This window comes from Kocuria rosea, assembly GCF_023715525.1.
Lineage (GTDB): Bacteria > Actinomycetota > Actinomycetes > Actinomycetales > Micrococcaceae > Kocuria > Kocuria rosea_A.
Genome location: NZ_JAMBOG010000004.1, coordinates 55,517 through 111,679 on the forward strand (window position 1 = coordinate 55,517; position 56,163 = coordinate 111,679).

Here is a 56,163-nt window from a genome sequence, read left to right on the forward strand (position 1 = left end):
ACGCCCTGCGCGGGTACTGGGAGAAGCTCTCCGACGGCGGGACGGTCACCATGCCGCTGGACCGGCCCCCGTGGGGCGGGCTGTTCGGGATGTGCACGGACCGGCTGGGCACGCACTGGTTGATCAGCATCTCCGAGGCCGGGACCTGAGCCTCCCCCGGAACGGGCGGGCGGTGGGCGCTACCGGGAGCTGACGGAGGCGAACCGGCGCAGGCACAGGGGCACGAGGACGGCCAGCAGGACCACGCTGCCGAGCAGGACGGTCAGCACGGGGTGCTGCATCGGCCAGACGTCCGGCACGGGCGCCGAGCCGGTGTTGCCGAACAGCTCCCGGGCGGCCTGCACGAGCGCGGAGACGGGGTTCCAGTCCGCGAACGCCTCGAGGGAGCCCGGGAGGGTCTGCGACTGCACGAACGCGTTCGAGATGAGGCTCAGGGGGAACAGGATCACGAACGAGGCGTTGCTGACGGTCTGCGCGCTGCGCACGCTCATGCCCACGAGCGCCATGACCCAGCTGAAGGCGTAGCCGGAGAACAGCAGCAGGCCCACCCCGGCCGCGAACGAGCCCACGGACGTGGTGAAGCGCCAGCCCACGGCCAGGCCGGTGCCGATCATGATGACCATGGAGGTCGCGGTGAGGACCAGGTCGGCGTTGGTCCGGCCCACGAGCACGGCCGAGCGGCTCATGGGCAGGGTCCGGAACCGGTCGACGATGCCCTCCTTCACGTCCCGGGCCATGCCCTCCGCGGAGAACGTGGAGTCGAAGAGCACGGTCTGCCCGAAGATCCCCGCCATGAGGTACTGGGTGCAGTCCGTGCCCTCCACCCGGATGGACCCGCCGGAGAGCTGGCTGAACAGCAGCACGAACATGACGGGCTGGAGCACGGCGAAGACCAGCATGTCCGGGGAGCGCCGGAGCCGGATGAGGTTGCGGTGGGTGATCGTCCAGCCGTCGGCGGCGCACGTGCTCAGGGTGGCGGCGGGGGCGGGCGGGCCGGTCGGCGGGCCCACTGCGCGGTCCGTGGGGCACGGCGGGGAGGGCCCCGGTGAGACTCCGGGACACGTCGTCGAGGGTCGGGCGGCGCATGCCGGCGTCGTGCAGCGCCACGCCCGCCGCTGTGAGCTCGGCCAGGACGCGCTGGCGGGCGAGCGGGCCCTCCCGGACCGCCACCTGGAGCTCGCGCCCGCGGTCGCCGACCGTCGGGTGCCCTCCCCGTGGCGGGCGAGGACCGCGGCCGCGCGCTCGGCGTCGGCGGGGTGCTGCAGGACGACGACGACGCGGTGCCCGCCCACCCGGGTCTGGAGCTCGTTCGGGTGCCGGCGGCGATGACCCGGCCGCCGTCGATGACGGAGATCTCGTCCGCGAGCTGGTCCGCCTCCTCGAGGTACTGGGTGGTCAGCAGGACCGTGGTGCCGTCGGCGACGAGGGAGCGGATGACGTCCCACAGGCCGATGCGGCTGCGCGGGTCCAGCCCGGTGGTGGGCTCGTCGAGGAAGAGGATCCGCGGACGGACCACCAGGGCCCCCGCCAGGTCCAGGCGCCGGCGCATGCCCCCGGGGTAGCCCTTGACCGGGCGGTCCGGTGTCCGCGAGGCCGAACAGCTCCAGCAGCTCCCCGGCCCGGCGCCGGGCCGCCGGCCCGCCCAGGTGGTGGAGCCGACAGACCATCCGGAGGTTCTCCGCCCCGGTGAGGGTCTCGTCCACCGCCGCGTACTGGCCCGAGGCGCCGATCATCCGGCGGATCCGGCCGGGCTCGGCGACGACGTCCACGCCGTCGATCCGCGCGGAGCCGGCGTCGGGCACGACGAGCGTGGTCAGCACCTTGACCACGGTGGTCTTGCCGGCGCCGTATCGGCCCGAGCAGGCCCTTGACGGTCCCCTCGGGCACGGACAGGTCCAGCCCGGCCAGGACGTGGACGGCGCCCGTGCGGGACCGGTACGCCCTGGCGAGGCTCTCGACCTCGACGAGGGGCGGATCATCCCGCCGCTCCGGTGCAGGTCATGCCGGCTCCTGTTCCGGCTCCTGTTCTGCGGCCCGGGACCTCAGCCCGGCCGGCGGATCTGCTGGGACAGGCTGCGGTAGTGCCCGGCCAGGGCGGGGTGGTAGTCGCGGGCGAAGTCGACCGCGTCCGGGTCGCCGCCGGTCTCGGCGGCGACCAGCCGGTCCAGGTAGTACTCCCAGCCCGGGCCGACCGCCTCGAGGTCGGCGGGGTCGGGGTCCCGGTGGGACAGCCGCAGCGTGACCGCCCCGTCCTCGTCGTGCAGGTCGAGGTCCACGCGCCAGGCGCCGGGGCCCGGCCCGAGCGTCACGGCGAGGTGGCGGGGCGGGTCGCAGCGCCGGATCAGGAGCACCTCGCGCGGCGCCCCGTCCTCGGCGGTGAGCTGGACCTCGACGTGTCCCGAGGAGGGGTCCCCGGTCCAGGGGCCGTACCAGCGGGCGAGCCGGCCGGGGTCGGTCACGGCCGCCCAGGCGCCGGAGAGCGGGGCGTGGAGCGTGCGGGTCAGAACGAGCCGGTCGCCGGACTCGATCCTCCCGGTGGGCGGGACGTTCATGGGGTCTCCCGGTGGGATCGGCGGGCGGGGACGCCGGTGCCGGCCTCCCCGGTGAGCACGGCGGCCTCGGCGCAGCCGTGGGCGGCCACGGCCGTGCGCACGGCGTCCGGGGCGAGGTCGGGCTGTTCGACGGCCCACCCGGCGCGGTCGGGGACGGTGAGGGTGCCCATGCCCCTGATGGTCCCACTGCCCACCGACACCGCAGGGGAGCCGGACGGTCCCGGCGGCCGGAGGGAGCACGACGGCGGGGCGCCCACCGTGCAGGGGGCACCCCGCCGTCGTGGGCGGAGCTGCGGGGCTACTTCCGGCCGGCCTGCGCGAGGAAGTCGTCGGCGCCGCCCACGAGCTCGACGTGGCCCGAGGGGACGTCGGCGGTGACCATCCGGGCGACCTCCTGGGCGAACTCCTGGACGGTGTAGAGCTTGCCGGCGGCCTCGCGGCGCTGCTCGAGCGCGCCGGGGCGGGCCCGGTTGAGCAGGGTCGCGGTCACGGTGCCCTCGATCATGTCGGCGGAGACGACGACGAGGCTCACGCCCCGCTCGGCCAGCTCGGGGATGCGGGCGGTGAGGGTGTCCTCGCCGGCGCGCTTGGACCGTGCGACCTGCTCGTACTCGGGCATGGTCTCGACGTCGTTGATGAAGTGCGCCTGGTGGCTGGTCACGAACACCACGCGCCCGCCCTCGGGCAGGTGCTCCAGCGCCGCCGTGAGCGTGTCGTCCTGGGCGTCGCGGTTGAGCTTGAGCGCGTAGTCCTCGCCGAGGTCCGTCTCCATGCCGCCGGAGGCGTTGAGCACGAGCACGTCCACCCCGCCGAAGGCCTCCACGGCCTGCGCGAAGAGGTTGCGCACGTCCTCGGGGCTCGTCATGTCGGCCTGCACGGCGATGGCGCGCCCGCCGGCGGCCTCGATCTCCTTGACGACCTTGTTGGCGCGCGGCGCCTTCTGCCGGTAGTTGACGACGACGTTGGCGCCCTCGGCGGCCAGCAGCTTCGCGGTGTCGGCGCCGACGCCGCGCGAGGACCCGGTGACGACCGCGGTCTTGCCTGCGAGTGAACTCATGGTGCTCCTTCGGTGGGACGGTTCGGGGAGGTGCGGGCCGGTCAGTGGCCCATGCCCAGGCCGCCGTCCACGGGGATGACGGCGCCGGAGATGTACTTGGCCTCGTCGGACGCGATCCAGCGCACGACGGAGGCGACCTCCTCGGGCTCGGCGAAGCGGCCGGCCGGGATGGAGGCGAGGTAGTCCTGCTGGGTGGCCTCGGGCAGCGCGGCGGTCATCTCGGTGTTGATGAAGCCGGGGGCCACGACGTTGGCGGTCACGTTGCGCCCGCCCAGCTCGCGGGTGATGGAGCGGGCGATGCCGACCAGCCCGGCCTTGGACGCGGCGTAGTTGACCTGGCCGGGCGAGCCGTAGAGACCGACCACGGAGGAGATGAGCACCACGCGCCCGCGCTTGAGCCGCATGAAGCCCTTGGCGGCCCGCTGCACCACGCGGAACGCGCCGGTGAGGTTGGTGTCGATCACGTCCTGGAAGTCCTGCTCCTTCATCCGCAGCAGCAGCGTGTCACGGGTGATGCCGGCGTTCGCGACGACGACCTCGACCGGCCCGAACTCGGCCTCCACGGCCTTGTACGCGGCGTCGATCGACGCGGCGTCGGTGACGTCGGCCCGCACCGCGAAGAACTCCTCGGGGGCCTCGCCGGAGCGGTAGGTGACCGCCACGTTGTCCCCGCCGTCCTTGAACGCCTGCGCGATGGCCCGCCCGATGCCGCGGTTGCCGCCGGTCACGAGGACGGTGCGGGGGGCCGGGCGGTGCTGCTGGTCTGCCATCACGTCTGCCATGGGGTTCGGGGCCTTTCGGTCGGGGGTGCGCGGTCGGAGGTGCGCGGTCGAGGGCGCGCCGGCACCGGCCGCGAGGGCCTGCCGGGCGCAGATCCACCCCATCGTATCGGCACGCGCGCCGAACCGGCCGGTAGCCGGCGGTCCCTACTCGATGTCGGTGCCGGGTGAGAGAATAGATCGTCTGTTGGGAGGGACATGAGCAACCGTTATCTGACGACCGGCGAGGCCGCCGGTCAGGACGAGATCCACTCCATCACGGCCACGGCCGCGCCGCACACCCAGGACATGGGCCACCGGATGAAGGTCTACAGCATCCAGATGGCCCTGCGCGTGGTGTGCCTGATCGTCTTCGTGGTGGTCGACAACATCTGGGTCCGCGGGGTCGCCATCGCGGGCGTCGCGATCCTGCCGTGGATGGCCGTGATGCTCGCCAACAGCGGCGCCGACCGCTCCGCGCGCACCAGCCACTACTACGAGCCACCGGCCGCCCCGGCCCTGGCGGCGGTCCCCGAGCCCGCCCGTCCGGCCGAGCCCCTGGCCATCGACTTCGTCCTGGAGGGCGAGTTCGTGGCCGGCCACGGGGACGACGACCCCGCGCGCCCGGCCCCCGGTCCCGCCCCGGCTCCCAGCGGAGGCCCGGCTTCCTCCGCTACTGTCGAGGACGACCCCTACCGGTCCCGAGGAGCCGCCTGAGCCCCGGGACCCCGACCGCACACCTTGAGGAGCACGACCGCCGTGGAGTTCGACCTGCTCGGAGCGCTGGCACCGCGAGGAGCCGGCACCACGCCGGCGGGGCCGGAGACCCCGCAGTGCTCCAGCAAGGGCTGCCGGGCGGACGCCGCCTGGCAGATCCGGTGGAACAACCCGCGGATCCACGCGCCCGAGCGGCGCAAGGTCTGGCTGGCGTGCCCCGGGCACCGGGAGCAGCTCGAGCAGTTCCTCGGCGCCCGCGGCTTCTGGAAGGACACCGTGCCCCTGACCGGGACCGCCCCGGACGGTGACGGGGCGGGTCGGGACGGCGCGGCGTGAGCGCGTACCGTTTCCTGCTCAGCGGACGGTGGATCGGCTGGTTCCTCCTGGCCTGCGCCGCCGCGGCGGTGGCGGTCTACCTGGGCGGGTGGCAGATGGACCGCAACGACCACCTGGTCGGCGAGAACGGCAAGATCACGCGGAACTACCGGGCCGAGCCGCTGAGCGGGCCCCCCGCCGCCGCCCAGTTCGCCGACCACGACCCCGCGCTCACGTGGCACCCCGTCCGGCTCACGGGACAGTACCTGCCCGAGGACCAGGTGCTCGTGCGCAACCGCCCCCAGGACGGGCGCGTGGGCTACGAGGTCCTCGTGCCCTTCCGCACGCAGGACGGGGACGTGGTCGTCCTGGACCGCGGCTGGATCCCCACCGGCGCGGCGGCCAACGGCATGCCCGACGAGGTCCCGGCCCCGCCCGCCGGCCAGGTGACCGTCACGGCGCGGCTGCAGCCCGGGGAGCCCGCGGTGGACCGCGGGGCGCCCGAGGGCCAGATCGCCACCATCCACCTCGAGGAGCTGCAGGAGCGCTGGGGCTACCCCGTCGGCACCGCGGCCTTCGGCGAGGTCTTCGCCGAGGACCCGGCCCCCGCGGTCTCCCCCGCCCCGGCCCCGGAGCCCGAGACCGGCTCCGGTCCCCACCTGTCCTACTCCCTGCAGTGGTACGCGTTCGCGGCCCTGTTCTTCGTGGCCTACGGCTACGCGGCCCGTCAGCAGGCCCGCAACGACGAGTGGGACCGGCAGTACGCCGAGGAGATGGAGCGGCACCTGTCCCAGTTCTACGACGCGGACGGCCACTACGTCGGGGAGGGCGACGAGGAGCTCGTCCTGCGCCAGATGGAGATGGCCGACGACATGCCCGCGCACCTGAAGTCCCTGATGCGCCCCCGGCCGCAGCGCCGGCGCGCGCGGGCCACCTGGGAGGACGAGGAGGACGCGCTGCTCGACGCCCTCGAGGAGCGGGACGGCTCCCTCACCGCCCGGGACTGAGCACGGTCCCGGGACCGTGCCCGCGCGCCGGCGACGGTGGCCGCGGGGTAGGCTTCGCCTTCCCGGCGCCCGCCGTCCCGCCCGCCCTGGAGGCCTCTCGTGAGATCGATCGGACGTCCCCGCACCCGCCCCTTCGCCTTCGCCGGCGCCACGGTCGTGCTGACCGGCGCCGCCGGCGGCATCGGGTCCGCGCTGGCCGGCGCCCTCGCCGACCGGGGCAGCCACCTCGTGCTCCTGGACCGGGACGGACCCGGGCTGCAGGCGCTGGCCGACCGGCTGCGCGCCGCCCACCCGACGCTGTCCGTGGCCGTGCACGTCGTCGACCTCGCCGACCCGGACGCCACCGTGGCCGTGGGCCGGCGCATCGCCGCGGAGCACCCGGACACGACGGCCCTGATCAACAACGCGGGCGTGGCCCTCCTGGGACGCTTCGACGAGGTCACGCTCGAGGAGTACGAGTGGCTGATCGACGTGAACTTCCGCGCGGTCGTGCGCCTGACCCACACGCTGCTGCCCGTGCTCGCCGCCCACCCGGGAGCGCACCTGGTCAACGTGTCGTCGGTCTTCGGGATCATCGCCCCGGCCGGACAGACGGCGTACGCGGCGGCCAAGTTCGCCGTGCGCGGCTTCACGGAGAGCCTGCGCCAGGAGCTGGCCCCGCTCGGGGTGGGGGTGACCACGGTGTTCCCGGGAGGGGTGCGCACGGGCATCACGCGCGCGGCGCGGATCGGCAGCCACGTGGTGCCCGAGGCCCTGGAGGAGACCCTGCGGCGCTGGGAGGTGCTGCTGAGCACGGACCCGGCCGTGGTGGCGGAGCGGATCCTGCGCGCCGTGGAGCGGCGGCGGGCCCGGGTGCTCGTCGGGGCGACCGCCACCGTCCCGGACGCGCTGGTCCGCCTGCTCCCGGTCGGGCACGCCCGCCTGCTGGACCCGGGCTTCGCGCTGTTCGTGGCGCTGGGCCGGCGTCGGACCCGCCGGGGCCCGGCGCCGGACGCGCCCGGGCGGCTCAGGCCAGGGAGATGAGGTCCTGGTACTCCTGGTTCCACAGGTCCTCGGTGCCGTCGGGCAGGATCACGACGCGCTCCGGGTCCAGGGCCTCGACGGCCCCCTCGTCGTGGGAGACCAGCACGACCGCGCCCTCGTAGGTGCGCAGGGCGTTGAGGATCTCGTGGCGCGAGGCCGGGTCCAGGTTGTTGGTGGGCTCGTCCAGCAGCAGCACGTTGGCCGAGGACGCCACGAGCGTCGCCAGCGCCAGGCGGGTCTTCTCCCCGCCGGAGAGGACGCCGGCGGGCTTCGACACGTCGTCGCCCTGGAACAGGAACGAGCCCAGGATGTTGCGCACCTCGGTGTCCGCGAGGTCCGGGGCGGCGGTGCGCATGTTCTCGAGCACCGTGCGGTCGTGGTCGAGGGTGTCGTGCTCCTGGGCGAAGTAGCCCACCTTGAGCCCGTGCCCGGGCCTGACCTCCCCGCTGTCCGGCTGGGCCACCCCGGCGAGCATGCGCAGCAGCGTGGTCTTGCCGGCGCCGTTGAAGCCGAGGATCACGACGCGGGAGCCCTTGTCGATGGCCAGGTCCACGTCGTTGAAGATCTCGAGGGAGCCGTAGGACTTGGACAGCCCGCGGGCCGTGAGCGGGGTCTTGCCGCAGTCGGCGGGCTTCGGGAAGCGGATGGCCGCGACCTTGTCCTGCTGGCGCTCGCCCTCGAGGCCCTGCATGAGCCGCTCGGCGCGCTTGATCATCTGCTGGGCGGCCACCGCCTTCGTCGCCTTGGCCCGCATCTTGTTGGCCTGGTCCATCAGCGCCGTGGCCTTCTTTTCGGCGTTGGCGAACTCGCGCTTGCGCCGGTGGGCGTCCTGCTCGCGCTGCTTGAGGTAGTTCTTCCAGCCCATGTTGTAGACGTCGATCACGCAGCGGTTGGCGTCCAGGTACAGGACCTTGTTGACGACCATCTCCATGAGCTCGACGTCGTGGGAGATCACGAGCAGCCCGCCCTGGAAGTTCTTGAGGAACTCCCGCAGCCAGGACACGGAGTCCACGTCGAGGTGGTTGGTCGGCTCGTCGAGGAGCATGATGTCCGCGTCCGAGAACAGGATCCGGGCCAGCTCCACGCGCCGGCGCTGACCGCCGGAGAGCGTGCGCAGCGGCTGGTTGAGGATCCGCTCGGGCAGGTCCAGGTTCGCCGTGATGGTGGCGGCCTCGGACTCCGCGGCGTAGCCGCCGCCGGCGAGGAACTCCGCCTCGAGCCGGTCGTAGCGACGCATCGCCTTGGTGCGCACCGCGTCGTCGTCGGAGGCCATGTCCTGCTCCGCCTGGCGCAGGCGGGCGATCACCCCGGCGAGGTTCCGGGCGGAGAGGATGCGGTCCCGGGCGAGCTGCTCCATGTCCTCGACCTTCGGGTCCTGCGGGAGGTAGCCGATGGTGCCCGTGCGGGCGACCGTGCCGTCCGCGGGCAGGGTCTCGCCCGCGAGCACCTTGGTCATGGTGGTCTTGCCCGCGCCGTTGCGGCCGACGAGGCCGATCTTGTCCCCCTTGTCCACCCGGAAGTTGACCTCGTCCATCAGCAGCCGGGCGCCGGCACGCAGTTCGAGGTTCTGGACAGTGATCACGGAGGGGACCTTTCGGACGGGAACGCGGAGGAGGTGGGCGCCCGAACGGGCAACCCGCCCATCCTACCCGGGCGGGCCCGCCGCGGCCCAGGACCGGGATCACATCCGGGGGATCACCGCGTCCGCGCCCCGGCGGGGCTCCCGTGGTGCGGGGGCATCTCGTCGGCGAGCGCCGAGGAGGCCCCCGGCAGGGTCTGCGCGTTGTAGTCGACGATCTGCCAGCCGCGTTCGGGGTGCTCCTCCAGCACCGTCCACGCGCAGTTGGCCATCCCGGCGAGCATGTTCCGCAGCCGGGGCGGGGCGTCGAAGAACGCGAGCACGCCGCTGCGCAGGGCCGCCCCGTGGCCGACGAGCACGCCGGTGCTCCCCGGCCCGAGTGCTGCCACCGCGTCCCGCAGCACGGCCGTCATCCGCTCGTCGACCTCCGAGGGCAGCTCGGCGCCGGGGACGCGGTAGTTGTCCTCGGTGAAGAACTTCTCGTAGACCTCGGGGTGGCTCTCGCGGAACTCCGCGAAGGTGGTGCCCTGGCGGATGCCGACGTCGTACTCGCGCAGGCGCCGGTCGAGGCGCACCTCGAGGCCCGTGAGCACCGCCAGCTCCCGCGCGGTGTGCCGGGCCCGCTCCAGGTCGCTGGACCAGATGAACGCGGGGGCGAACGCGGCGAGCGCCGCAGCGGCCTGCCGCGCCTGGCGGCGCCCGACGGGGTCCAGCGGCACGTCGGCCTGCCCCTGGGCCCGGTCCTGGACGTTCCACGCCGTCCGCCCGTGGCGCCACAGCACCAGCCTGCGGCGCTGCGGGCCCGCCGTCGTCGTCCTGCTCATCGTCGCCTCTCGTCGCGGGGGTCCGCCGTCCGGCACCGGACGGCACGTTTCGACACATTCGCGCGGGTCTTCCCAGGGCTCCCGACCCGTCGGTAGTGTCCGACCCAGTCCACCACGGCGCGCCCCCGGGCAGCCACCACCGGCGGAAGTGAGCACGATGCGCGAAGACGTCCAGGAGTGGTTCACGGCCCGCAGCTACCGCGGGGGCCAGTGGTCACCCGAGCAGCTGGTGCAGCGCAAAGGGACGGCCACGGTCAGCGTGGTCCTGCCGGCCCGCAACGAGGCGGACACCGTGGGGGGCATCGTGGCCGCGCTGCGGGCGGACCTGGTGGAGGCCGTGCCCCTGATCGACGAGCTCGTCGTGATCGACTCGGACTCCACCGACGGCACCGGGGCGGTCGCCGCCGCGGCCGGGGCGCGGGTGTTCCGCCAGGACGAGATCCTCCCCGCCCACGGCAACGTCGCGGGCAAGGGCGAGGCCCTGTGGAAGTCCCTGGCCGTCACGAGCGGGGACGTCCTGGCGTTCATCGACTCGGACCTGCGCCAGTTCGACTCGCGCTTCGCCGTGGGCCTGCTGGGCCCGCTGCTGAGCGAGCCGGGCGTGGCGTTCGTCAAGAGCTGCTACGACCGCCCGCTCAACGACGGGACCACCATCCTGCCCGCCGGCGGGGGCCGGGTGACCGAGCTGGTGGCCCGTCCGCTGCTGAACCTGTTCTGGCCCCAGCTGGCCGGGCTGGTGCAGCCGCTGGCCGGGGAGTACGCCGGGCGGCGGTGGCTGCTGGAGCGGATCCCGTTCGTCTCCGGCTACGGGGTGGAGATCGCGATGCTCATCGACGTGCTGGAGGCGGTGGGCCTGGACGCGATGGCCCAGGTGGACCTCGGGGTGCGCGCCCACCGCAACTCCTCCGACGCCGCGCTGGCCCGGATGGCCGCCCAGATCCAGCTCACCGTCCAAGCCCGGCTGCGCTGCGAGGGGCCGCTGGGCGAGCACGGCGGGGTCCTGACGCAGTTCCTGCGCGAGGGGGACCGCTTCCTCGCCGAGACCCACGAGATCAGCGTGCGCGAGCGCCCGCCCATGGCCCAGGTCCCCGAGTACGCCGGGCGGCTGGCGACCGGTCGCGTGGCATGACGGGCCTGCGGGTCCTCGTCAACGCCGGGCCGTGGCTGCCCGTGCCCCCCGACGGCTACGGGGGCATCGAGACGGTCGTGGCCACCCTCGTGCCGGAGCTGCGCCGGGCGGGCGCGCACGTCACCCTCGCCACGGTGGGCCCGTCGACGCTGGAGGCCGACGACCACCTGCGGGTCCTCGACGAGCCGGCGTTCCCCTCCATCGCCATGCCCTACAACCGGGTCTCGGGCATCGCCCACGCCCACATGCAGGGCGTCGTGGCCGCGCTGCGCGCGGAGGACCGGTGGGACGTCGTGCACGACCACCTCGAGGTGGTGGGCCCGGCCGTGCTGGGCGCCATGGGGGACGCCGCTCCCCCGACGCTGCAGACCCTGCACTGGGACCTGCGCAAGCACCCCGACTTCTACTCCCGCTTCGACGGGCGCGGGCGGGTCCGCTTCGCCGCGGTCTCGGCCTCCCAGCTGGAGCGCGCGCCGGAGAACCTGCGGGCCCAGACGATCGGCGTGGTGCCCCTGGCGGCCCCGCCGGCCCTCGACGTGGCGGTCGAGCCGGGCGGGCACGCCCTGGTGCTGGCCCGGATCACCGCCGACAAGGGCCAGGACCTCGCCGCCCGCGTCTGCCGCCGGGCCGGGATCCCGCTCGTGCTCGCCGGGCCGGTCGCCGGGATCGGCGACCCCGAGGAGCTGGAGCGCCGGCTCGCGGACGGCGACGAGGCCCTGCACGGGCACCCCGACGTGCGGTACTGGCTCGAGCGGGTGCGCCCGCTCGTGGACGGGACCTCGGTGACCTGGGTCGGCGGCGTCGCCGGCGAGCGCAAGGAGCGGCTGCTGCGCTCGGCCCGCGCGCTGCTCGCCCCCAACCGGTGGGCCGAGCCCGGGGCCACCGGCGTCGTCGAGGCCCTCGCCCGGGGCGTGCCCGTCGTGGGCACTCCGCTGGGGGTGCTCCCCTCCCTCGTGGCGCACGGCAGGACCGGCTTCCTCGCCGCCGGCGAGGACGAGCTCGTCCGCGACCTGCGCCGGATCGGCGAGCTGGACCCGGGTGCCTGCCGGGAGGCCGCGCAGCAGTGGTCCCCGGCCGCCATGGCCCGGCAGTACCTGGACCTGTACGCACAACTCCTGGAGGCGAACTCCTCATGACGCTCCGCATCGCCCTCGTGGGCGCCGGCTCCGTCGCCCGGCGCCACGTCGACGTCCTGCACCGCCTCGGCGGGGCCCGCGTCGTCAGCGTCACCGACGCGCACGAGCCCGCGGCGACCGCGTTGGCCACCGCGCTCGACGCGGGCGCCTTCACGGACCCCTACGACGCGCTCGACGCCGTGGACGTGGACGCCGTCTACGTCTGCGTCCCGCCCTTCGCCCACGGCCCCGGGGAGCGCGCCGCGCTGAGCCGGGGCAAACCCCTGTTCGTGGAGAAGCCCGTGGGCCTGGGCCTGGACGTCGCCGAGCAGATCGGGGCCATGGTGGAGTCCACCGGCGTCGTGACGGGCACGGGCTACCACTGGCGCTGCCTGGACACGGCCGTGCGCGCCAAGGAGCTGCTCGCGCAGGCGCCCCCGCTGCTGGCCAACGGCTACTGGCTCGACAAGCGCCCGCCCACGCCGTGGTGGGGGTGGGCGGACCGCTCCGGGGGGCAGGTGGTCGAGCAGCTGACCCACGTGGTGGACATGGCCCGCTTCCTGCTGGGCGAGGCCGTGGAGGTCTACGCCGCCGGGGTCCGCCAGGCGCCCGACGCGGCTGCGGAGGACCACGGGGACGTCGACGACGCCACCGCCGCCACCGTGCGCTTCGCGTCGGGGGCGATCGCCACGCTCGCGGCGACCTCGGTGCTCGCGGCCAAGCACCGCTCAGCCCTGCACACGGTCAGCCGCGGGCTGTACCTGGAGCTGTCCGAGGACGGGCTGGCGCAGTTCGACGCCGGGCAGCGCACCGACCACGCCCCGGAGGAGGACCCGAAGGTGGCCGTGGACCGGGAGTTCCTGGAGGCGGTGCGCGGCGAGCGCGAGAGCACCCGGGCCCCCTACGGCGAGGCTCTGCGCACCCACCGGCTGGCCTGCGCGATCGCGGAGTCGGCCCGCACGGGCGCGCCCGTGCGGCTGGAGCCCTCCCCGTGAGCGCGCGCCGCAACCTCGTCGTGCCCGCCCGGGGGCGGATCGAGATCGTCGACGAGGTGCTCCCGGAGGTCCCCGAGGGGGGCCTGCTCCTGCAGACCCTGGCGACCGGGCTCTCCGCGGGCACGGAGCTGGCGTTCGTCAAGGGGGACCACCCGGGGCTGCACTCGCGCCACGACACCGAGCTCGCGCTCTTCCACCGCGGCGTCCCCGACCAGGGCTACCCGGTGCGCCGGCTGGGCTACATGGAGGTCGCCCGGGTCGCGGAGTCCCGCACGCCCGCGTACCGCCCCGGCGACGTCCTGGCCGGCGCCTACGGGCACGCCACCGCCCACGTGGCCGACCCGGTGACCGAGCACCTCGTGCCGCTGCCGGAGGACCTCGACCCGCTGCTCGGGGTCTTCGTGGCGCACTTCGGCCCCATCTGCGCCAACGGCCTGCTGCACGCCGCCGCCGACGCCGGACCGGTGCGCGCGCTCGGGGACGGGGTGGCGGGGCGTCTCGTCCTCGTCACCGGGGCCGGTCCGGTCGGGCTGCTCACAGCCCTGTTCGCCCGCTTCCTGGGGGCCCGCGAGGTCGCCGTGGCCGACGCCGACCCCCGCCGCCGGGCGCTCGCCGAGCGGCTCGGGTTCTTCCCGCTGGACCTCGACGACGACCCCGGCCGGACGCTGAAGACCCGCTGGCGGCACGGGCCCGGCGACCACGGCGCGGACGTCGTCTTCCAGTGCCGGGGCAAGGCCGGGGCCCTGCACGCCGCCCTGCGGGCGGCGCGCCCGCAGGGGTCGGTGATCGACCTCGCGTTCTACACCGAGGGCGCGGACGCGGTGCGCCTGGGCGAGGAGTTCCACCACAACGGCCTGAGCCTGCGCTGCGCGCAGATCGGGCGCGTGCCCCGTGGGCTGGCCCACGTCTGGGACCGGCACCGGCTCTCGGCCGAGACCGTCCGGCTGCTCACGGCCCACGGGGACGAGGTCCGCGAGCACCTGATCACCGACGTCGAGGACTACGAGCGCGCGCCGGCGCTCATGCGCGACGTCGCAGGGCGGCGCCGGCACGTGCTGACGGCCGTCTTCGTGGTCGGGGCAACCGGGGGTTGACCGGCGGGTCCGCCCCCGCGGCCGGTGGACAGTGCACCGACAGCAGCCTTAGGGTTGGGGGGACCGCCGTCGTCCTCTCCAGGAGCACCCGCATGGCCACCCCGCCCCGTACCCCTCCCCCGCACGGGCCCTCCCGCGGCTCCCGCCGCGCCGACGCCGCGCTCGCGGCCCGGCTGGAGGCCGGGCAGGACGAGCCCTCGCCGACCCCCGGCGACAGCGTGGCCGACATCGGCGACGCCGCCCAGTCCCTCGCCCCGGCCATCGGCCCGTGGTCGGACACCCTCGGCCGCGCCGGCTCCCGGGCCGCCCAGACCCTGCTGATCGCCGCCGTGGCCGTGGGCCTCGTGTGGATCCTGCTCCGGGTGAAGGTCGTCGTCATCGCCATCCTCGTGGCACTGATCCTCGCCTCGGCGGTGGCCCCGCTGGTGAAGTGGCTCGAGCGCAAGGGCTGGTCCAACCTGCTGGCCACCCTCGCCGCGTTCCTGGGCATCCTGGCCCTGGTGGGCGGGGTGCTCACCGGCATCGTCTTCGCCATCCGCAGCGAGTGGGACACCCTGGTCACCCAGGCGACGGAGGGCTGGGGGGAGCTCCAGCGCTTCATCTCCTCCGGGCCCCTGCCGGTGGACACCGCGGCGGTCGACGACGCGCTGCGCCAGGCCGGCGACGCCCTGTCCGGCGGGGCCATCGCCGGCACCGCGCTGAGCGGTCTGGGCGCGGCGGCCAACTTCGTGACCGGCGCCGTGCTGATGATCGTGGTCCTGTTCTTCTTCCTGAAGGACGGGGAGAAGATGTGGAACTTCGCCCTGCGCTGGACCCGGGGGGAGCGCCGGGCGAAGCTGGCCGAGTCCGTGGACCGGGGCGCGGAGGTGCTGGGCGGGTACGTGCGCGGCACCGCCGCGATCGCCCTGGCCGACGCCGTGCTGATCGGCGCCGCCCTGCTGGTGCTGGGCGTGCCCCTGGCCGTCCCGCTGGCGGTGATCGCGTTCATCACCGCCTTCATCCCCGTCGTGGGCGCCACCGTCGCCGGCGTCCTCGCGGCCCTCGTCGCCCTGGTGACCAACGGCCCAGCGATCGCGCTGATCGTGATCGTGTGGATCATCATCGTCAACCAGATCGAGGGCAACATCCTCCAGCCGATCATCATGGGCCGCACCCTGAGCCTGCACGCGCTGATGATCCTGCTGGCCCTGACCGTGGGCACCATCGTGGGCGGGATCTTCGGGGCCATCCTCGCCGTGCCGCTCACGGCCGTCGCGTGGGCCGTCGCCCAGGTCTGGGCCTCCGGGTACCAGGCCGGCGACGACCCCGTGCTGGGCGCCGACCCCCTCGACCCCAAGGACCGGATCGAGGCCAAGGCGACCATGGCCCAGCGCTGGAAGTACCAGATGATGCGCCTGCAGCAGCGCCGCGGCGGGCAGCTGGGCGCCACCGAGCAGCAGGTCGCGGCGTCGGAGGACGCCGACGAGCCGCAGGCCCGGCCCAAGCCCTAGGCTGGGCCCATGACCAACACCGAGCCGCGCCGTCGCGTCACCGCCGAGGACCTCGCCAACATCGCCGTGTTCGCCGCGCTGACCGCCGCGCTGTCGGTGCTGCCCGGGATCCCGCTGGGCGCGGCGGCGGTGCCGCTGACGCTGCAGACCCTGGCCGTGTTCCTCACGGGCCTGGTCCTCGGCGGGACGCGGGGGTTCCTGGCGGTGGCGCTCTACGTGCTGGTCGGTCTCGTCGGGGTGCCGGTCTTCGCCGGCTTCCGCGGCGGCCTCGGCGTGCTGGCCGGGCCCTCGGCCGGGTACGTCCTGGCCTTCCCGTTCGCGGCCGCCGCGGCCGGCTACCTGGCCCAGTGGCTGATCCCGGCCCGGCGGGCCAACGACGGCGGGGCCACCAACGCCCGCTACGAGCGCACCGGCACCTACACGGCGCGGCTCCTGGCCGCGTCCCTCGCCGGCTTCGTCGTCGTCCGCCTCGGCGGCGTCCCGGGGCTGATGCTCAACGCCCGGCTGCCCTTCGAGGACGCGCTCCTCGCCGACCTCGCGTTCTGGCCCGGGGACCTCGTCAAGTGCGTGCTCGCCGCGGTCATCGCCGTGGGCGTGCACAAGGCGTTCCCCCGGATCGCGGGCACGCGCTGAGCCGTGCCGCACTCCTCCGGGGCCGCGGCCCTCGTCTGCGCGGACGTGACCGTCACGGCGCCCTCCGGTTCGGGTGAGCTCACCCTGCTGCGGGGCGTGGACGTGTCGGTGGCCGAGCGCCGCACCGCGGTCGTCGGGCTCAACGGGTCCGGCAAGTCCACGTTCCTTCGCCTGTTCAACGGGCTCGTGCGCCCCTCGGCGGGCACAGTCACCGTGCACGGCACGGACGTGGCGCGCGACGTGCGGGCCGTGCGCCGGCGGGTGGGCTTCGTCTTCACCGACCCCCTGTCGCAGCTCGTCATGCCGACCCCGGTCGAGGACGTCGAGCTGTCCCTGCGCGGGGCGGGCGTGCCCAGGGCCCGACGCCGGGCGGCCGCGCTGGAGCTGCTCGAGCGGATGGGGATCGCCCACCGCGCCGAGCACAGCATCTACGACCTCTCCGGCGGGGAGCGCCAGCTCGCGGCATTCGCGGCGGTGCTGGCCGTGGAGCCCGACGTCCTGCTGCTCGACGAGCCCACCACGCTGCTGGACCTGCGCAACCGCGGCCGGCTGCTGGAGCTGCTCGAGGGTCTCCCCCAGCAGCTGCTGATCTCCACCCACGACCTCGGCCTGGCCGCCACCGCGCCGCGGGTGCTGGTGCTCAACGACGGCGGGATCGTCGCCGACGGTCCGCCCGGGGAGGTCGTCCCCGCCTACGAGCAGTGGTGCGCGCACGGCTTCCCGCAGGAGGCCCGCCCGTGAGCCGGGGCCCCGACCTCTTCGGCAGCTACGCCCCCGGCACGAGCGTGCTGCACCGCGCGCCACTGTGGGCGAAGGCCCTGGGGCTCGTGGCCGTGTCCCTCGCCGTGGTGCTCGCCCCGTCCTGGCGGGTGCCCGCCGTGCTGACCGGGCTGCTGGTGCTCGCCGGCTCGGCGGCCGGGATCCGCGCCCGGCAGTGGTGGCACGGGCTCGCCCCCGCCCTGCCCGTGCTCGTGCTGCTGGGCGTCTACCACGTGCTGGGCGCCGGGCCGGCCGCGGCCGCCGACGTCCTGCTGACCATCGTGGTGTTCCTCGTCCTCACCCGCGTCCTGATGCACACCACGCCGCTGTCCGCCCTCCTCGACGGCGTGGTGTGGCTGTGCGGGCCCGTGCGGCTGGTCGGGGCGGACCCCGGGCGGATCGGGCTGGCGGTCTCCCTGATGCTGCGCTCGATCCCCTTCGTCGTGGGCTCCGCGGCCGACCTCCGCGACGCCGTGCACGCCCGCGGCCTGCGCCCCCATCCCGTGCGGCTGGTCACCCCGGCGGTGATCTCGACCGTCGCCTACGCCCAGCGCACGGGCCAGGCCCTCGCCGCGCGCGGGTTCGACTGAGCCGAGCGCCCGAAAGATCATCAGACGGCTTACACTTCACGCATGAGCTTCGACAACAACTCCCAGCTCGACGCCGGTCGCGTGGGCGGCGGCGGGCGCGGCGTCGCCGTGGGCGGCGGCATCGGCGGCACCCTGCTGCTGCTCGTCGTGGGCCTGCTCTTCGGCCAGGACGGCATCGACGCCCTCACCGGCGGCGGGGGCGGCGGGCAGGACACCGGCGCCCAGAGCTCCGTGCAGCAGGAGCGCGCCGAGCGCTGCCGGACGGGCGAGGACGCCAACCAGTACACGGACTGCCGGATGATCGCCACGGCCCAGAGCCTCGACCAGTTCTGGGAGGAGTACCTGCCGGCCACCACGGGCGAGCGGTACGTCCTGCCGGACGTCTCGCTGTTCGAGGGGCGGACGGGCACCGGGTGCGGTGCGGCGTCCTCGGCCGTGGGCCCGTTCTACTGCCCCGCGGACGAGACCGTGTACCTGGACGTCGGGTTCTTCGACGAGCTGCAGACCCAGTTCGGGGCCGAGGGCGGCCCGCTCGCCGAGGAGTACGTGCTGGCCCACGAGTTCGGCCACCACATCCAGAACCAGATCGGCACCCTCGGCTACGCCCAGCGGGACCCGCAGGGAGCGGACTCCGGGGCGGTGCGCGTGGAGCTGCAGGCCGACTGCCTCGCCGGGCTGTGGGCCCACGGCGCCTCGGGCGGCACGTCCGGGGCCGTCCGGCTGGAGGAGGTCACCCCCGAGCAGCTCGAGCAGGCGCTCAACGCCGCCGAGGTGATCGGCGACGACCGCATCCAGGCCACCACCCAGGGCCGGGTCAACCCCGAGGCGTTCACGCACGGCACGTCCCGCCAGCGCCAGCTGTGGTTCTACGCCGGGTACCGGACCGGCGACATCAACCAGTGCGACACCTTCTCGGTGCGGGACCTGGACAACCCTCCGGCGTTCTGACCCCGCCCACCCCGTTCCACGCCGAGTTCCCGGGACCGGCGCAGCTCCCCACGATCGTGGCCGGGGAATCGCGACCGTCCTGGGGACTCGGCACGTCTGACGGCTCGGCACGTCTGACAGCGCGGCACGTCCGCGGGCGCGGTGCGCCCGGGGTCAGCCGCGGGGACGGTCCTGGGGCCCGGAGTCCCGCTCGGGCCGGACGTCACGGTCCCGCCCGGGCCCGCCGTCGGACCCGGAGTCCTCCCCGTCCGGGTCGAGCGCCGCGGCCTCCTGCCGGTGGCTCTCCGCCTCCTGGCGGACCCGGTCGGCCTCCTCGGCCCGCCGCCGGGCGTCCTGCTCGAGGCGGTCGGCCTCGATGCGGGCCTTCTCGGCCTCGGCCAGGGCCGCGTCGGCGTCCGCCTTGCGCTCGCGGGCCGCGAGGGACTCCTCCTGGCTGCGGCCGCGGAGGTCGGCGGCGCGCTGCCGGTTCTCGCGCTGCGCCACGGCGTGGCGCTCCTTCTTCTTGCGGGTCCCGACCAGCGCCACGACGATGACCGCCAGCACGGCGACGGCCACCACGATCCAGATCCAGGGCTCCATGGGACTCTCCTCCTCGGTCGGCCCTGCGGTCCGCCCCCGTCGGGAAACCGCACGAGCTCGTGCCAGCCGCGGGGCTGACCGTTGCCAGTTCAACATTGCGGGACGGGTGCTGTCCATCACTTCGGCGGCCCGTCCCACCGGCCGGGTCCCACGGTCCCGGGCGCTCAGGACGGCTCGGGCCCGGGGCGCGGCGTCGTCGCACGTCAGACCGGCGGAACGGCGGAGGACACCCGGGGACCGGCCTCGGCGCCCCGCGCGAAGGCCGCGGCAGTGCCCGCGCACGCCGGGCTCCGCGCCGAATGTGTCAGGGACTGCTCGCCCACCGGCCGCGACGGGACGCCGGGCGCACGGCCGCGGCCGGCGCTCCGCCGACGACCGCGGGGCCGGCCCACCGGAGCGGTGCAGTCATGATCCGTTATGCACCGCCGAGGAGCGTGTGCGTTCGTCACACTCCAGTACGTTGGGACCAGCCCGCGGGACGGACCCGCAGCCGATCCGACAGGAGACCGCCGCATGGCGCACATCAACTACGCCGGCCAGCAGCACCACATCCCCGACGAGGAATTCGGGCGTTACCGGGAGGAGATCCGCCAGGCGCTCGCCGACGATCGCGCGTCGGAGCTGGCGCTGGTGGACGAGGACGGGGACACCAGCGTCCTGTTCATCTCGCGGGGGATCCCCGTCTCGATCCACACCTGGGACCTCGCCATGCCTTCGGACATGCCGCCCCTGCCGCCCGATCCGGCCAGCCCGTTCATCTGATCCCGCGGACCGCTTCCCGCCCGGGCCGGCGGCCTCCGCGAGGCCGCCGGGCGGGTGCGGCGGTTCAGGCCAGCGACAGCGCGAACGACAGCACGAAGCCCGCGGCCGTGCTCAGCGCCACCGCCGGCCCGCCGTGCTCGTAGGCCTCCGGCATCAGGGTGTCCGCCAGCGAGGCGATCACCGCCCCGGCGGCGAAGGCCAGCGGCACGGAGATCGTCGCGGGGTCGCTGCTGGAGAGGGGGCCCGCCCCGACCACCACGGCGGCGGCCAGCAGCACGGCGCACACCAGCCACAGCCCGACGGCCTTGCCGCTGGCCATGCCCTGCTCGCGCATCGACGCCGATCCCACCAGCGCCTCGGGGAAGTTGGAGACGAAGATGGCCGCCAGCAGGGCCAGCCCGCCGGTCCCCTCGCCCAGGGCGACGCCCAGCGCCACGTTCTCCGGCACGCCATCGAGGGTGACGGCCGCCAGCAGGGCCAGTCCGGCGGCACCCCGCGCGGACGCGGCCGTCGGGGCGTGCTCGGTGGAGGCGGCGTCCGGGTCCAGCTTGGCGCTGCCCTGCTGCTTCTCGGCGTCCCGGGAGCCGCGGCCGGGCTGCGCCCACCGGTCCAGCAGAGCGCTGAGGGCCGTGAAGACCACGGCACCGGCGAACAGCCCGATGACGGCGCGCCAGATCCCGCCCTGCTCGTAGGCGTCCTCGAACAGCTCGAAGGCCAGCGCGGTGATGAGGGCCCCGGCGGCGAAGGACAGCAGGATCGCCAGCACGCGCTTCGGCAGCTCGAAGCGCACCCCGATCAGCGCCCCGATGACGAGGGCGCTGGAGGCGACGACGCCGAACAGCAGGGACTGTCCCATGGCGTCAGTGTAGGAGCCGGAGCCCGGGCGGGGAGCAGAAGCCGGAAAAAGAAGCGGCGGCGCCCCGCCCACCTCGAGAGGTGGGCGGGGCGCCGCCGCTGCGAGGAGGGCCGGTCAGATGTTGAAGCCCAGGGCGCGCATCTGGTCGCGGCCGTCCTCGGTGATCCGCTCGGGACCCCACGGCGGCATCCAGACCCAGTTCACGCGCCACTCGTCGATCATGGGGCCCAGGTTCTGCTCGACCTGGTCCTCGATGACGTCCTGCAGCGGGCAGGCGGCGGTGGTGAGGGTCATGTCGAGCACCAGGGCGCCGTCCTCGGCCCACCTGCTGCCGTAGAGCAGGCCCAGGTCCACGATGTTGACGCCGAGCTCGGGGTCGATGACGTTCATCAGCGCGTCCTCGATCTCCTCCTGGGAGATCCGGCCCGCAGGGGCCTCGTCGGGCTGCGCGGCAGTCGTCTCAGCGGGGGTTTCGGCCATGGCTGGCCTCCTTTCGCGGGGTGCGAGAAGCGGGGACGGGCTTACTTGGCCTGGGCCAGGTAGCGGTCGTAGCCCTCTTCCTCGAGCCGGTCGGCGAGCTCGGGCCCGCCCTCGTCGACGACGCGGCCGTCGGCGAACACGTGCACGAACTGCGGCTTGATGTAGCGCAGGATGCGGGTGTAGTGGGTGATGAGCATGACGCCCATGTCGTTGTTCTCCAGGGCGCGGTTGACGCCCTCGGAGACGACCTTGAGGGCGTCGACGTCGAGGCCGGAGTCGGTCTCGTCGAGCAGGGCCACCTTGGGCTTGAGCAGCTCGAGCTGGAGGATCTCGTGGCGCTTCTTCTCGCCGCCGGAGAAGCCCTCGTTGACGTTGCGCTGGATCATCTCGGGGGCGATCTTCAGCTGCTCCATGGCCGCCTTGACGTCCTTGGTCCAGGTGCGCAGCGAGGGGGCCTCGCCGTCGATCGCCGTCTTGGCGGTGCGCAGGAAGTTGGAGGTCGTCACCCCGGGGATCTCGACCGGGTACTGCATGGCCAGGAACAGGCCGGCGCGGGCGCGCTCGTCGACGGACATCTCCAGGACGTTCTCGCCGTCGAGGAGGACCTCGCCGGAGTCGACGACGTACTTGGGGTGGCCCGCGATGGTGGAGGCCAGGGTGGACTTGCCGGAGCCGTTGGGGCCCATGATGGCGTGGACCTCGCCCGAGTTGATGGTCAGGTTGACGCCCTTGAGGATCGGCTTCGTCGTCTCGTCGTCGAGCACGACGGACGCGTGCAGGTCCTTGATCTCGAGAGTTGCCATGAATGGTTCTCCTGTGGTCGAAAAGAGTGCGGGAAAGGTCAGTGGTTCGCGGAGGCGAGCTCGTCCTCGACGGCCTGGCGCAGCCGGGCCTCGATGTCCTCGACGCCGATCTGCTGGAGGATCTCGAAGAGGAAGCCGCGGACCACGAGCCGGCGCGCCTCGTCCTCGGGGATGCCCCGGGACATGAGGTAGTACAGGTGCTCGTCGTCCAGCTGCCCCGTGGTGGAGGCGTGGCCGGCGCCGGCGATGAGGCCGGTCTCGATCTCCAGGTTCGGCACCGAGTCCATCCGGGGGCCGTCGCCGAGGATCAGGTTGCGGTTGAGCTCGTAGGTGTCGGTGCCCTCCGCGGTGGCGCGGATCAGGACGTCGCCCACCCACACGCCGTGCGCGTTCTCGCCCTGCAGCGCGGACTTGTAGGTCACCCGCGAGGTGCAGTTGGGTTGGGAGTGGTCCACGAACAGCCGGGACTCCAGGTGCTGGCCGGCGTCCACGAAGGTCAGCCCGTACATCTCCACCGAGGCGCCGGGGGCGCCGAAGCGGGTGGAGGGGGTGACGCGCACGAGGCTGCCGCCGAGGGAGACCAGGACGTGCTTGAACGCGGCGCCGCGGCCGAGGAGCGCCTGCTGGGCGGAGGCGTGCACGGCGTCGTCGTCCCACTCCTGGAGGGTCACGACGGTGAGGCTGGCGGAGTCGCCCACCCGGAACTCGACGTTCTGCGAGAGCACGGCGGAGCCGTGGTGGCGCAGGACCACGAGCGCCCGGGAGAACGGCTCGGCGTCGATCACCAGGTGCTGGGCCGCCGGGGTGGCGTCGGAGCCCTGGATGTCGACGAGGACCGGGGCCTCGATCGAGGCCTCCTGGGGCACGGTCACCACGGTGGCCTCGGCGAAGGAGCTCCACGCGTTCGCGGAGACCCGGTCCTCGGGGATGCCGGCGGAGCCCACGCGGGCGTCGTCGCGGCCCACGGTCTCCACGCGCACGGGGGCGGGCGCGTCCACCACGACGGCGGGCGCCGGGCCGGTGAGGGCGTCGGCGTGCAGGCCCTTGAGCCGCTTGAGCGGGGTGAACCGGAAGTCCTCCTCCCGGCCCGTCAGCGGCGCGAAGTCCGCCACGTCGTAGGAGGTGTGGCGCCCGGCGCGGGAGGAGTCCGGGCCCTCGGCGCTGCCGCCGCGGGCGGACTCCCGCACGAGGGTGTCGTTCTCGACCTTGTCCCGGGCGAGGCGCTCGCCCTCCTGGTCCATCCCGGGGATGGCCACGCGGCGGTCGCCGACGGGGACCCCGTCGACCTTCTCCGCGAGGACGTCCTTGGCCGTCTCCACGGCCTTCTCGGCCACGGTGGTGGCCGCGGAGGCCGCGGCCTCCGCGGCGTTGCGAATCGTTTCGTTCAGCTTGGGCATGTCAGCCAACGGATCCTTCCATCTGCAGTTCGATGAGGCGGTTCAGTTCCAGCGCGTACTCCATGGGCAGCTCGCGGGCGATGGGCTCCACGAAGCCGCGCACGATCATCGCCATGGCCTCGTCCTCGGCCAGGCCGCGCTGCATCAGGTAGAACAGCTGCTCCTCGGACACGCGGGAGACGGTCGCCTCGTGGCCCATCGTGACGTCGTCCTCGCGGATGTCGACGTACGGGTAGGTGTCGGAGCGCGAGATCGTGTCGACCAGCAGGGCGTCGCAGACCACGTTCGACTTCGAGCCGTGGGCGCCCTCGCGGACCTGGACCAGGCCGCGGTAGGCGGCGCGGCCGCCGTTGCGGGCCACGGACTTCGAGACGATCGACGACGACGTGTTCGGGGCGATGTGCACCATCTTGGAGCCGGTGTCCTGGTGCTGGCCCTCGCCGGCGAACGCGATCGAGAGGGTCTCCCCGCGAGCGTGCTCCCCCGTCATGTAGACGGCCGGGTACTTCTGGGTGACCTTCGAGCCGATGTTGCCGTCGATCCACTCCATGGTGGCGCCCTCGTGGGCGATCGCGCGCTTGGTGACGAGGTTGTACACGTTGTTCGACCAGTTCTGGATGGTCGTGTAGCGCACGCGGGCGTTCTTCTTGACGATGATCTCAACGACGGCGGAGTGCAGCGAGTCGGTCTTGTAGATCGGCGCGGTGCAGCCCTCGATGTAGTGGACGTAGGAGTCCTCGTCCGCGATGATCAGGGTCCGCTCGAACTGGCCCATGTTCTCGGTGTTGATCCGGAAGTAGGCCTGCAGCGGGATCTCGACGTGCACGCCCTTGGGGACGTAGACGAAGGAGCCGCCCGACCACACGGCGGTGTTCAGCGCGGCGAACTTGTTGTCGCCCACCGGGATGACGGTGCCGAAGTACTCCTGGAAGAACTCGGGGTGCTCCCGCAGCGCGGTGTCGGTGTCCATGAAGATGACGCCCTGCGCCTCGAGGTCCTCGCGGATCTGGTGGTAGACCACCTCGGACTCGTACTGGGCGGCGACGCCGGCGACCAGGCGCCCGCGCTCGGCCTCGGGGATGCCGAGCTTCTCGTAGGTGTTGCGGATGTCCTCGGGGAGGTCCTCCCAGGACTGGGCCTGCTTCTCGGTGGAGCGCACGAAGTACTTGATGTTGTCGAAGTCGATCCCGGACAGGTCCGCGCCCCAGGTGGGCATGGGCTTGCGGTCGAAGAACTTCAGGCCCTTGAGGCGCAGCTCGGTCATCCACTCGGGCTCGCTCTTCTTGGCCGAGATGTCGCGGACGACCTCCTCGTTGATGCCGCGCCGGGCGGAGGAGCCGGCGACGTCGGGGTCGGCCCAGCCGTACTCGTAGGTGCCGATGCCCTCGAGCTCGGGGTTCTTCTCCAGGATGTCGGCGATGACGGTGTCGTTGCCGCTGGCGATCTGTTCAGTCATGACGGCCTTCCTCAGTGGTGTGGTCCGTGGTCGGGTCTGTGGCGATCGGGGAATCGGTGGGGCGCGGGGCGGGCCGGGCGAGGGGCACGTGCGTGGTGCACACGTGGGCGCCGGCGGCCTGGGTGGACAGGCGGCGGACGTCCGTGCCGAGCAGCCGCGCGATCAGCTCGGTCTCGAGCTCGCAGAACTGCGGGTAGCGGGCGGCGAGCTCGCGGACGGGGCAGTGGCCCTGGCACAGCTGGGCGGAGACGATGGTCCGCCGGTCCCCGCGGCCCACGGCCACCTCGTTGGTGGAGGCGGCGAAGCCGTCCTGGGCCAGCAGCCCCACGAGCACGGGCAGGCGGTCGGCGACGTCCTCCCCGGCGGCCTCGACCACCGGGCGGTAGGCGGCCTCGAGCCGGTCCACCCGCTCCTGGATGAACGCGCGCACGGCCTCGGGACCCGCGGCGCGGCGGATCGCCTCCAGGGCGTCCGTGGCTATCTCGAGGTAGTCGTCGCCGAGCTTGGCGTGGCCCTCGGGGGCGACGACGTAGCGGCGGGCGGGGCGCCCGGCGCCGCCCGCACGGCGGCGGACCATGGTGACCTCGATGTAGTGCTGCTGCTCGAGCGCGTCCAGGTGGCGGCGCACGGCGGCCGGGGTCAGCTCCAGCATCTCGCCGAGGTCGGCGGCGGAGACCGGCCCGTGCTCCAGGACGGCGCCGAGCACGCGGGAGCGGGTGTTCTCCTCCTGCTCCGCCCGCGGGCCGGAGCGGATGCGGCTCCGGGGGTCCGTGGTCTGAGTCATGGATGGGCCGTGCGCTTCCTGGTCGGGGGTGAGGAACGTCGTGGTGCGGGCGGGAGCGGTGGCACCCGGGGGCACTGAATACACAACCGAAGTATGTCGTTATTCATTCCATCGCTGCCAGTAAGCCCTGCCTTACCGGGCGGGGCGGCCACAAAGACGACTTACTCATAATAACCCCTGCGGGGGTGCGGACCAAGGGCGCGGGGGCACCGGCGCGCCGCACTACACTGGTCCGGTGCCCGCCCAGAGTTCCCCCGCCCCGTCGCCGACGGCAGCGCTGTCGATCGACCGCCTCGTCAAGGAGTTCCCGGCGCGCCGCCGCCGCCCCGCCCCCGGGCCGGGTGCCGCCCGGGCGGAGGTGGTGCAGGCGGTCGACGGGCTGTCCCTGACCGCCCGCCACGGCGAGGTCACGGCCCTGCTGGGGCCCAACGGCGCGGGCAAGACCACCACCCTGGAGTGCGCCCAGGGCCTGCAGCGGCCCACCTCCGGCACGGTCCGGCTGCTCGGGCAGGACCCGTGGCGGGCCTCCCCGGCGCTGCGGGCGCGGGTGGGCGTGATGCTGCAGGACGGCGGGCTGCCCCAGGCGGTGCGCCCGCTGGAGCTGCTGCGCCACGTCGCCTCCCTCTACCGCGCCCCCCGGGACATGGACGAGCTCGTGGAGCGGCTGGGCATCGCGAGCTTCGACCGCACCGTGGTCCGCCGGCTCTCCGGCGGCCAGCGCCAGCGCGTGGCCCTGGCGGCGGCGCTCGCGGGCGACCCGGAGGTCGTCTTCCTCGACGAGCCCTCGGCGGGGATGGACCCGCAGTCCCGCAACATCGTCTTCGACCTGGTCCAGCAGCTGCGCCGCGAGGGCGTGTGCATCATCCTCACCACGCACCTGCTCGACGACGCCCAGCGCCTCGCCGACCAGGTCTACATCGTCGACCACGGGCGGGTCATGGCCCAGGGCTCGGTGGCCGAGCTGGTCGCCCCCGGGGCGGACGCCCCGGCCGTGCTGGCCCTCACCCTCGCCCCCGGGCAGGTGGGCGCCGGTCCCTTCCCCTGGGACGCGCCGGAGTTCGCCGGCATCCAGACCACCCGCACCGAGCGCACCGTGACGCTGACCGGCCCCCTGACCCCCGTGCTGCTCGAGGCCGTGACCCGGTGGATCACCACGACCGGCACGATGCCCGAGGCCCTGTCCCTGCAGCCGCGCACCCTCGAGGACGTCTTCCTCGACATCTCCGGACGGGAGATCCGATGACTCCGCCGACCACCGCCCCGGCCACGCCCGCCGTCCGCACGCCCGCCCCCCTGGCCCGCCGCGTCGCCGCGCAGGCCCGGTTCGAGGCGATGGCGATGCTGCGCAACGGGGAGCAGCTGCTGCTGCTGGTCGTCCTGCCGCTCATGGCGCTGGCCGCCCTGACCCTCACCGGCCTGCTGGACGGCGTGGTCCCCGCGGGCGCCACCCGCGTGGACGTGGCGGTGCCGGGGGTGCTCGCCCTGTGCGTGCTCTCCAACGCGTTCTCCGGCCAGGGCATCCAGACCGGCTTCGACCGCCGCTACGGGGTGCTGCGGTTCCTCTCGACCACCCCGCTGGGCCGCGGCGGGCTGATCGCCGGCAAGCTGCTGGCCATCCTCGCGGTGCTCGTCGTCCAGTACGTGCTCGTCGCCGCCGTGGGCGCGGCCCTGGGCTGGCGCCCGGAGCCCGCCGCCGTCCTGCTCTCGGTCCCGGTGCTGCTGCTGGGCGCCGCGACCTTCACGGGCCTGGGGCTGCTGCTGGCGGGCACGGTCCGGGCGGAGGCCACCCTCGCGGTGACGAACCTCGTGTGGGTGCTGCTCGCGGCCGTGGGCGGCACGCTGTTCCCGGCCACCACCCTCCCGGCCGGGCCCGCCGGGCTCGTGGGCCTGCTGCCCTCCGGGGCCCTCGGCGCGGGCCTGCGCGAGACGTTCCTCACCGGGGCGCCCTCCCTGCTGCCGCTCCTGGTGCTCGCCGGCTGGGGCGCGGCCGCCTGGGCCGGGGCCGTGCGCTGGTTCCGCTGGAGCTGAGCCGGTGCCCGGGCGGGGACGGCCCCGGACCCCGATAAACTGGGCCGCGAGCCCTCCGCCCCGATCCCGTTCCGGAAGTGACACCATGACCCGCGCCCACGACCCCAGTGACGTCGACGTCCCCGAGCGCGGCAGCCGCCTGCTGCCGGCCCGGATCACCCCGTGGGTGCGGTGGCTCGCCGTCGCCTCCCTCGTGGCCAACGCCCTGCTCGTCCTCACGGGCGGGCTCGTGCGCCTCACCGGCTCGGGCCTGGGCTGCCCCACGTGGCCCCGCTGCACCGACGAGTCCTGGACGAACACCGCCGAGATGGGCGCGCACGGGATGATCGAGTTCGGCAACCGGCTGCTGACGTTCCTGCTCGCCGCCGTGGCCGTGCTGACCTTCCTGGCCGTGTGGCGGCTGCGCGCCCGGCACCGCGACCTCTTCCGGCTCGCCCTGCTCCTGGGCCTGGGCATCCCCCTGCAGGCCGTGGTCGGCGGGATCACCGTCCTGACCGGGCTCAACCCGTGGCTGGTGGGGATCCACTACCTCATCTCCGGGGCGATGATCGCCCTCGCCACCGTGCTGGTGAACCGCACCCGCCGGTACTCCCTGCCGGCCGTGCGCGACGCGGAGCGCCCGGGCCAGGCCTACGGGCACCGGCGCACCGTCCGCGCGCTCATGGCGGCCCTCGGCGTGCTGAGCACCCTGGTCCTCTACCTCGGCACCCTGGTGACCGGCACCGGCCCGCACGCCGGGGACGACACCAGCGTCCGGCACACCTTCGACGCCTACCTGATCACGCGCGCGCACGCCGTGCCGGTGTACCTCGTCGTCGTCACCGTGGTCGTCGGCCTGGTCCTGGCCCGGCGGCAGCGCTGGCCCGCGCCCGTGGCCTCGGCGCTCAACGCCGTGCTCGCCGTGCTCGTGCTGCAGGCCCTCATCGGCTACTACCAGTACTTCAACGGCGTGCCGGTCGTGGCGGTCGCCCTCCACCTCGTGGGCTCGGCCGTCCTCGTCTGGGCCGCCGCCCGGGCCGTGGAGAAGGGCTTCGCCGTGACCGGCACCCCCGCCCCGGTGCTCCGGGCCGGCGACGACGCCCGCGCCACCGGAGCGGCGGCCGGCCGCTGAGCCGGCCGCCGGACCCGGCCGGGCGCCCGCGTCAGGAACGGTCCTCGGGGGCCTCGTCGAGCAGCACCTCGACGGCCTCGGCCAGGCGCTGGCGGCTGGGCGAGGGGATCGGCAGCAGGGGCCGGCGGGGCGGGGCCGTGCTCACCCCGCACACCTCGGCCAGCGCGTAGAGGGAGCTGAGCGGGCGCTCCTGGCGCAGGATCTCCAGCAGCGGGGCCAGGGCGGTCTGCCACATCCGCACGGCCACCTCGTCCCCGTCCACGACCGCGGCGCGGAAGGCCGCGTACTGCCGCGGCAGCACCGCGGCCATCCCGGAGTGCCAGGCCGCCGTGTCCGGGGCCGCCTCGTGGATCAGCCGCTCCCCGCTCGCCCCGTGGGCGGTCCCCGGCGCGGCCAGTCCGGCGAACCGGCGCCGGCGCTCGGCGAAGCCCGCGGGCGAGTCCGCGGTGTCCTTGAAGGCGTGCACGTTCTCCAGCCAGGACAGCTCCGCGGCCAGCTCGACCGGGTAGGTGAAGCCCGTCGTCGTCGGGTTGTTGTAGATGCACACGGGCAGGGAGACGGCCGCGGCGACGGTCTCGACCTGGTCCGCGATCTCCTGGGAGACGAGCGGGATGTAGGACAGCGGGTTGAGCACCACCCCGTCCGCCCCGCCGCTCTCGGCGGCGTAGGCCATCTCGAGCACGTCGCGGGTGGTCATGGCGGAGATGCCGGCCCCCACGGGCACGCCGGAGCCGTGGGCCGCGCCGACCGCCACGCGGACGACCTCGGCGCGCTCCTGCGCGGAGAGGTAGGCGAAGCTGCCCGAGCTGCCGAGAACCACCACGCCGTCCACGCCCGAACGGACCAGCCGTCCGACGTAGCGCTCGAGGGACTCCAGGTCCAGCCGCCCACCCTGCTGGAACGGGGTGACCGGGTAGGCGATGAGCCCGGTGAACGACATGGTCAGCATGGGCCCATCCTAGGACCGGGGCGGCACCGCGCCCGGCCCGGGCGCCGCCGTGGCGCCGTGGACGCGGTGCCGCGGGCGCAGGTCTCAGAGGATGGGGCCGCCCACGAAGGGGTCGACGGCCAGGGCGAAGAACACGAAGGTGATGTAGGCGATCGAGCCGTGGAAGACGTACATCGCCTGCTTGTCCGTGGGCCGCCCGGCCACCGCCAGGGCGTGCAGCTTGTGGCTGTGCCACACGAACCACGTGCCCGAGGCCAGGGCCGTGAGCGCGTAGACCCAGCCGGCGCCGCCCACGGGGACCAGCAGCATCGAGCAGATCGCCGTGGCCCACGCGTAGAGGACCACCTGGCTGCCCACCGTGCGCGCGCTCGAGACCGCACCCAGCATGGGCACCCCGGCCCGGGAGTAGTCCTCGGCGTACTTCATGGACAGCGGCCAGTAGTGCGGCGGGGTCCAGAGGAAGATGAACAGGAAGAGGATCAGGGCGGGCCAGTCCAGTCCCCCGGTGACCGCCGCCCAGCCGATGAGCACGGGCATGCACCCGGCCACCCCGCCCCAGACGATGTTCTGGGCCGTGCGGCGCTTGAGCACGATCGAGTAGAAGACCGCGTAGAGGAAGATCGCCACCGCGCCCAGCACGCCGGCGAGCACGTTGACGCCCAAGGTCAGCCACGCGACGGACACGGCGGAGAGCACCCACGCGAAGACCAGGGCCTCGCGGTCGCCCACCTCGCCCGTGACGAGCGGGCGCTTGGCGGTGCGCTTCATCACCCGGTCCTCGTCGCGGTCGATGTAGCAGTTGAACGCGCCGGCCGCGCCGGCCGCGAGCGTGCCGCCCACGAGCGTGTTGAGGATCAGCCAGAAGTCGGGCATGCCCTGCTGGGCGAAGACCATCGTGGGGACCGTCGCCACGAGCAGCAGCTCGATGATGCGCGGCTTCATGAGGGCCACGTAGGCCCGCACCTTCCGGGAGACCGTCATCCGCCCCTCGGGGCGGGGGGCCGCCGCAACACCCGCGTGCTCGGTGCCGAGGGCCGATCGCCCCGCGGTGCCCGACGTCTCGAGTGAGTTCACAGAATCATTGCTCCCGGTTGCGGTGGTGTTCCCCGGCTCCGCGCACGAGGACGGCCCGGAGACGGTGCGGCGTCGGCACGGCGGCGGCCGCGCGTGGGTCACCGGTCGCGTGCGCGAGAGAAGGTCCTATACAGCATAGCGCGTGCCCACCGCAGGGGCCGCCCCGGAAGATGTCGGCGGACGGCGCGCAGGACCCGTCCGAAGGTGCTGTCGGTCACGTGCCGGAAATCCCTGTGACCTAAGCTGGACCCAGAGCACCGGCCCCGCGGCCGGTGACCGCTGCGCACGGCAGCGGATCCCAGCAGAAAGGGCCCCGATTTTCGTGACCGATCTTGATCAGAAGCTGACCTGGACCGAGCTGGACCAGCGCGCCGTGGACACGGTGCGGGTGCTGGCCGCGGACGCCGTGGAGAAGGTGGGCAACGGCCACCCCGGCACGGCCATGTCGCTGGCCCCGGCCGCGTACCTGCTCTTCCAGAAGGTCATGCGCCACGACCCGGCCGACGACCGGTGGACCGGCCGGGACCGGTTCATCCTCTCCCCCGGGCACACCTCCCTGACGCTGTACCTGCAGCTGTTCCTCTCCGGCTACGGCATGGAGCTCGAGGACATCGAGTCCCTGCGCACCTGGGGCTCCAAGACCCCGGGCCACCCCGAGTACCGCCACACCACCGGCGTGGAGATCACCACCGGCCCGTTGGGCCAGGGCCTGGCCTCGGCGGTGGGCTTCGCCTACGCCCAGCGCTACACCCGCGGCCTGTTCGACCCCGAGGCTCCTGCCGGGGAGTCCGTCTTCGACCACACGGTCTACGTCCTCGCCTCCGACGGGGACCTGCAGGAGGGCGTGACCTCCGAGGCGTCCTCGCTGGCCGGGGTCCAGGAGCTGGGCAACCTCGTGGTGATCTACGACCAGAACCACATCTCCATCGAGGACGACACCGACGTGGCGTTCACCGAGGACGTCCTGGCCCGCTACGAGGCCTACGGCTGGGACGTGGCCCGGGTGGACTGGACGAAGTCCGGCGACTACGTCGAGGACGTCGAGGAGCTCTACGCGGCCATCCGCGCGGCGAAGGCGCAGACCTCCAAGCCCTCGCTGATCGCCCTGCGCACGATCATCGGCTGGCCGGCGCCGAACAAGCAGAACACCGGCGGGATCCACGGCTCCAAGCTCGGGGCCGAGGAGGTCGCCGCGACCAAGGCCGTGCTGGGCTTCGACCCGGAGAAGTCCTTCCAGGTCGAGGACGAGGTGTTCGCCCACACCCGGGGCATCGCCGACCGGATGAAGCCGGTGCGCGAGGAGTGGGAGCGGCGGTTCCAGCAGTGGCGGGCGGACAACCCCGAGCGGGCGCGCCTCTACGACCGGATCCGCAACGAGGAGCTGCCCGAGGACTACCGCGACGCGTTCCCGGTGTTCGAAGCCGGCAAGGACGTGGCCACCCGCTCGGCGTCGGGGAAGGTGATCAACGCGATCGCCGACACCTTCCCCGAGCTGTGGGGCGGCTCCGCCGACCTGGCCGGGTCCAACAACACGACCATCGAGTCCGCCCCCTCCTTCATCCCGGCGGAGCGCTCCACGGCCAAGTGGACCGGCCACCCCTACGGGCGGGTGCTGCACTTCGGCATCCGCGAGCACGCCGCGGCGGCGATCGTCAACGGCATCGTGATGTCCTCCCAGACCCGGGCGTTCTCCGGCACGTTCCTGATCTTCTCCGACTACCAGCGCCCCGCCGTGCGCCTGGGCGCGCTGATGAAGGTCCCCTCCATCTACGTGTGGACCCACGACTCGATCGGCCTCGGCGAGGACGGCCCCACCCACCAGCCGGTGGAGCAGCTGTCCTCCCTGCGCGCGATCCCCGGCCTGGACGTGGTCCGCCCGGCCGACGCCAACGAGGTCGCCGTGGCCTGGCGCACGATCCTGGAGAACCGGCACGGCCCGGCCGGGATCGCCCTGACCCGCCAGAACGTGCCGACCTTCGCCCGCGAGGACCTCCACCCGGACGCGGAGGGCGAGCTGTTCGCCTCCGCCGAGGGCACCGCCCGCGGGGGCTACGTGCTGGTCGACGCCGAGGGCGGGGAGCCCGACGTGGTCCTCATCGGCACCGGCTCCGAGGTCGCCCTGGCCGTGGAGGCCCGCGCCCAGCTGGCCAAGCAGGGCGTGCGCGCCCGGGTGGTGTCCATGCCGTGCCGGGAGTGGTTCGACGCCCAGGACGCCGGCTACCGCGAGTCCGTGCTCCCGGCCGGGATCCGGGCGCGGGTGGCGGTGGAGGCCGGGATCGCCATGTCCTGGCGCGACCTGCTCGGCGACGCCGGGCGGGCCGTGTCCCTGGAGCACTTCGGGGAGTCCGCCGACTACCAGACGCTCTACCGCGAGTTCGGCATCACCGCCGAGGCCGTGGCCGCCGCCGCCCAGGACTCCATCGCCGCCGCCGCCGAGCGCGCGGCCGTCCGCTGAACGCCGCCCCGTCCTCCCGATCCCACAGAACCAGCAGAACTGAGAGACCCATGACCACCCCCACCAAGAAGCTCTCCGACGCCGGCGTCTCGATCTGGCTCGACGACCTCTCCCGCGAACGCCTCACCAGCGGCAACCTCCAGGCCCTGGTCGACGAGAAGGACGTCGTGGGCGTGACCACCAACCCGACGATCTTCGCCGCCGCCCTGGCCAAGCACGACGCCTACGAGGCGCAGGTCAAGGAACTGGCCGCGGCCGGCACGAGCGTGGACGAGGCCGTGCTGGCGATCACCACCGACGACGTGCGCGAGGCCTGCGACCTGTTCGCCCCGATCGCCGAGGCCACCCAGGGGGTGGACGGGCGGGTGTCCATCGAGGTGGACCCGCGCCTGGCGCAGGACGCCGAGGCCACCGCGGCCATGGCCCAGCGCCTGTCCCGGGCCATCGGCCGGGACAACGCGCTGATCAAGATCCCGGCCACCGAGGCCGGGCTGCCCTCGATCACCGCCACGATCGCCGAGGGCATCTCGGTGAACGTGACGCTGATCTTCTCCCTGGAGCGCTACCGCGCGGTCATCAACGCCTACCTGCTGGGCCTGGAGCAGGCCCTGGACAACGGCAAGGACCTGGCCGGGATCCACTCCGTGGCCTCGTTCTTCGTCTCCCGGGTGGACGCCGAGATCGACAAGCGCCTCGACGCGATCGGCACCGAGGAGGCGAAGGAGCTCAAGGGCAAGGCCGGGCTGGCCAACGCCCGGCTGGCCTACCAGGTCTACGAGCAGTCCCTGGACACCGAGCGCTGGGCGCGGCTGGCCGCGGCCGGGGCCCACGCCCAGCGCCCGCTGTGGGCCTCCACCGGGGTGAAGGACCCCGCCCTGCCCGACACCCTCTACGTCACCGGGCTGGTGGCCCCGAACACGGTCAACACCATGCCGGAGAAGACCCTGGAGGCGACCTTCGACCACGGCGAGGTCACCGGGGACACCATCACCGGCACCTACGAGGCCTCCAACGCGGTCCTCGACCAGCTCGCCGGGGTGGGGATCTCCTACGACGAGGTCGTCACCAAGCTCGAGGCCGAGGGCCTGACCAAGTTCGAGGACTCCTGGGCGGAGCTGCTGGAGACCGTCCGCGCCGCCCTCGACAACGCCCGCTGAGCGCCGGGTCCCCGCGTCCGTCCCGCAGCACGCCCCACCCGAAGGAGAGCCCATGAGTTCCTTGTCCGTCCAGACCTCCGGCGCGGCCCGCGAGGCCGTCGACCGGCACGTGCCCGCGCTCGTGGCCGACGGCTTCGCCTCGAAGCTGTTCGCGCAGGACCCCACGCTGTGGGGCCCGGCCGCCGAGGACGAGTCCGCCAAGCGGCTCGGCTGGGTGCGGGCCGCGGAGGTCTCCCGGCCCCTGCTGCCGGAGATCACCGCCCTGCGGGAGGAGTTCGCGGCCGAGGGCGTGGACCGCTTCGTGCTCGCCGGCATGGGCGGGTCCTCGCTGGCCCCCGAGGTGATCACCCGCACGGCCGGCGTGGAGCTGTTCGTGCTGGACTCGACCGATCCCGAGATGGTCGCCGCCGCGCTGTCGGACGGGCTGGAGCGGACCGCGATCGTGGTCTCCTCGAAGTCCGGGTCCACGGTGGAGACCGACTCGGCGCGGCGGGTCTTCGCGCGGGCGTTCACGGACGCCGGCATCGACGCGGCCTCCCGGATCGTCGTGGTCACCGACCCCGGCTCCCCCATGGAGTCCTCCTCGCGCGAGGCCGGGTACCGCAGGGTGTTCACGGCCGACCCGACCGTGGGCGGGCGCTTCTCCGCGCTCACCGCGTTCGGGCTGGTCCCCGCGGGGCTGGCGGGCGTGGACGTCGAGGCCCTGCTCGACGACGCGGACGAGGCGGCCGAGGTGCTGCGCGAGGACGCCGAGGACAACCCGGGCCTGCACCTGGGCGCCGCCCTGGGCGGGACGGAGCCGCTGCGCAACAAGATCGTGCTGCGGGACCTGGGCTCGGGCATCGCGGGCTTCGCCGACTGGGCGGAGCAGCTCATCGCCGAGTCCACGGGCAAGGAGGGCACCGGCCTGCTGCCCGTCGTCGTCGGCACCGGCCCGGACGACGCCCCGGAGGCCTCCTCCGGGGCCGCCGACGTGCTGCTGGCCGAGCTGGTGGCCGAGGACGCCGAGGAGGCGCCCACGGGCGACGCCGTGCGGGTCTCCGGGTCCCTGGGCTCGCAGCTGATGCTCTGGGAGTTCGCCACGGCGGTCGCGGGGCGGCTGCTCGGGATCAACCCGTACGACCAGCCGGACGTGGAGTCCGCGAAGAACGCCACCCGGGCGCTGCTCGCGGACAAGCCGGAGCCCTCGGCCCCGGACGCCGTGGACGGCGCCGTCGAGATCCGCGGCGACGCGGAGCTGCTCGGGGGCGCGCGCACCGTCGAGGAGGCCCTGCGCAACCTGCTCGGTCGGCTGCCCGAGCAGGGCTACCTGGCCGTCCAGGCATACTTCGACCGGCTCGCGTGGGCCGGGTTCGAGCAGGTCCGTCCCGTGCTCGCCCGCGCGACGGGCCGACCGGTCACCTTCGGGTGGGGGCCCCGCTTCCTGCACTCCACCGGCCAGTACCACAAGGGCGGGCCGGCCGAGGGGGTCTACTTGCAGGTGACCGCGGCCTCCGGGTCCGACCTGGAGATCCCCGACAGCCCGTTCAGCTTCGGGGAGCTGATCTCCGCGCAGGCCGACGGCGACGCGCAGGTGCTCGCCGACCACGGCCGCCCCGTGCTGCGCCTGCGGCTGACCGACCGGGCCGCCGGCGTCGAGCAGCTGCTGCGCGCGGTGGACGCCCTCGCCGGGTAGCCGGACCGGCGCCCCCGGAGCCCTGTCCTAGACTGGGGGAACGCCACGGTCGGCGCGGGACCTCCCGCGCCGACCGTTTCGGCGTGAAGGACCTCAAGGCCGGCCCGCGCGGCGCGCGGACCGGCCGAGACGTGAAGGAGACCCGTTGCCAGACAAGACCGCCCGCAATCCGTTGCGGGACCAGAGGGACAGGCGGCTCGTCCGGGTCGCCGCGCCGTCGGCGCTCGTGCTGTTCGGCGTGACGGGCGACCTCGCGAAGAAGAAGCTGCTGCCCGCGATGTACGACCTCGCCAACCGCGGCCTGCTGCCGCCGTCGTTCGCGCTCGTCGGCTTCGGGCGCCGCGACTGGTCCCACGACCAGTTCCGCGACGTGGTCCGCGAGTCCGTGGAGAGCTACGCGCGCACGCCCTTCCAGGAGGACGTGTGGCGCCAGTTCGCCTCCGGCATCCGCTTCGTGCGCGGTGAGTTCGACGACGACCAGGCCTACGAGGCGCTGAAGTCGACCCTCAAGGAGCTCGACGTCCACTACGGCACGCGCGGCAACCACGCGTTCTACCTCTCCATCCCGCCCAAGGCGTTCGAGACGGTCTGCCACAAGCTCGCCGACCACGGCCTCGCCCACCACGAGAAGGCCTCCGGGTGGCGCCGCGTGGTGATCGAGAAGCCCTTCGGCCACGACCTCGAGTCGGCCGCGGAGCTCAACGCCATCGTGGAGCGGGTCTTCCCCGCGGACTCGGTGTTCCGCATCGACCACTACCTCGGCAAGGAGACGGTCCAGAACATCCTGGCCCTGCGCTTCGCCAACCAGATGTTCGAGCCCCTGTGGAACGCCCGCTACGTGGACCACGTGCAGATCACCATGGCCGAGGACATCGGCATCGGCTCCCGCGCGGGCTACTACGACGGCGTGGGCGCCGCCCGCGACGTCATCCAGAACCACCTGCTGCAGCTGCTCGCGCTGACCGCGATGGAGGAGCCCCTGTCCTTCGACGCCCACCACATGCGCGCCGAGAAGGCGAAGGTGCTCGCGGCCGTCGTGGTCCCCGGGGACCGGGCCGCGTACTCGGCCCTGGGCCAGTACGACGGCGGGCTGCAGGGCGGCCAGCACGTCAAGGCGTTCCACCAGGAGCAGGACATCCCGGCGGACTCCCGCACCGAGACCTACGCCGCGCTGCGCGTGGACATCAACAACCGCCGCTGGGCCGGCGTGCCCTTCTACCTGCGGGCGGGCAAGCGCCTGGGCCGGCGCGTGACCGAGGTCGCCGTGCAGTTCAAGCGCTCGCCCAACCTGCTCTTCGGGGACAACGGGCACGAGGACCTGGGGCAGAACGTGATCGTCATCCGCATCCAGCCGGACGAGGGCGTGACCATCCGGCTCGGCTCCAAGGTCCCGGGCACGCAGTCCGAGATCCGCGACGTCACCATGGACTTCGGCTACGGCCACTCCTTCACGGAGTCCAGCCCCGAGGCCTACGAGCGGCTGATCCTCGACGTGCTGCTCGGCGAACCACCCCTGTTCCCCAACCACGAGGAGGTCGAGCTGTCCTGGCGGATCCTCGATCCCTTCGAGGAGTGCTGGGCCGCGCAGGAGATCATGCCGGAGCCGTACGCCCCCGGGTCCTGGGGACCCGCCGGGGCGGACGAGCTGCTGGCCCGCGACGGACGCGTCTGGAGGCGACCGTGATCGTTTCGATGGAGAACACCACCACCTCGGCCATCGACAAGAAGCTCAACCAGCTGCGCGACCAGCACGGCGTCGTGACGCTGGGCCGGGTGCTCACCCTGGTGATCCTCGCGCAGGCGGGCCACTCGGAGGCCGCGCTCGAGGCCGCGAACTTCGCGAGCCACGAGCACCCGTGCCGGATCATCATGCACGTGGCGCACTCCCCCGCCGAGAGCACCCGCCTCGACGCGCAGCTGCGCATGGGCGGAGACGCCGGGGCGTCGGAGGTCATCGTGCTGCACGGCTACGGGGAGCTCTCGGAGCCGTCGGAGACCCTCTTCTCGGCGCTGCTGCTGCCGGACGCGCCGATCGTCGCCTGGTGGCCCCACCTCGTGCCCGGCGCCACCCCGACCACCGAGTCGATCGCGGGCATCGCCCACCGCCGGATCACGGATTCCGCCCGCCACGAGGACGCGTTCGAGATTCTGTCGGACCTCAGCGCCCGCTACGTCCCCGGCGACACCGACCTCGCCTGGACCCGCGTGACGAACTGGCGCATCCAGCTCGCCGCGGTCCTGGACCAGGCCGAGCCCTCCCCCGTGCGGGAGGTCGTGGTCGAGGGCAGCGGGCGCTCCCCCAGCGTGATCCTGCTGGGCACGTGGCTCGCCACCCGGCTCGGCGCGCAGGTCTCGTTCCTCAACTTCCCGGGGCCCCGCCGCCTGACCCGCGTCACGCTGGTGCGCGACGACGGCGAGATCGTGCTGGAGCGGCCCGGGCGGGCCGTGGCCATGCTGCGCCAGCCCGGCCAGCCGGACCAGCAGATCGCCATGCCCGTGCGGGACCTCAACGCCTGCGTGGCCGAGGAGCTGCGCCGGCTCGACCCCGACGAGGTCTACGGCGAGGTCCTCACCTCGGGCCTGCGCGAGGTCCGGGTGGCCCGCATCGTCGACACCGCCGGGGAGCTGACCCCCGGCGCCGCGGCGTTCCTCGCCTCCCACGGCGGGGGGCGGCAGGACGCGTCCCCGGAGCCCAGTGTCGCGTCCGCCGGGGAGGTCGACGCGTGAGCCCCCTGGAGACGGTCGCCCACCCCGACAAGCAGGCGCTGGCCGCCGACAGCGCCGACCGGGCCCTGACCGTGCTGGTGGAGGCGCAGGACGAGCGCGGGGAGGCCACGGTCGTGCTGACCGGCGGCACCATGGGCATCGCGGTCCTGGCCGCCCTCGCGGCCTCCCCCCGCCGGGACGAGGTCGACTGGTCGCGCGTGAACGTGTGGTGGTCCGACGAGCGCTTCGTGGCCGAGGACAGCCCCGAGCGCAACTGCCGGCAGGCCGAGCAGGCCGTGGGCGGCGCCCTGTCGCTGCACCCCGACCGGGTGCACTACATGGGCAGCGCCGACGACTTCGCGAGCGTGGACGAGGCCGCGCAGGACTACGTGCGCGAGCTCGGCGCGGCCGCCCGGGCGCAGGGGCGCACCGCGGGCTTCCCCCGCTTCGACCTCGCCCTGCTGGGACTGGGTCCCGACGGCCACGTCGCGTCCCTCTTCCCCGGCCGGCCGCACGTGCACGTACAGGAGGCCACGGTGCTGGGCGTGCGGGACTCTCCCAAGCCGCCGCCGGAGCGGGTGACCATGACGCTGCCGATGATCAACGGCGCGGAGCGGGTGTGGTTTCTCGTGGCGGGCGCGGACAAGGCGGACGCCGTCGCCGCGGTGCGCTCGGCCGCCCCGCTGGACGGCACGCCCGGTGCGGGCGTGCGCGGGACCGAGGAGACGCTGCTGCTGGCCACCGAGGACGCCCTGGGCGCCTCCTGAGCCGGCCGGCGGGTCCGGGCACCGCGGCGTGAGCGGCGCGGTGCCCGGAGCCGCTCAGGCGTGCACCGTGTGCTGGAACCGCAGGAGCCCCTCCGGGTCGAGGGCCGCCTTCGCCGCCACGAGCCGGGCACGGCCCTCCGCGGTCCAGGCCTGGGTGGAGTCCCGGCCCTCCCCGGCACCGCCCTGGAAGTTCACGAGCGTGCGGCCCGAGGAGTGCTCGCGCAGGGCGCCGAGCAGGGCCTCGATCGCCCCCGGCACCCGCTCCCCGAACGGCGGCACGGCGAGCCCGACGCAGTTGAGCAGGTACTCGCCGTCCCGGCCGGCGACGAGGTCCGCCGCCCCGCCGGGGGTCCGGGCCAGCGCCCCGCCGAGACGACGGATCTCCACGAGCGCGAGGGGGCAGTCCGTGCCCGGCCCGGCCTCCCCCAGCAGGGCGTCGATCGCGGCGTCGTCCAGGTCGTCCAGCAGCCGGCCGCTGTCGCGGAAGGGCAGCGGGACCGGGGGGTCCATGTGGATGGCGTCGATGTCCCGGCCGCTCATCGTCCCGATGGTGTCCATGACGGGGCGGGAGACGGCCCGCAGGGGCGCCAGGACCTGCTCGCACTCCTCCCCGCCGGCCGTGCAGGCGTAGCGCAGGTGGACCACGAACCGGTCGCGCAGCGGCTCCGGGACGATGTCCAGGTCCGGCAGGCGCAGCAGCGCGATCGAGGTGGACACCGTCTCCGGCAGCCCGCGGCTCCACCGGGCCCACGTGCCGAGCACCTCCCGCGCGTCCTCGCCCGGGTAGAAGATGCCGCCGCCGTGGAAGCCCTCCAGCGGGACCAGCCCGAAGACCATCGCCGTGACGACGCCCAGGTTGCCCTTGCCCCCGCGCAGCAGCCCGAACAGCTCCGGCTCGTGCTCGGCGTCCACGGTGCGCTGCCGTCCGTCGAGGGTGACGACGTCGAGGGAGCGCACGTGGTCGGCGGCGAAGCCGTAGGTCCGGCCGAGCACGGGCAGCCCGCCGCCCAGGGTGTAGCCGACCACTCCCACGTCGGTCGTCGAGCCGCTCAGGCCCATCAGGCCGTGGGGCACGGCGGCCTCCACCACGCTGCGCCACCGGACGCCGGCGCCGACGCGCGCGGTGCGGGCCTGCGGGTCCACCTCGCAGTCCTGGAGCCGGGTCGTGCTGATGAGCAGGCCGCCCTCCATGGGGTAGTCCGCCCCGTGGCCGGTGGCCTGCACGCCGACGGGCACGTGGTGGGCGGCGGCCCACGCCACGGCGGCGGCCACGTCCTCGGCGCCGGTCGCGCCCACGACCACGTCGGGGCGGATGGGCGTCGCGAGGTTGTAGGCGGCGGTCTCCCGGTCGTAGCCGTCGTCGTGCGGGGTGAGCACCGGGCCGGCGACCCGCCCCCGGAGCTCCTGCACGTCCGCCGGACCGATCTGTGGCACATCCATTCGGGCCCCCTCGACAGCGACGGGAAGGACGGGAAGGGCCGGTCCCGCCCGCCACGGGGCGCGGCCGTGGCCCCAGGATGCACCCGCCCGCGGTGCGCCCGCACCATGGAGACCGCCTGTGACGCGACCGGCCCCGGTTCCCCGGGCGATTCCCCCGGGGACCCGGGGCCGGTGGGCGCCGGGGTGGGCCGGTCAGGCCGCCGCGGTGGCGAAGCGCATCGTCAGGGCGTAGGCCGCGATGGACAGCGCCCACACGAGGGCGACCGTGGTGGTCAGCCGGATGAGGTTCTTCTGCGCCACCCCCGAGGTGTTGAGGGACTGCGTCATGCCGCCGCCGAACATGTCGGACAGGCCGCCGCCCTTGCCCTTGTTCAGGAGCACGAGCAGGACGGCCAGGAGGCTGGTGACCACGATGATCACCAGGAGCACGGTCTGCAGAATTTCCACTGGGGGCCTTCCCTGGAGTCGGTGCCGAGCAGCCGCGCCCGGTCGGGGCGCGGACGGTCAAGGGTCGTGATCAGTCGGTCACGAGGTGCTGCTCGAACCTGGCAATGCTAGCAAACTCCTCGGCGTCGAGGCTCGCGCCGCCCACGAGGGCGCCGTCCACGTCCTTGCCCTGGAGGATGGAGCCGACGTTGGAGGACTTCACGGACCCGCCGTAGAGGATGCGGGTCCTCGCCGCGGTCGCCCCGTCGTAGAGCTCGGCGAGCTCGGCGCGGATGGCGCCGGCCATCTCCTGGGCGTCCTGCGGACCGGCGACCTCGCCGGTGCCGATGGCCCAGACGGGTTCGTAGGCGACGACGAGCTCGGCGACCCGCTCCGCGTCGAGGCCCTGGATGGACCCGCGCAGCTGCTCGAGGGTGAACGCGACGTGCTCCCCCGCCTGGCGGACCTCGAGGCCCTCGCCCACGCACAGCACGGGCACCAGGCCGTGGCGGTGCGCGGCGGCGATCTTGGCGTTGCACAGCTCGTCGGACTCGCCGTGCACGGTGCGCCGCTCGGAGTGGCCCACGAGCACGTAGGTGCAGCCGAGCTTGGTGAGGAACTGCCCGGAGACGTCGCCCGTGTAGGCGCCGGAGTCCTTGTCGGAGAGGTCCTGCGCGCCGTAGACGACGCGCAGCCCGTCGCCGTCCACGAGGCTCTGCACGGAGCGCAGGTCGGTGAACGGCGGGAAGACGGCCACCTCGGCGCGCGCGTAGTCGTGCTTGGCGTCGTCCAGGGTCCACGCCAGCTTCTGCAGCAGCGTGATGGCCTGGACGTGGTCCATGTTCATCTTCCAATTGCCGGCGATCAGCGGCGTGCGGTCGAACTGTCCGTTGGTCTGCGAGGTCATCTGACGCTCCTGTCCGCGGCGGGGACGCCGCTCGTGGTGCTCTGCGGGTGTGGTGCGGTCCGGCGGCAAGGGCACCCCGGGGCGCTCGGCTCCGGGGTGCCCTTGCCGTGGTGGTGGGGCGTGCGGGTCAGACGCCGAGGGCGACGACGCCGGGCAGCTCCTTGCCCTCGATGAACTCCAGCGACGCTCCGCCACCGGTGGAGATGTGGCCGAACTGGTCGTCGGAGAAGCCCAGGTTGCGCACGGCCGAGGCGGAGTCGCCGCCGCCGATCACGCTCATGGCGTCCGAGGCGACGATGGCCTCGGCCACCGCGCGCGTGCCGCCGGCGAAGGCCTCCATCTCGAACACGCCCGCGGGCCCGTTCCAGAACACGGTCTTGGCGCCCCTGATCTTCTCGGCGAACAGCTTCGCCGACTCCGGGCCGATGTCCAGGCCGAGACCCGAGTCCCCGATCTCGCCGGACTCGATGGCGTCGACCGGGCGGACCTCGTGCTTCGCGTCGGCGGCGAACTTCTCCGCGTAGACGACGTCCACGGGCAGGACGATCTCGGTGCCGGCCGCGGAGGCCTTCCCGAGGTAGCCCTTGACGGTCTCGATCTGGTCCTTCTCCAGCAGGGACCCGCCGACCGCGTGGCCCTGGGCCGCGAGGAAGGTGAAGACCATCCCGCCTCCGACGAGCAGCGAGTCGGCCTTGCCGATGAGGTTCTCGATCACCGCGAGCTTGTCCGAGACCTTGGACCCGCCCATCACGACCACGAAGGGCCGCTCGGGGTCGGAGACCACCTTGGTGAGGACGTCCAGTTCGCGCTTGACGAGGTCCCCGAGGTAGGCCGGGAGGCGGTGGGCGATGTCGAACACGGAGGCGTGCTTGCGGTGCACCGCCCCGAAGGCGTCGTCCACGTACGCCCCGTCCTCGCCGGTCAGGGCGGCCAGCTCGTCCGCGAAGGCGCCGCGCTCGGCGTCGTCCTTCGAGGTCTCGCGGGCGTCGAAGCGGACGTTCTCGATCACCAGGACCTCGCCGTCGGCCAGGGCCGCGGCCTTGGCCCGGGCGTCCTCCCCGACGACGTCGGTCGCGACCCGCACCGGGAAGTCCGCCAGCTCGGCGAGCCGCTGCGCGGCGGGGGCGATCGAGTACTGCGGGTCCGGCTGGCCCTTGGGCCGGCCGAGGTGCGCCATCACGATCACGCGGGCCCCGGCGTCGGTCAGCTTCTTGAGCACCGGCAGGGACGCGCGCACGCGCCCGTCGTCGGTGACCGTGGAGCCGTCCAGCGGGACGTTCAGGTCGGAGCGGACGAGGACGCGGCGCCCGGCCACGCCGTCGGCGAGAAGTTCGTCAAGTGCATGTGCCATGCCTCTCACCCTACCCCGGGGCCCGCGCTCGGCCCCGGATCAGAGCTGGCCGGCGACGTGGGAGACGACGTTGACGAGGCGGACGGTGTAGCCCCACTCGTTGTCGTACCACGCGATGACCTTGACCTGGTTGTCGATGACCTTGGTCAGCGGGGCGTCGAAGATGGTGGAGATGTCGTCGCCCTGGATGTCGGAGGAGACGATGGGGTCCTCGGTGTACTTGATGATCCCCTTCATCGGGCCCTCGGCGGCCTCCTTCATGCAGGCGTTGACGGCCTCGACGGTGACCTCCTTCGACGCCTCGAAGGTCAGGTCCACCACGGAGCCGGTCGGGACCGGCACGCGCACGGCGAAGCCGTCCAGCTTGCCCTTCAGCTCGGGGAGCACCAGCCCCACGGCCGCGGCGGCACCGGTGGTGGTGGGGACCATGTTCAGGGCGGCGGCGCGGGCCCGGCGGAGGTCGCCGTGCGGGCCGTCCTGGAGGTTCTGGTCGGCGGTGTACGCGTGGATGGTGGTCATCAGGCCGCGCTCGATGCCGAACGCGTCGTTGAGGACCTTCGCCATCGGGGCCAGGCAGTTGGTGGTGCAGGACGCCGCCGAGACGATGTCCATGGAGGCCGAGTCGTAGCTGTCGAGGTTGACGCCCGGCACGAAGGTGCCGTCGATCTCCTTGCCGGGGGCGGAGAGGACGACCTTCTTGGCGCCGCCGTCGAGGTGCGCCTTGGCCTTGGTGCCGTTGGTGAAGCGGCCGGTCGACTCGACGACGACGTCCACGCCGAGCTCGCCCCAGGGCAGCTTGGCCGGGTCCGGCTCCGCGAGGAACTTGACCTCGTGGCCGTCCAGGGTCATGACGTCGCCGTCGAGGGTCACCTCGCCCGGGAACCGGCCCATGATCGAGTCGTACTTCAGAAGGTGCACGAGGGTGGCGGGGCTGGTGAGGTCGTTGACCGCCACGACCTCGATGTTCTGACCGTGCTCGCGCACGGCGCGGAGGAAGTTGCGGCCGATGCGCCCGAAACCGTTGATGCCCACTCGAATGGTCACTGCGTTCTCCTGTGTGTGTTGGGGTCGTGTCAGTAAGCCACCACACATTCTACGTGGTATTCGATGGGTTGTCTTGGGGTCATGAAAGATTTAACCGGAATTTGCCACTAAACCCACACAAAACCACATCGAGGGCGGCTCCCGGGGCACGAACCCACGCACACGGACGTGGGTCCGCGACCGGACCCCGGGGCGGGACGGGCGCGCCCGTCCCGCCCCGGCCGTCAGGAGGACAGGGCCTCGGCGGCCACGGTCGCGTCGGTGCCGGGGATCCGCAGCTCCTCCGCCCGGCGGTCGGCCATGGCGAGCAGACGGCGGATGCGCCCCGCGATGGCGTCCTTCGTCAGCGGCGGATCCGCCAGACGGCCGAGCTCGTCGAGGCTGGCCTGCTTGTTCGACAGCCGCAGCTCCCCCGCCTGGCGCAGGTGCTCGGGCACGTCGTCGCCGAGGATGTCGAGGGCGCGCTCGACGCGCGCCCCGGCGGCGACCGCCGCCTGGGCGGAGCGGCGGAGGTTGGCGTCGTCGAAGTTCGCCAGCCGGTTGGCGGTGGCGCGGACCTCCTTGCGCATCCGCCGGTCCTCCCACTGCAGCAGCGTCTGGTGGGCGCCCATCCGGGTGAGCAGGGCGGCGATGGCGTCCCCGTCGCGCACCACGACGCGGTCCACGCCGCGCACCTCGCGCGCCTTGGCCAGCACGCCCAGCCGGCGGGCGGCGCCGACGAGCGCCAGCGCCGCCTCGGGGCCCGGGCAGGTGAACTCCATCGCGGCGGAGCGGCCGGGCTCGGTGAGGGAGCCGTGGGCGAGGAAGGCCCCGCGCAGCACGGCCTCGGCGTCGGCCACGGCCCCGTTGACGACGGCCGGCGGCAGCCCGCGCACGGGACGCCCGCGGGAGTCGAGCAGCCCCGTCTGGCGGGCGAGGGCCTCGCCGTGCTCGACGACGCGCACGACGTACGAGCTGCCGCGGCGCAGCCCGCCGCCGGAGACGACGACCAGCTCGCTGTCGTGGCCGAAGACCTCGGCCACGGCGCGGCGGATGCGCCGCGCCGTGGCGGCCTGGTCCACCTCCGCCTCGATCACGATGCGCCCGGAGACGATGTGCAGCCCGCCGGCGAACCGCAGCAGGGCGGACAGCTCGGCGCGCCGCTCCGAGGACCTCTTGACCTCGAGGCGGGACAGTTCTTCCTTGACCGATGACGTCAGGGCCACGCGGTTCCTTTCCTGGGGACTTCGGGGGTGGGACGGGCCGGGCGGGGTGAGCGCGCCGGGCCGCGGGGGCTCAGCGGTGGCGCTCGAAGATCTCCTGGTAGGCGGCCGCCAGCTTCAGCGAGTTGTGCACCGCGGTGCCGGGGCTCGCGCGGACGTCGGCGTAGAAGACCTCGGCGCCCAGCCCGGCGGCGACCTCCTCGAGGTCGCCGCGGTCCTCCGTCGCGGAGGGGTCGGCGAGCACGACGTCGAGGGTCAGGCCGGAGCAGTACGCGCCCAGCACCCGCAGGTGGTCGGCGGCGGTCTTGCCCTGCGTCTCGGTGTCCGGCGACAGGTTCAGGGTGACGCAGCGGCGGGCCGCGGACTCGCAGATCGCCCGGCCCAGCCCCGGGAGCAGCAGGTGCGGCAGCACGGAGGTGTGCCAGGAGCCGGGTCCCAGGACCACCCAGTCGGCGGCCCCGACGGCCTGGACCGCCTCCGGGCAGGCCGGGGCGTCCGCGGGCACCAGCCGGACGTTGCGCACGTCGGCCTGCTTGGCCAGGTGGGCCTGGCCCGTGATGGTGCGCAGGGGCGCCTCCGCCGGCGGGTGCCCGGCGGTCGGATGCCCAGTGGGCGGGTGCGCGGCAGGGGGCGGGAGGGCGGGGACGTCGCCCTCGATGACCAGGGGCTGCGTCGACATCGGCAGGACCCGGCCGCGGGCCCCGAGCAGGGCGCCGGCCCAGTCGAGGCCGGCGACGGGGTCGCCCAGCAGCTCCCACAGCCCGACGATGAGCAGGTTGCCCAGGGCGTGGTGGTCGAGGCCGGTGGCCCCGCGCTCCGGGGAGCGGAACCGGTGCTGCATGACGTCGCGCCAGGTCCGGCCCCACTCGGAGTCGTCGCACAGGGCCGCGAGCGCCATCCGCAGGTCCCCCGGCGGCAGGACGCCGAGCTCGTCGCGCAGCCGGCCGGAGGAGCCGCCGTCGTCGGCGACCGTGACGACCGCCGTGAGGGCGGGGGTGATCCGGCGCAGGGCGGCGAGGTTGGCGGACAGGCCGTGCCCCCCGCCGAGGGCGACCACGGAGGGGTCGGCGGCGTGGTGGGCGTCGGCGTCGGCGCGGGCGGCGAGGGGCGGCCGGGGGAAGGCGCCGCTGGGGGGAAGGGTCATCGAAGGTCCAATGCGGGTGGGGGCGCGCCGGTCACTCCCGGCCCATGTCCCGGTGCTGGATGTTCACGGTCACGAGCGGCAGCTTGGCGAGCCTGCGAACCACCTCCTCGCTGACGGCCACGGAGCGGTGCTTCCCGCCGGTGCAGCCGATGGCGATGGTGGCGTAGTGCTTGTTCTCCGTACGGTACCCCGCCAGGACCGGCTCCAGCATGGCCACGAAGCGGTCCACGAACTGGCGCGGGCCCTCGTCGCGGAAGACGTAGTCGCGGACCTCGGGGTCCTTGCCGGTGTGCGGGCGCAGCGACGGGACCCAGTGCGGGTTGGGGATGAACCGGACGTCGGCCACGTAGTTGGCGTCCGCCGGGACGCCGTACTTGAACCCGAAGCTGAGCACGCTCAGGCGCAGCACCACGGGCCCGTCCGCGGCGAACAGGTCGGCCACCGCCTTCGACAGCGCGTGCACGTTGAACGCGGAGGTGTCGAGCACCACGTCCGCGGACTCCCGCAGATCGCGCAGCAGGGAGCGCTCGGCGCGGATCCCGTCGAGGATCCGGCCGCCGGCCTGGAGGGGGTGGGGCCGGCGCTGGTGCTCGTAGCGGGAGACGAGGACCTCGTCGGCGGCGTCGAGGAAGAGCACGGAGAAGTCGACGCCGGAGGCCTCCAGGGCGGCGAGCGTCTCCTTCATGTCGTTGAACAGGGCCTTGCCGCGCACGTCGATGACGACGGCGAGCTTGGGCAGCGCCTGGGGGGTGCGGGCCACCAGGTCGGCGAGGGTGTGCAGCATCTGCGGCGGCAGGTTGTCCACGACGTACCAGCCGAGGTCCTCGAGCGCGTGCGCGGCGGTGCTGCGCCCGGCCCCGGACATCCCCGTGACGACGAGCAGCTCCGAGCTCGCGGGTTTGCGCGGTTGCGGCGTCGCGGTGCCCGGGCGGTCGTCCGGGCCCTTGTCCGGGTCCTTGTCGGGGCTGTGGTCCCGGTCCTCGTCCGGGCCGTCGGCCGGCCGGCCGTGCGCCGTCCCGATGTCCGTCCCGGCGGTGTGTTCGCTCATGGCCTCTCCGTCTCCCGTCGTGCTCTCCCGTGCTCGTGCTGCCGGTGGGGCCGCAGCCTCGCGCCCCGCCCGGTCCTCGCGGTGGTCCCGCCCCAGCCTAACCAAGTCGGCGATCGTGTCCTCCTGCTACGGGCCCGGGGTCCCGCCGGGGCCGCGGCCGTGCGCCCCCGGCTCAGGCGAGCACCTCGCCGGTGGTCATGTTGACCGCCGGGGCGACGTCCTCGTCCCCCGCCTGCAGCGCCGCGGCGACCTTCTCCGCGAGCGTGCGCCCGAAGCCGGGCACCTGCTCGATCTCCTCCACGCGCGCGGCCTTGAGCTTCTTCACCGACCCGAAGTGCTTGAGCAGCGCCTTCTGCTTGGCCGGGCCCACGCCCGGGAGGCTGTCGAGCACCGAGACGGTCATCGCGGAGGACCGCTTCTTGCGGTGGAAGGTGATCGCGAAGCGGTGGGCCTCGTCGCGGATGCGCTGCAGCAGGTACAGGCCCTGGCTGGCGCGCGGGAGGATCACCGGGAACTCGTCGTCGGGCACCCACACCTCCTCCAGGCGCTTGGCCAGGCCGACGACGTGGACGTCGTCGATGCCGAGGTCGGCGAGGGCCCGGGCGGCAGCGGCCACCTGGGGCGGGCCGCCGTCGACGACCACGAGGCTCGGCGGGTACGCGAACCTCGCCCGCTCCGGAGCCTCCCCCCGGGCGTCCACCTGGCCGGTGCGCGGCCCGGCGGCCTCCCGCTCGGCCTTCTCCTCCAGGTGGCGCCGGAAGCGGCGGGAGATGACGTCGTACATCGAGGCGGTGTCGTCCCGGGCGGCCTCCCCGGTGATCGAGAACTTCCGGTAGTCGGCCTTCTTGGGCAGCCCGTCCTCGAAGACGACCATGGACGCGACGACGTTGGTGCCCTGCACGTGGGAGATGTCGTAGCACTCGATGCGCATCAGCGGCACGGGGATGTCCAGGGCCTCCTGCAGCTCCTGCAGCGACGCCGAGCGGGTGGTAATGTCCCCGGCGCGCCGGGACTTGTGCAGCTTCAGCGCCTGCCGGGCGTTCTCCCGGACCGTGTCCATGAGGTGGGCCTTCTCCCCGCGCTGCGGCACGGCGATCGTCACGCGCGACCCGCGCAACCCGGAGAGCCACTCCTCGAGCCGGTCGGCGTTGTCCGCGGGCTCCGAGACCAGCACGGTGCGCGGGATCGCGTCCTCCCGGTAGGCGAGCTCCGCGGCCGGGCGGTGCTTGGAGCCGCGCGGCTCCGGGGGCGCGGCGGCGCCGACGCTCTCGGCGGCCTCCGCGGCCGTGTCCCCGTAGACCTGCTCGAGCAGCTGCTCCAGCAGCCGCCCGCCGTCGGCCTCCTCGACCTTCTCCGTCACCCACCCGCGCTGGCCGCGGATGCGTCCGGCGCGGACGTGGAAGACCTGCACGGCCGCCTCCAGCTCGTCCTCCGCGAGGGCGAAGAAGTCCGCGTCCGTGCTGTCGGAGAGCACGACGGCGTTGCGCTCGAACGCCTTCTCCAGGGCGGCGATGTCGTCCCGGCGGGCGGCGGCCGTCTCGAAGTCCATGGCCGCCGCGGCCTCCTGCATCTGCCGCTGCAGCTCCTTGATGAACGGGGTGGCGTGCCCGGCCATGAAGCGGCACAGGTCCTCGGCGAGGGCGTAGTGGTCCTCCTCGGAGATCCGTCCCACGCACGGCGCCGAGCACTTGTCGATGTAGCCCAGCAGGCACGGGCGACCGGACTGCTCGGCGCGGCGGTAGACGCCCCGGGAGCAGGTCCGCACCGGGAAGACGCGCAGCAGGGCGTCGAGGGTCTCGCGGATCGCCCAGGCCTGCGAGTAGGGGCCGAAGTAGCGGTTGCCCTTCTTCTTCTCCCCGCGCACCACCTGGGCGCGCGGGACCTGCTCCGACATCGTCACGGCGAGGTAGGGGTAGGACTTGTCGTCCCGGTAGGCGATGTTGAACCGGGGCTTGAACTCCTTGATCCACGTGTACTCGAGCTGCAGGGACTCCAGCTCGCTGCCCACCACGGTCCACTCGACGCCGGCGGCGGTGGTGACCATGGCCCGCGTCTTGGGGCTCAGGGCGTGCAGGGGCGCGAAGTAGGAGCTCAGCCGGTTGCGCAGGTTCTTGGCCTTGCCCACGTAGATCACGCGCCCGTACTCGTCCCGGAAGCGGTAGACCCCCGGGTCGGTGGGGATGTCCTGGCGTGCGGGGCGGTAGCTCGCCGGATCGGCCACGGTCCGACTCCCCCTCAGCGGCCCGTGGGGGCCAGGGAGGTGTACGGCGCGAGCAGCCCGGCCAGCTCGGCGGCGTCCCCGGCCACGGCCGCGAAGCCGTGCCCGAGCTCGTCCTCGGCCGCGAAGCCCCAGGCCACTCCCAGGCAGTCCAGCCCGTGGGCGGCGGCGCCCTCGGCGTCGTAGCGGCGGTCGCCGACCATCACGGTGCGGGCCGGATCGGGCGTGTGCACCCCCAGCCGGCGCAGGGCCTCGCCGATGATCGCGGGCTTGTCGTGGGCGAGATCGGTGCGGGCGTGGGGTGCCGCGAGGTCGTCGGCGGCGCCGGAGACGGTCCCGAACCACCGGCCCAGCCCGAAGCGCTCGACGGCGAGCTCGGCGACCGGCTCGGGCTTCTGGGTGGCCACGGCCATCCGCACGCCGGCGGCGTGCAGGCTCGCCAGCAGCTCCTCCACGCCGGGGTAGATCCGGGTCTGCGCCAGGCCCTCGGTGCGGTAGCGGGCCCGGTAGGCGGCGACCACGTGCGGGATCTCCTCCTCCGGGACGTCGGTGAACGCGCGCAGGGACACGCCCACGGGCGGGCCGACGAACCGGCGCAGGTCCTCGGGCACGGGGTGGCCGCGCTCGGCCAGCGCCCGGGCGATCCCGCCGGTGATGGCCCCGGCCGGGTCGAGGACCGTGCCGTCGAGGTCCCACAGGACCACGGGAGCGCTCATCGGGCCGCCCCCACGGGCACCTCGCCGAGGATCTCGGCGAGGAACCGGCCGGTGTGGCTCTCCGGGTGCCGGGCGACCTCCTCGGGCGTGCCCTCGGCGACGACCTGGCCGCCGCCGGAGCCGCCGTCGGGGCCGAGGTCCACGATCCAGTCGGCGGACTTGATGACGTCGAGGTTGTGCTCGATGGTCATCACGGTGTTGCCCTTGTCCACGAGCCCCTGCAGGACGAGGAGCAGCTTGCGGATGTCCTCGAAGTGCAGGCCGGTGGTGGGCTCGTCCAGCACGTAGATGGACCGGCCGTTGGAGCGCTTCTGCAGCTCCGCGGCCAGCTTCACGCGCTGGGCCTCCCCGCCGGAGAGGGTCGTGGCGGGCTGGCCGAGGCGGACGTAGCCCAGGCCGACGTCCACGAGGGTGTTCAGGTGCCGGGCGATGGGCCCGAAGGCCTTGAAGAACTCGGCGGCCTCCTCGATGGGCATGTCGAGGACCTCCGCGATGGTCCTGCCCTTGTAGTGCACCTCGAGGGTCTCCCGGTTGTACCGGTCCCCCTTGCAGACCTCGCACGGGACGTAGACGTCCGGCAGGAAGTTCATCTCGATCTTGATGGTGCCGTCGCCGGAGCACGCCTCGCAGCGCCCGCCCTTGACGTTGAAGGAGAACCGGCCCGGCTGGTAGCCGCGCACCTTCGCCTCGGGGGTCTCGGCGAAGAGCTTGCGGATGTGGTCGAACACGCCCGTGTAGGTCGCGGGGTTGGAGCGCGGGGTCCGGCCGATGGGGCTCTGGTCCACGTGCACGACCTTGTCCAGCTGGTCCACGCCGTCGATGCGCTTGTGCCGGCCCGGCACCTGCTTGGCGCCGTTGAGCTTGTTGGCCAGGGACGTGTAGAGGATGTCGTTGACCAGGGTGGACTTGCCCGAGCCCGACACGCCGGTCACCGCGGTGAGCACGCCCAGCGGGAACGAGACGTCGATGCCGCGCAGGTTGTTCTCCCGCGCGCCGACGACCTTGAGCATGCGCTTGCGGTCGACGGGCCGGCGCCGGGCGGGCACCCGGATCGCCTTGCGCCCGGAGAGGTAGTCCGCGGTGACGGAGCGCTCGTTGGCGAGCAGCTCCTCGTAGGTGCCCGAGTGCACGATCCGCCCGCCGTGCTCGCCGGCGCCGGGGCCGACGTCGACGATCCAGTCGGCCTCGCGGATCGTGTCCTCGTCGTGCTCGACGACGATGAGGGTGTTGCCCATGTCCCGCAGCTTGGTGAGGGTCTCGATCAGCCGGCGGTTGTCCCGCTGGTGCAGCCCGATGGACGGCTCGTCCAGGACGTAGAGCACGCCCACGAGGCCGGCGCCGATCTGGGTGGCCAGGCGGATGCGCTGGGCCTCGCCGCCGGAGAGGGTCGCGGCGGCGCGCTCGAGGTTGAGGTAGTCCAGGCCGACGTCCACGAGGAAGGTCAGCCGCGCCTGGATCTCCTTGAGCACCTGCTCGCCGATCTTGGCCTCGCGCGGGCTCAGGGCCAGCTCCTCGAAGAAGCGCTGGGCCTCGCGCATGGGCATGCGGGTGGTCTCGGCGATGTTCTTCCCGCCCACGGTCACGGCGAGCATCGTCGGGTTCAGGCGCGCGCCGTCGCAGGCCGGGCACGGGACCTGGCGCATGTACTGCTCGTAGCGGTCCTTGGCGTTGTCCGACTCCGTCTCGGCGTGCTTGCGCTTGATGTAGCCGATGACGCCCTCGAAGCCCTGGGTGTAGCGGCGCTCGCGGCCGAACCGGTTCCGGTAGGCGACGGTGACCTGGTAGTCCTTCCCGTCGAGGATGGCCCGGCGCGCCTTGGCGGGCAGCTTCTTCCACGGGGTGACGAGGTCGAAGCCGAGCTCCTGGCCGAGCCCGGCCAGCAGGCGGTTCCAGTACTCGCTGGTGGCCTTGCCCAGCGACCAGGGGGCGATGGCGCCCTCGACGAGGCTCAGGTCCGGGTTGGGGACCACGAGCTCCTCGTCCACCTCGAGCCGGGAGCCGAGGCCGTCGCACTCCGGGCACGCGCCGAAGGGCGCGTTGAAGGAGAAGGAGCGGGGCTCGATCTCGTCGGCCTGCAGCGGGTGCTCGTTGGGGCACGCGAGGTTCTCGGAGAACGGCCGGCGCAGCTCCAGCGGGTGGGCGATCTCCTCGTCGGAGCGGGGCACCAGCTCGACGACGACGCGGCCGTCGGCGAGGCCCAGCGCCGTCTCGATGGAGTCGGTCAGGCGCTGGCGGATGCCCTCCTTGACCACCAGCCGGTCCACGACCACCTCGATGGTGTGCTTGAACTGCTTCTTCAGCTTGGGCGGGTCCGAGAGCTGGACGGTCTCGCCGTCCACGGTGGCGCGGGAGAAGCCCTTCGTGGACAGCTCCTGGAACAGGTCGGCGAACTCGCCCTTGCGCTCGCGCACCACGGGGGCGAGCACCTGGAAGCGGGTCTTCTCCGGCATCTCGAGGAGCTGGTCGACGATCTGCTGGGGGGTCTGCTTCGCGATGGGCTCGCCGCACTCCGGGCAGTGCGGGTGGCCGATGCGCGCCCAGAGCAGGCGCATGTAGTCGTAGATCTCCGTGATGGTCCCCACGGTGGAGCGCGGGTTGCGGGAGGTCGACTTCTGGTCGATCGACACCGCCGGGGACAGGCCCTCGATGAAGTCGACGTCCGGCTTGTCCACCCGGCCCAGAAACATCCGGGCGTAGGAGGACAGGGACTCGACGTAGCGGCGCTGGCCCTCGGCGAAGATGGTGTCGAACGCCAGGGAGGACTTCCCGGACCCGGACAGGCCCGTGAACACGACCATGGCGTCCCGCGGGACGGTCAGGGACACGTTGTCCAGGTTGTGCTCGCGGGCGCCCTGGACGACGATCTCGGTGAGGTCGGACTTGTGGATCCCGCGGCTGCCGACGGAGGTCACGGGCGCGTCGAGGCGCTCGGCCGGCTCGGGCGAGGGGTTCAGGACCATGGTGGACGTGGGGATCGGTTCGGACACGCGTTCCACTCTAGTACCGGCCCCGGACATCCGGCCCGGCCCGTGGGCGGGTTCACACGCGGTCCACGGGGCCGGTCGCGGTGTCCTCGCGCTGCCGCCCGGGGGCGCCCGGACCGGTGCCGGCGGCGCCGGGCACGGCGTCGCCGCGGTCCCCGGAGCCTGCCCGGGCCCCGGCGGCCGTGGCCTCCTGCTGGCGCCGGCGGACCTCGCGGGCGTCGAGGGTGCGGGTGACCACGCGCATCTGCCCGGTCTCGGGGTCCACCTCGACGATGTCCACGGTGCGGCGCAGCGGGACCTCCTTGATGAGCAGCACCGTGCCCAGGGTGAGCAGCGAGGCGATCCCGGCGACCAGGAAGATCAGGCCGGTGCCGGTGCCGTAGGCGTCGCGCACCACCTCCAGGACCGGGCCCGGCAGCGCCCCGAGGTCCATGCTGGACGCGTGGGCGCTCGCCGCCTCGGGGTCCACGCCCTGCGAGCGCGCGTAGTCCTGCATCCGTCCGGTGAGGTGGGCGGTCATGAGGGCGCCGAAGGCGGAGACGGAGACGGCGCCGCCGAGGGTGCGGAAGAACGCCACGGAGGAGGACGCCGCGCCCATGTCCTGGAGGCCCACGGTGTTCTGCACGGCGAGGACCAGGTTCTGGTTGAGCGCGCCGATGCCCAGGCCGATGAGGAAGATGAACACGCCCACGGCCCACACCGCGGTGTCGTGCGTGAGGGAGGAGGCGAGGAACAGCCCCGTGGACATCAGCACGGCGGCGACCACGAGGATCACCTTCCACCGCCCGAAGCGGGTGATGAGCTGCCCGGCGAGCGTGGAGCCGATGAGGGAGCCCAGGACCTGCGGGAGCATGAGCACACCGGCCATGGTGGGGGTGAAGCCCTGGCCGAGCTGGAAGTACTGGCCCAGGTAGGTGGTGGAGGCGAACATCGCCCCGCCCGTGGCGATCGCGGCGAGGATCGCGAGCGCGGTGGTGCGCTCGGTGACCACCCGGATCGGCAGCACCGGCTCCGCGGCGCGCTGCTCGACGAGCACGAACAGCACGGAGCCCACGAGGGCGGAGCCCAGCAGGGCCCCCGAGGTCGGGGAGACCCACTCGAACATCCCGGGCTTGCCGGCCAGGGACACCCACAGCAGCAGGGCGGAGGCGGAGACCATCAGCAGCACGATGCCGAGCCAGTCGATGCTGACCTTGCGCGGGGCCTGCGGCGGGATGTGCAGGGTGCGCTGGACGAGCACGGCGGCGAGCACGGCGAGGGGGGCGGGGATGAGGAAGACCCAGCGCCAGCCGAAGCTGTCCACGATCAGGCCGCCGAGCAGCGGCCCGGCGGAGGTGGCCACGGCCATGACGGCGCCCATGTAGCCGGAGTACCGGCCGCGCTCGCGCGGCGGGATGATCGTCCCGAGGATCGTCATGGCCAGGGCCATGAGCCCGCCCATGGCGACGCCCTGGACCACGCGGGCCAGGATGAGGAACTCGATGGTCGGGGCGAGGCCGGCCATGCCGGAGCCGACCACGAAGATCACGATGGCGAGCTGGAACAGCTTCTTCTTGTCGAAGAGGTCCGCGAGCTTGCCCCAGATCGGGGTGGTCACCGCGTTGGCGAGCAGGGTGCCCGTGACGGTCCAGGAGAGGGAGGTCTGGTCGCCGCCGAGGTCGGCCATGATGACCGGCAGGGCGGTGCCGATGATGGTCAGGGTGACCATCGCCATGAAGAACGCGGAGAGGATCCCGGTGAGGGCCCGCAGCACGTCCTTGTGGGAGGCTCCGGTCCCCCCGTGCGGTGCGGCGGTCGGGTGCTGGGGCGTCATGTCGCGGTTCACTCCTCGTTCTCTCGGTCGGTGCTGTCGTTCGTGCTGTCGTCCGTGCCGCCGGGGGCGGTCCCGGCCGCGGGAGGCCGGTCGGCGCTCCCCGCCCGGCGGGCGCACGACGTCGTGCGCTCCACCCCCAGGGAGTCCAGGAAGACGGTGGCGATCTCGTTGATGGCCGTGCGGCTCGCACGGGCCTGCGCCTCGTCCCAGCCCTCGAGCCGGGCGGCGAGGCGCTGGGCGTCGTGC

54 protein-coding genes and 1 pseudogene (2 of these 55 only partly in view) are annotated in these 56,163 nt (G+C 73.6%); 24 read left to right on the forward strand and 31 right to left on the reverse strand.

The window, feature by feature from the left end; genetic code table 11:
• Positions 1–149, forward strand: the 3' portion of a protein-coding gene (locus M3185_RS03865; RefSeq protein ID WP_251332360.1) for a VOC family protein. The gene continues 268 nt to the left of window position 1, outside the view; the window shows 149 of its 417 coding nt (coding positions 269–417); its start codon lies beyond the left edge, outside the window; the stop codon is at positions 147–149.
• A 30-nt stretch (positions 150–179) separates the two neighbouring features.
• Here M3185_RS03865 and M3185_RS03870 read toward each other — a convergent pair whose 3' ends face one another.
• The 7 genes and pseudogenes from M3185_RS03870 to M3185_RS03895 form a co-directional block, all read right to left on the reverse strand.
• Entirely contained in the window at positions 180–1,010 is an 831-nt protein-coding gene (locus tag M3185_RS03870; protein WP_251332361.1) for an ABC transporter permease, read from the reverse strand.
• Positions 968–1,549 (reverse strand): hypothetical protein, encoded by a 582-nt coding sequence (locus tag M3185_RS17495; protein WP_374238462.1) that lies wholly within the window; start codon positions 1,547–1,549, stop codon positions 968–970. Before M3185_RS17495 ends, M3185_RS03870 begins: the two co-directional genes overlap by 43 nt.
• A 94-nt stretch (positions 1,550–1,643) precedes the next feature.
• Positions 1,644–1,979: pseudogene (locus M3185_RS17500) on the reverse strand (ATP-binding cassette domain-containing protein); the annotation flags it as partial.
• 63 nt (positions 1,980–2,042) lie between these two features.
• Positions 2,043–2,552: an SRPBCC domain-containing protein gene (locus M3185_RS03880; RefSeq protein ID WP_251332362.1), complete on the reverse strand. Its 510-nt coding sequence runs from the start codon at positions 2,550–2,552 to the stop codon at positions 2,043–2,045.
• Positions 2,549–2,722 carry a hypothetical protein gene (locus tag M3185_RS03885; RefSeq protein WP_251332363.1) on the reverse strand — a complete coding sequence of 58 codons (174 nt, stop codon included), beginning with the start codon at positions 2,720–2,722 and terminating at the stop codon, positions 2,549–2,551. The genes M3185_RS03880 and M3185_RS03885 overlap by 4 nt, the downstream gene beginning before the upstream one ends.
• A gap of 128 nt (positions 2,723–2,850) precedes the next feature.
• Positions 2,851–3,609: an SDR family oxidoreductase gene (locus M3185_RS03890; protein ID WP_251332364.1), complete on the reverse strand. Its 759-nt coding sequence runs from the start codon at positions 3,607–3,609 to the stop codon at positions 2,851–2,853.
• A 41-nt stretch (positions 3,610–3,650) separates the two neighbouring features.
• Complete coding sequence (locus M3185_RS03895; RefSeq protein WP_251332365.1) at positions 3,651–4,379, reverse strand: beta-ketoacyl-ACP reductase; 729 nt, start codon at positions 4,377–4,379, stop codon at positions 3,651–3,653.
• Positions 4,380–4,586: 207 nt separating this feature from the next.
• Between M3185_RS03895 and M3185_RS03900 the strand changes: the two genes are divergently transcribed.
• The 4 genes from M3185_RS03900 (at position 4,587) to M3185_RS03915 (ending at position 7,429) form a co-directional block, all read left to right on the forward strand.
• Positions 4,587–5,084: a DUF3099 domain-containing protein gene (locus M3185_RS03900; protein ID WP_251332366.1), complete on the forward strand. Its 498-nt coding sequence runs from the start codon at positions 4,587–4,589 to the stop codon at positions 5,082–5,084.
• A 42-nt stretch (positions 5,085–5,126) separates the two neighbouring features.
• On the forward strand, positions 5,127–5,420 hold the full coding sequence (locus tag M3185_RS03905) for a hypothetical protein (protein ID WP_251332367.1): 294 nt from the start codon (positions 5,127–5,129) through the stop codon (positions 5,418–5,420).
• Positions 5,417–6,406, forward strand: coding sequence for an SURF1 family cytochrome oxidase biogenesis protein (locus M3185_RS03910; protein WP_251332368.1), 990 nt, complete (start codon positions 5,417–5,419; stop codon positions 6,404–6,406). Before M3185_RS03905 ends, M3185_RS03910 begins: the two co-directional genes overlap by 4 nt.
• Positions 6,407–6,505: 99 nt before the next feature.
• Positions 6,506–7,429 (forward strand): SDR family NAD(P)-dependent oxidoreductase, encoded by a 924-nt coding sequence (locus tag M3185_RS03915; RefSeq protein WP_251332369.1) that lies wholly within the window; start codon positions 6,506–6,508, stop codon positions 7,427–7,429.
• On the opposite strand, the gene M3185_RS03920 is transcribed toward M3185_RS03915, so the two are convergent.
• Complete coding sequence (locus M3185_RS03920; protein ID WP_251332370.1) at positions 7,413–9,011, reverse strand: ABC-F family ATP-binding cassette domain-containing protein; 1,599 nt, start codon at positions 9,009–9,011, stop codon at positions 7,413–7,415. The two genes, M3185_RS03915 and M3185_RS03920, sit on opposite strands and share 17 nt — an antisense overlap.
• A gap of 113 nt (positions 9,012–9,124) precedes the next feature.
• Positions 9,125–9,832 (reverse strand): histidine phosphatase family protein, encoded by a 708-nt coding sequence (locus M3185_RS03925; protein WP_251332371.1) that lies wholly within the window; start codon positions 9,830–9,832, stop codon positions 9,125–9,127.
• Positions 9,833–9,989: 157 nt separating this feature from the next.
• Here M3185_RS03925 and M3185_RS03930 point away from each other — a divergent pair, with 157 nt between their 5' ends.
• The 9 genes from M3185_RS03930 (at position 9,990) to ypfJ (ending at position 18,585) form a co-directional block, all read left to right on the forward strand.
• Positions 9,990–10,961 carry a glucosyl-3-phosphoglycerate synthase gene (locus M3185_RS03930; protein WP_251332372.1) on the forward strand — a complete coding sequence of 324 codons (972 nt, stop codon included), beginning with the start codon at positions 9,990–9,992 and terminating at the stop codon, positions 10,959–10,961.
• Positions 10,958–12,097: a glycosyltransferase gene (locus M3185_RS03935; protein ID WP_251332373.1), complete on the forward strand. Its 1,140-nt coding sequence runs from the start codon at positions 10,958–10,960 to the stop codon at positions 12,095–12,097. Before M3185_RS03930 ends, M3185_RS03935 begins: the two co-directional genes overlap by 4 nt.
• Entirely contained in the window at positions 12,094–13,071 is a 978-nt protein-coding gene (locus tag M3185_RS03940) for a Gfo/Idh/MocA family protein (protein WP_251332374.1), read from the forward strand. The genes M3185_RS03935 and M3185_RS03940 overlap by 4 nt, the downstream gene beginning before the upstream one ends.
• Positions 13,068–14,165 carry a zinc-dependent alcohol dehydrogenase gene (locus M3185_RS03945; protein WP_251332375.1) on the forward strand — a complete coding sequence of 366 codons (1,098 nt, stop codon included), beginning with the start codon at positions 13,068–13,070 and terminating at the stop codon, positions 14,163–14,165. Before M3185_RS03940 ends, M3185_RS03945 begins: the two co-directional genes overlap by 4 nt.
• 92 nt (positions 14,166–14,257) lie before the next feature.
• Positions 14,258–15,655, forward strand: coding sequence for an AI-2E family transporter (locus tag M3185_RS03950; RefSeq protein ID WP_251332376.1), 1,398 nt, complete (start codon positions 14,258–14,260; stop codon positions 15,653–15,655).
• Positions 15,656–15,664: 9 nt separating this feature from the next.
• Positions 15,665–16,288: a biotin transporter BioY gene (locus tag M3185_RS03955; RefSeq protein WP_251332377.1), complete on the forward strand. Its 624-nt coding sequence runs from the start codon at positions 15,665–15,667 to the stop codon at positions 16,286–16,288.
• A gap of 3 nt (positions 16,289–16,291) precedes the next feature.
• A complete protein-coding gene (locus M3185_RS03960) occupies positions 16,292–17,029 on the forward strand; it encodes an energy-coupling factor ABC transporter ATP-binding protein (RefSeq protein ID WP_251332378.1) in 738 nt (245 codons plus the stop codon).
• Positions 17,026–17,637: an energy-coupling factor transporter transmembrane component T family protein gene (locus tag M3185_RS03965; RefSeq protein WP_251332379.1), complete on the forward strand. Its 612-nt coding sequence runs from the start codon at positions 17,026–17,028 to the stop codon at positions 17,635–17,637. Before M3185_RS03960 ends, M3185_RS03965 begins: the two co-directional genes overlap by 4 nt.
• Before the next feature lie 42 nt (positions 17,638–17,679).
• The gene (ypfJ, locus tag M3185_RS03970; RefSeq protein WP_251332380.1) at positions 17,680–18,585 is read left to right on the forward strand and encodes a KPN_02809 family neutral zinc metallopeptidase; all 906 of its coding nucleotides are present in this window, start codon (positions 17,680–17,682) and stop codon (positions 18,583–18,585) included.
• A 153-nt stretch (positions 18,586–18,738) separates the two neighbouring features.
• Here ypfJ and M3185_RS03975 read toward each other — a convergent pair whose 3' ends face one another.
• The gene (locus M3185_RS03975) at positions 18,739–19,164 is read right to left on the reverse strand and encodes a hypothetical protein (RefSeq protein WP_251332381.1); all 426 of its coding nucleotides are present in this window, start codon (positions 19,162–19,164) and stop codon (positions 18,739–18,741) included.
• A gap of 513 nt (positions 19,165–19,677) precedes the next feature.
• Between M3185_RS03975 and M3185_RS03980 the strand changes: the two genes are divergently transcribed.
• Complete coding sequence (locus M3185_RS03980) at positions 19,678–19,926, forward strand: hypothetical protein (protein WP_251332382.1); 249 nt, start codon at positions 19,678–19,680, stop codon at positions 19,924–19,926.
• A gap of 64 nt (positions 19,927–19,990) precedes the next feature.
• On the opposite strand, the gene M3185_RS03985 is transcribed toward M3185_RS03980, so the two are convergent.
• From M3185_RS03985 to M3185_RS04010, 6 genes are all read right to left on the reverse strand, one after another.
• Complete coding sequence (locus M3185_RS03985; RefSeq protein WP_251332383.1) at positions 19,991–20,782, reverse strand: ZIP family metal transporter; 792 nt, start codon at positions 20,780–20,782, stop codon at positions 19,991–19,993.
• A gap of 114 nt (positions 20,783–20,896) precedes the next feature.
• Positions 20,897–21,262, reverse strand: a complete 366-nt coding sequence (locus M3185_RS03990; RefSeq protein ID WP_251332384.1) for a metal-sulfur cluster assembly factor — start codon at positions 21,260–21,262, stop codon at positions 20,897–20,899.
• Between the two features lie 41 nt (positions 21,263–21,303).
• The gene (gene sufC, locus M3185_RS03995; RefSeq protein WP_251332385.1) at positions 21,304–22,065 is read right to left on the reverse strand and encodes a Fe-S cluster assembly ATPase SufC; all 762 of its coding nucleotides are present in this window, start codon (positions 22,063–22,065) and stop codon (positions 21,304–21,306) included.
• 38 nt (positions 22,066–22,103) lie between these two features.
• Positions 22,104–23,306 carry a Fe-S cluster assembly protein SufD gene (sufD, locus tag M3185_RS04000; RefSeq protein ID WP_251332498.1) on the reverse strand — a complete coding sequence of 401 codons (1,203 nt, stop codon included), beginning with the start codon at positions 23,304–23,306 and terminating at the stop codon, positions 22,104–22,106.
• A 157-nt stretch (positions 23,307–23,463) separates the two neighbouring features.
• A complete protein-coding gene (gene sufB, locus M3185_RS04005; RefSeq protein ID WP_251332386.1) occupies positions 23,464–24,918 on the reverse strand; it encodes a Fe-S cluster assembly protein SufB in 1,455 nt (484 codons plus the stop codon).
• The gene (locus tag M3185_RS04010) at positions 24,911–25,702 is read right to left on the reverse strand and encodes a helix-turn-helix transcriptional regulator (protein ID WP_251332387.1); all 792 of its coding nucleotides are present in this window, start codon (positions 25,700–25,702) and stop codon (positions 24,911–24,913) included. The genes sufB and M3185_RS04010 overlap by 8 nt, the downstream gene beginning before the upstream one ends.
• A 235-nt stretch (positions 25,703–25,937) precedes the next feature.
• Between M3185_RS04010 and M3185_RS04015 the strand changes: the two genes are divergently transcribed.
• The 3 genes from M3185_RS04015 (at position 25,938) to M3185_RS04025 (ending at position 28,841) form a co-directional block, all read left to right on the forward strand.
• Complete coding sequence (locus tag M3185_RS04015; protein WP_251332388.1) at positions 25,938–26,945, forward strand: ABC transporter ATP-binding protein; 1,008 nt, start codon at positions 25,938–25,940, stop codon at positions 26,943–26,945.
• Positions 26,942–27,730 (forward strand): ABC transporter permease, encoded by a 789-nt coding sequence (locus M3185_RS04020; RefSeq protein ID WP_251332389.1) that lies wholly within the window; start codon positions 26,942–26,944, stop codon positions 27,728–27,730. The genes M3185_RS04015 and M3185_RS04020 overlap by 4 nt, the downstream gene beginning before the upstream one ends.
• Before the next feature lie 85 nt (positions 27,731–27,815).
• Positions 27,816–28,841, forward strand: coding sequence for a COX15/CtaA family protein (locus M3185_RS04025; protein ID WP_251332390.1), 1,026 nt, complete (start codon positions 27,816–27,818; stop codon positions 28,839–28,841).
• 31 nt (positions 28,842–28,872) lie between these two features.
• On the opposite strand, the gene M3185_RS04030 is transcribed toward M3185_RS04025, so the two are convergent.
• Together M3185_RS04030 and M3185_RS04035 are read right to left on the reverse strand one after the other, a co-directional pair.
• Positions 28,873–29,790 carry a dihydrodipicolinate synthase family protein gene (locus tag M3185_RS04030; RefSeq protein WP_251332391.1) on the reverse strand — a complete coding sequence of 306 codons (918 nt, stop codon included), beginning with the start codon at positions 29,788–29,790 and terminating at the stop codon, positions 28,873–28,875.
• 84 nt (positions 29,791–29,874) lie between these two features.
• Entirely contained in the window at positions 29,875–30,771 is an 897-nt protein-coding gene (locus M3185_RS04035) for a heme o synthase (protein ID WP_251332499.1), read from the reverse strand.
• A gap of 415 nt (positions 30,772–31,186) precedes the next feature.
• On the opposite strand from M3185_RS04035, the gene tkt reads away from it, so the two are divergent.
• From tkt to pgl, 6 genes are all read left to right on the forward strand, one after another.
• A complete protein-coding gene (tkt, locus tag M3185_RS04040; protein ID WP_251332392.1) occupies positions 31,187–33,319 on the forward strand; it encodes a transketolase in 2,133 nt (710 codons plus the stop codon).
• A gap of 50 nt (positions 33,320–33,369) precedes the next feature.
• A complete protein-coding gene (gene tal / locus M3185_RS04045; protein ID WP_251332393.1) occupies positions 33,370–34,476 on the forward strand; it encodes a transaldolase in 1,107 nt (368 codons plus the stop codon).
• A gap of 52 nt (positions 34,477–34,528) precedes the next feature.
• A complete protein-coding gene (locus M3185_RS04050; protein WP_251332394.1) occupies positions 34,529–36,151 on the forward strand; it encodes a glucose-6-phosphate isomerase in 1,623 nt (540 codons plus the stop codon).
• A gap of 172 nt (positions 36,152–36,323) precedes the next feature.
• A complete protein-coding gene (gene zwf, locus M3185_RS04055; RefSeq protein ID WP_251332500.1) occupies positions 36,324–37,835 on the forward strand; it encodes a glucose-6-phosphate dehydrogenase in 1,512 nt (503 codons plus the stop codon).
• A complete protein-coding gene (locus tag M3185_RS04060) occupies positions 37,832–38,878 on the forward strand; it encodes a glucose-6-phosphate dehydrogenase assembly protein OpcA (protein ID WP_251332395.1) in 1,047 nt (348 codons plus the stop codon). Before zwf ends, M3185_RS04060 begins: the two co-directional genes overlap by 4 nt.
• Positions 38,875–39,624, forward strand: a complete 750-nt coding sequence (pgl, locus tag M3185_RS04065; protein WP_251332396.1) for a 6-phosphogluconolactonase — start codon at positions 38,875–38,877, stop codon at positions 39,622–39,624. Before M3185_RS04060 ends, pgl begins: the two co-directional genes overlap by 4 nt.
• A gap of 54 nt (positions 39,625–39,678) precedes the next feature.
• Here pgl and M3185_RS04070 read toward each other — a convergent pair whose 3' ends face one another.
• The 13 genes from M3185_RS04070 to M3185_RS04130 all read right to left on the reverse strand — a co-directional run.
• Positions 39,679–41,064 (reverse strand): FAD-binding oxidoreductase, encoded by a 1,386-nt coding sequence (locus M3185_RS04070; RefSeq protein ID WP_251332397.1) that lies wholly within the window; start codon positions 41,062–41,064, stop codon positions 39,679–39,681.
• A 192-nt stretch (positions 41,065–41,256) separates the two neighbouring features.
• Complete coding sequence (gene secG / locus M3185_RS04075) at positions 41,257–41,511, reverse strand: preprotein translocase subunit SecG (RefSeq protein WP_251332398.1); 255 nt, start codon at positions 41,509–41,511, stop codon at positions 41,257–41,259.
• Positions 41,512–41,581: 70 nt separating this feature from the next.
• Entirely contained in the window at positions 41,582–42,397 is an 816-nt protein-coding gene (gene tpiA, locus M3185_RS04080) for a triose-phosphate isomerase (protein WP_251332399.1), read from the reverse strand.
• Positions 42,398–42,524: 127 nt separating this feature from the next.
• Entirely contained in the window at positions 42,525–43,748 is a 1,224-nt protein-coding gene (locus M3185_RS04085; RefSeq protein ID WP_251332400.1) for a phosphoglycerate kinase, read from the reverse strand.
• Positions 43,749–43,787: 39 nt separating this feature from the next.
• On the reverse strand, positions 43,788–44,792 hold the full coding sequence (gap, locus tag M3185_RS04090) for a type I glyceraldehyde-3-phosphate dehydrogenase (RefSeq protein WP_251332401.1): 1,005 nt from the start codon (positions 44,790–44,792) through the stop codon (positions 43,788–43,790).
• A 224-nt stretch (positions 44,793–45,016) separates the two neighbouring features.
• Positions 45,017–45,997, reverse strand: coding sequence for a DNA-binding protein WhiA (whiA, locus tag M3185_RS04095; protein ID WP_251332402.1), 981 nt, complete (start codon positions 45,995–45,997; stop codon positions 45,017–45,019).
• Between the two features lie 70 nt (positions 45,998–46,067).
• Positions 46,068–47,138, reverse strand: a complete 1,071-nt coding sequence (locus M3185_RS04100) for a gluconeogenesis factor YvcK family protein (RefSeq protein ID WP_251332403.1) — start codon at positions 47,136–47,138, stop codon at positions 46,068–46,070.
• Positions 47,139–47,169: 31 nt separating this feature from the next.
• Positions 47,170–48,186, reverse strand: coding sequence for an RNase adapter RapZ (gene rapZ, locus M3185_RS04105; RefSeq protein ID WP_285859433.1), 1,017 nt, complete (start codon positions 48,184–48,186; stop codon positions 47,170–47,172).
• A 172-nt stretch (positions 48,187–48,358) separates the two neighbouring features.
• A complete protein-coding gene (uvrC, locus tag M3185_RS04110; RefSeq protein WP_251332404.1) occupies positions 48,359–50,407 on the reverse strand; it encodes an excinuclease ABC subunit UvrC in 2,049 nt (682 codons plus the stop codon).
• Between the two features lie 14 nt (positions 50,408–50,421).
• The gene (locus M3185_RS04115) at positions 50,422–51,120 is read right to left on the reverse strand and encodes an HAD hydrolase-like protein (protein WP_251332405.1); all 699 of its coding nucleotides are present in this window, start codon (positions 51,118–51,120) and stop codon (positions 50,422–50,424) included.
• On the reverse strand, positions 51,117–54,116 hold the full coding sequence (uvrA, locus tag M3185_RS04120; protein ID WP_251332406.1) for an excinuclease ABC subunit UvrA: 3,000 nt from the start codon (positions 54,114–54,116) through the stop codon (positions 51,117–51,119). Before uvrA ends, M3185_RS04115 begins: the two co-directional genes overlap by 4 nt.
• Before the next feature lie 43 nt (positions 54,117–54,159).
• Entirely contained in the window at positions 54,160–55,917 is a 1,758-nt protein-coding gene (locus M3185_RS04125) for an MDR family MFS transporter (RefSeq protein ID WP_251332407.1), read from the reverse strand.
• 8 nt (positions 55,918–55,925) lie between these two features.
• Positions 55,926–56,163 carry the final stretch of a MarR family winged helix-turn-helix transcriptional regulator gene (locus M3185_RS04130; protein WP_251332408.1) on the reverse strand. It continues 329 nt past the right edge of the window, so only the last 238 of its 567 coding nucleotides appear in the window; its start codon lies beyond the right edge, outside the window; it ends in the stop codon at positions 55,926–55,928.

Excerpts from the sequence above, each read along its gene's own strand:
- M3185_RS17495 (WP_374238462.1), bottom strand. The coding sequence starts at position 1,549 with ATGCGCCGGCGCCTGGACCTGGCGGGGGCCCTGGTGGTCCGTCCGCGG.
- M3185_RS03880 (WP_251332362.1), bottom strand. The coding sequence starts at position 2,552 with ATGAACGTCCCGCCCACCGGGAGGATCGAGTCCGGCGACCGGCTCGTT.
- M3185_RS03885 (WP_251332363.1), bottom strand. The coding sequence starts at position 2,722 with ATGGGCACCCTCACCGTCCCCGACCGCGCCGGGTGGGCCGTCGAACAG.
- M3185_RS03890 (WP_251332364.1), bottom strand. The coding sequence starts at position 3,609 with ATGAGTTCACTCGCAGGCAAGACCGCGGTCGTCACCGGGTCCTCGCGC.
- M3185_RS03895 (WP_251332365.1), bottom strand. The coding sequence starts at position 4,379 with ATGGCAGACCAGCAGCACCGCCCGGCCCCCCGCACCGTCCTCGTGACC.
- M3185_RS03900 (WP_251332366.1), top strand. The coding sequence starts at position 4,587 with ATGAGCAACCGTTATCTGACGACCGGCGAGGCCGCCGGTCAGGACGAG.
- M3185_RS03925 (WP_251332371.1), bottom strand. The coding sequence starts at position 9,832 with ATGAGCAGGACGACGACGGCGGGCCCGCAGCGCCGCAGGCTGGTGCTG.
- M3185_RS03930 (WP_251332372.1), top strand. The coding sequence starts at position 9,990 with ATGCGCGAAGACGTCCAGGAGTGGTTCACGGCCCGCAGCTACCGCGGG.
- M3185_RS03935 (WP_251332373.1), top strand. The coding sequence starts at position 10,958 with ATGACGGGCCTGCGGGTCCTCGTCAACGCCGGGCCGTGGCTGCCCGTG.
- M3185_RS03940 (WP_251332374.1), top strand. The coding sequence starts at position 12,094 with ATGACGCTCCGCATCGCCCTCGTGGGCGCCGGCTCCGTCGCCCGGCGC.
- M3185_RS03950 (WP_251332376.1), top strand. The coding sequence starts at position 14,258 with ATGGCCACCCCGCCCCGTACCCCTCCCCCGCACGGGCCCTCCCGCGGC.
- M3185_RS03955 (WP_251332377.1), top strand. The coding sequence starts at position 15,665 with ATGACCAACACCGAGCCGCGCCGTCGCGTCACCGCCGAGGACCTCGCC.
- ypfJ (WP_251332380.1), top strand. The coding sequence starts at position 17,680 with ATGAGCTTCGACAACAACTCCCAGCTCGACGCCGGTCGCGTGGGCGGC.
- M3185_RS03975 (WP_251332381.1), bottom strand. The coding sequence starts at position 19,164 with ATGGAGCCCTGGATCTGGATCGTGGTGGCCGTCGCCGTGCTGGCGGTC.
- M3185_RS03980 (WP_251332382.1), top strand. The coding sequence starts at position 19,678 with ATGGCGCACATCAACTACGCCGGCCAGCAGCACCACATCCCCGACGAG.
- M3185_RS03985 (WP_251332383.1), bottom strand. The coding sequence starts at position 20,782 with ATGGGACAGTCCCTGCTGTTCGGCGTCGTCGCCTCCAGCGCCCTCGTC.
- M3185_RS03990 (WP_251332384.1), bottom strand. The coding sequence starts at position 21,262 with ATGGCCGAAACCCCCGCTGAGACGACTGCCGCGCAGCCCGACGAGGCC.
- sufC (WP_251332385.1), bottom strand. The coding sequence starts at position 22,065 with ATGGCAACTCTCGAGATCAAGGACCTGCACGCGTCCGTCGTGCTCGAC.
- sufD (WP_251332498.1), bottom strand. The coding sequence starts at position 23,306 with ATGGACCAGGAGGGCGAGCGCCTCGCCCGGGACAAGGTCGAGAACGAC.
- sufB (WP_251332386.1), bottom strand. The coding sequence starts at position 24,918 with ATGACTGAACAGATCGCCAGCGGCAACGACACCGTCATCGCCGACATC.
- M3185_RS04010 (WP_251332387.1), bottom strand. The coding sequence starts at position 25,702 with ATGACTCAGACCACGGACCCCCGGAGCCGCATCCGCTCCGGCCCGCGG.
- M3185_RS04020 (WP_251332389.1), top strand. The coding sequence starts at position 26,942 with ATGACTCCGCCGACCACCGCCCCGGCCACGCCCGCCGTCCGCACGCCC.
- M3185_RS04025 (WP_251332390.1), top strand. The coding sequence starts at position 27,816 with ATGACCCGCGCCCACGACCCCAGTGACGTCGACGTCCCCGAGCGCGGC.
- M3185_RS04030 (WP_251332391.1), bottom strand. The coding sequence starts at position 29,790 with ATGCTGACCATGTCGTTCACCGGGCTCATCGCCTACCCGGTCACCCCG.
- M3185_RS04035 (WP_251332499.1), bottom strand. The coding sequence starts at position 30,771 with ATGACGGTCTCCCGGAAGGTGCGGGCCTACGTGGCCCTCATGAAGCCG.
- tal (WP_251332393.1), top strand. The coding sequence starts at position 33,370 with ATGACCACCCCCACCAAGAAGCTCTCCGACGCCGGCGTCTCGATCTGG.
- M3185_RS04050 (WP_251332394.1), top strand. The coding sequence starts at position 34,529 with ATGAGTTCCTTGTCCGTCCAGACCTCCGGCGCGGCCCGCGAGGCCGTC.
- M3185_RS04070 (WP_251332397.1), bottom strand. The coding sequence starts at position 41,064 with ATGGATGTGCCACAGATCGGTCCGGCGGACGTGCAGGAGCTCCGGGGG.
- tpiA (WP_251332399.1), bottom strand. The coding sequence starts at position 42,397 with ATGACCTCGCAGACCAACGGACAGTTCGACCGCACGCCGCTGATCGCC.
- M3185_RS04085 (WP_251332400.1), bottom strand. The coding sequence starts at position 43,748 with ATGGCACATGCACTTGACGAACTTCTCGCCGACGGCGTGGCCGGGCGC.
- M3185_RS04100 (WP_251332403.1), bottom strand. The coding sequence starts at position 47,138 with ATGACCCTTCCCCCCAGCGGCGCCTTCCCCCGGCCGCCCCTCGCCGCC.
- rapZ (WP_285859433.1), bottom strand. The coding sequence starts at position 48,186 with ATGAGCGAACACACCGCCGGGACGGACATCGGGACGGCGCACGGCCGG.
- M3185_RS04115 (WP_251332405.1), bottom strand. The coding sequence starts at position 51,120 with ATGAGCGCTCCCGTGGTCCTGTGGGACCTCGACGGCACGGTCCTCGAC.
- M3185_RS04125 (WP_251332407.1), bottom strand. The coding sequence starts at position 55,917 with ATGACGCCCCAGCACCCGACCGCCGCACCGCACGGGGGGACCGGAGCC.